The organism is Acinetobacter sp. YH12076, from assembly GCF_013419525.1.
Taxonomy (GTDB): domain Bacteria; phylum Pseudomonadota; class Gammaproteobacteria; order Pseudomonadales; family Moraxellaceae; genus Acinetobacter; species Acinetobacter amyesii.
In genome coordinates this window covers 1-57,671 of record NZ_VOZY01000006.1, presented here as the reverse complement: position 1 = coordinate 57,671, position 57,671 = coordinate 1, and the positions used below count along the sequence as shown (strand labels likewise).

Below are 57,671 nucleotides of genomic sequence, written 5' to 3'. Positions count from 1 at the left end.
GCATTGCATCGCACTCACCCAAAATAATGTAGCACTCCATGACTTGAGGAAGTTCTTTCATCGCTTCGATAAAAGTATCGATGGTTTCAGCATCTTGCCCAGTCAACCAAATACGAGAGAATAAAATCAATTGAAAGCCAATCTTTTGTGGATCGACCACGGTGGTGTAATTCTGAATCACACCTGCTTCTTCGAGTAATTTGACCCGACGTAAACAAGAAGAAGGCGAGAGTCCAATTTCCTTGGCTAAGTCATTATTTTGCATGCGGCCATTATTTTGAAGTGCGCGAATGATATTTTTATCAATACGATCTAGTTTAACTAGAATTGACTTAGAAGATGTCTTCATAAAATAGAATATAATTCTAAAAATAATATCTATTATAGAATATTTGATATCCTATTTTAAAGCGATTCAAACATACTAATTTCACTTTCAGGACATAGAAAGGGAAAATTGAAATGTCTGTATTTGCTTTGTTTGCCTTAACGGTAATTCCCCTTATTTTCACACCAGGACCCGATATGCTTTTTATCCTGTCACAAGTGATGGGTAAGGATGCAAAAGCAGGCATGATGGCAACAGTGGGGGTATGCTCAGGTTACTTGGTTCACTCGATTTTGGTGGCATTGGGTATTGCTGCGATTATCGTGTCATTTCCACTACTGTTTGAAACAATCCGCTGGTTGGGGATTGCTTATCTTTTATATTTGGCAACGCATTTACTGCGTTCAGTATTTAGCAGTAAAAAATTAAGTATTGAGAAAAAGTCAGCGTCCAACCCGATTAAAAAAGGCTTTTTTACGGCTTTACTGAACCCGAAAGGAATGTTGATATATTTTGCAATTTTGCCGCAATTTATCGATAAATCAGCGAATACTGTGAGCCAAGGTTTGATTTTGTCCTTCATTTTTATTGGGCTGATTTTTGTGGTGTATTGTAGTTTAAGTGTGGTCTTTGCACGTATTACACAAAAAACTCAAATTGATGAACGCAAACAAAAGTGGATCGATGGTACATCAGGCGGTTTATTGGCTCTTGCTGCGACATGGTTAATTGCCAATTAAAAACAGTAAATGTAAATAGAAATAAATGCCTTAACTAAAACCTTCGTGGAAGCGGAGGTTTTTTTATATGTGCTGAATATCGGCAGATATTAAGAATAAGAACAGGAGAAAAACACGCCAATTAGCTTCAGAAAAGTGAAATGAACGCTAAATTCATTATGCTTCTATCTTAAATGACAAGTTTAGATATGTTGCCGAATGTGTAGAGGGAAAGCTCTATTTCAGAAAGATTGATCGAAAATTGATATTAAATCAGATCTTTTGATGAGCTAAATCAAGTAAAAAAATAATAAAAATCAATGCTTAAAAAATAACTGAATAATGCGTTTTTTTGGATAACTGAACCATTCTCTAAAAAATGTGAACGATAAGTTCAAGGAAATTACGCTTTTTTACAGGTCTTTCGATAATTGTGACTTGACCGAAATGCCGTACACATTGCAAGATAGGGCACCTAAAAAATTTAAAGTGAAGAGTTAATATAACTTTTCTCAACATTTACATTTGCTAAAACAGCCGAGGATTACATGAAGGCTCTTGTTGCTGTAAAACGTGTGGTTGATGCCAACGTTAAAGTTCGCGTTAAGCCGGACAACAGTGGTGTTGACTTAACGAACGTTAAAATGTCAATTAACCCATTCTGTGAAATCGCAGTGGAAGAAGCGGTTCGTTTAAAAGAAAAAGGAACTGTTTCAGAAATCGTTGTTGTTTCTATTGGTCCTAAAGAAGCTCAAGAACAAATCCGTTCTTCTATGGCGCTTGGTGCAGACCGCGGTATCCTTGTTGAAGCTGACGACAGCCAGTTAGGTGCACTTGAAGTTGCAAAAATCCTAAAAGGTGTTGTAGACGCTGAACAACCTCAATTGATCCTTCTTGGTAAACAAGCAATTGATGACGACTCTAACCAAGTTGGTCAGATGCTTGGCGCGCTTTTAGGTGCTGGCCAAGGTACTTTCGCTTCAGAAGTTAAAGTTGAAGGCGACAAAGTACAAGTGACTCGTGAAATTGACGGTGGTTTACAAACTGTTGAACTTGCACTTCCTGCAATTATCACTACTGACTTGCGTTTGAATGAGCCACGTTATGCTGCTCTTCCAAACATTATGAAAGCGCGTAAAAAACCGCTTGATACTAAGTCACCTGCTGATTATGGCGTTTCACCTGCGACTAAGCTTAAAACTGTTAAAGTTGAAGCTCCTGCAGAACGTAAAGCGGGCGTACAAGTGAAGTCTGTAGACGAGCTTGTAGATAAATTGAAAAACGAAGCGAAAGTGATCTAATACAGAAGGATAAAAATCATGAGTATTTTAGTTATCGCTGAGCACGACAACAAAGCACTAAATGGTGCAACTCTTAACGTTGTTGCTGCAGCGCAAAAAATCGGTGGTGATATCACTGTATTAGTAGCTGGTTCAGGCGCTCAAGCAGTTGCAGACCAAGCAGCTAAAGTTGCGGGTGTAAGCAAAGTATTACTTGCTGACGACGCTGCTTATGCTAATCAATTGGCTGAAAACGTTGCTAAATTAGTTGCTTCTATCGGTGCGGGTTACACTCACATCCTTGCTGCTTCTACGACAACGGGCAAAAACGTACTTCCACGTGCTGCTGCGCTACTTGACGTAAGCATGATCACTGACATCATTACTGTTGAAGGTCCTAAAACTTTCAAACGTCCAATCTATGCAGGCAACGCGATTGCAACTGTAGAGTCTGGCGAGTCTGTTGTAGTTGCGACTGTTCGTGGTACTGCATTTGATGCTGTTGCAAGCGAAGGCGGCTCTGCTGCAGTTGAAGCTGTTGCATCTACTGGTGATGCTGGTATTTCTAAGTTCGTTTCTGAAGAAATCGTGAAATCTGAACGTCCAGAATTAACAGCTGCGCGTATCGTGGTGTCTGGTGGTCGTGGTGTTGGTTCAGGTGAAAACTATCACACTGTTCTTGATCCATTGGCTGACAAACTTGGTGCAGCACAAGGTGCATCTCGTGCAGCAGTTGATGCTGGTTTCGTACCAAACGATATGCAAGTGGGTCAAACAGGTAAAATCGTTGCTCCTGACTTGTACATCGCTGTAGGTATCTCTGGTGCGATTCAGCACTTGGCAGGTATGAAAGAATCTAAAGTGATCGTTGCGATCAACAAAGATGAAGAAGCGCCAATTAACTCAGTAGCTGACTACTGGTTAGTGGGTGATTTGAATACTGTTGTTCCAGAATTAGTATCTAAAATCTAATTTCTGAACACAGTTCAAGACGCTCCTAAGCTTATGGCTTAGGAGCGTTTTTTATTGCGGAGTGAATAGTCTGGTAGATCTTCTTGATCATGCGTAATCGATTAACCATACGTGAATGTACATAAATATGCATTGCACTTTTATTTTTCATATTTATGAGAGTGGTGGATTCTTAATTTCGTACTTCAAAATTCTTACGATATTATTTCTTGTTGTCAGTATTAGGCACTACTGTGGCGTAAGCTAAACGTATGTTGAAACTTAAATGGTAAGTAAGCAGGAGCAATCGCTTGGTAATAGGATGGAAATTAATAAATTATAAAAAATACAAAGATTTAAAATAAAATAATAAAAATTTATCTTTCAAGTTTGAATCTTAAACTTAAAGCAAGCTTAAAGGATTGTATATTTTGTGTTAACATTGCTTTTTTATTGAACTTGCCTTTTAGGCGGAGTCTCCCTTTGAAATTTGATTTTCAGTTACCAGTCAGTGTATTGGTGCTGATGATCTGCTGTTTACTTTTTTCCTGTTTTACAAAGTATCTCTTTTCCTTTATTTGATGGAATGACTGTTACAGCAGTTGAATCGGTCCAAGCATTGTTATTGCTGTTTTTTGCGATTTATACTTTTTTCTATATTCGACCACTTGAAATGCAAGATGGAAAGAAACAATTTTGGTTGTGGGCTGTCGCATGGTGGTTGTTGCTATTTGGTCGCAGTATTAGTTGGGGGCGTGACTATTTTCCTGATGTGCCTAAACCGTATTTTCGTTTAATTTCGGTATTCATGATTGCACCAGTCGTCTTTATGCTATTTTCGCCTTATGCGTCAAGAAATTGTACATAAACTAAAAACCTTGGCTTTGCCAATTTGGCCATTCGGCTTGGTGATAATGGGCTTATTTATTTCTGATGCAGTTGAGCATAGTCGAAGTCTTAGTTTTTTATTTTTGTACGATTTGGCTTATAAAGATTTCATCAAAGAAGTTTATGAATTTCCGCTTATTTTTGGTTTGTTTCTAACAGCATACCCATGGTTGCAGCATGATCATGTGCCTCAAGAATTAGAGGTCATGCAATATCATAAAGAGTGATTTTTATCACATTTATGCCCCTAAATTTGAAGCTTCGAAAAGAAATCTTTTGAACATCAAACAACCTCTATTCGTAGAGGTTTTTTTCACAGCAAATAAAATCAAAATGCTTAAAATAAATACAAAAAATCATGGTTCTAGTGCAAGATGATTGGCACAAAAATCAGGGTTTTTATGCTATACTGTCCGACTTGATTTTTGATATTGGTTCAGTATTTTTTGAACTAATTTTTACAGATTTACGATATATAAATGCGGGCAGAATTCTGCTTGTATAACAAGGAGTATGCATGAGCGTATCGGAAATTAGACCGATTGCCATTGAGGATGAACTGAAGAGCTCATATCTCGATTATGCAATGAGCGTGATTGTGTCACGTGCGTTGCCAGATGTCCGAGATGGTCTCAAACCTGTTCACCGTCGTGTGCTTTTTGCAATGCACGAATTGGGCAATGACTACAACAAAGCTTACAAAAAGTCTGCCCGTGTAGTCGGTGACGTCATCGGTAAATATCACCCACATGGTGACTCAGCTGTATACGAAACCATTGTTCGTATGGCTCAAGATTTCAGTTTACGCTATCAATTGGTTGATGGTCAGGGTAACTTCGGTTCTGTCGATGGTGACAGTGCAGCAGCAATGCGTTATACCGAAGTTCGTATGCGTAAATTAACCCACGAACTTTTAGCGGATCTTGAGAAAGATACCGTAGAGTGGGAAGACAACTACGACGGTTCTGAACGTATTCCACAAGTAATGCCAACACGTGTGCCTAACTTGTTGATTAACGGTGTAGCTGGTATTGCAGTAGGTATGGCAACGAACATGGCTCCGCATAATATGACAGAAGTCATTAATGCATGTCTTGCTTATGCCAACGATCCGCATATCAGCATTGAAGGGTTAATGGAACACATTTCTGGTCCAGACTTCCCTACAGGCGGCATCATTTACGGTAAATCAGGCATTGTCGATGCGTACCGTACTGGTAAAGGCCGTTTGCATATCCGTGGTAAATATCACATTGAAGAAGACCAAAAATCGGGCCGTAGCACGATTGTCTTCACTGAAATTCCTTATCAAGTTAACAAAGCAAAAACCATTGAACGTATTGCTGAGTTGGTTAAAGAGAAAAAACTTGAAGGTATTTCTGAACTTCGTGATGAATCAGATAAAGAAGGGATGCGTATTGCAATTGACTTGAAGCGTGGTGAAAACGCCGAAGTGATTGTAAATAACCTATTCCAAAATACCCAATTAGAAAATTCATTCAGCATTAACATGGTCTGCCTCGATAATGGTCAGCCTAAGTTAATGAACTTGAAAGATATTATTGCAGCGTTTATCCGTCACCGTCAGGAAGTGGTCACACGCCGTACCATGTTCGAATTGCGTAAAGCACGTGAACGTGGACATATCTTAGAAGGTTTGACGGTTGCTCTGGCAAATATCGATGCGATCATTGAAACCATCAAAACATCTGCAAATCCAAGCGAAGCGCGCGAACGTTTACAAGCGGGCGAGTGGGCAGGCGGAGGTGTTGTTGCCTTGCTTGAAAAAGCAGGCGCGGTATCTGTCCGTCCAGATGAAATTGAAGGCGAAGATCCAGCACGTCCATTTGGTTTAACAGGTGATATTTATCGTCTGTCTCCAACCCAAGTGGGTGCGATCTTAGAACTTCGTTTACATCGTTTAACTGGTCTAGAACAAGACAAGTTACAAGCTGAATATACAGAAATTCTTGGTCAAATTGCTGAATACACGGCAATTTTGAACGATTTCAACTTATTGATGAACGTGATTAAAGAAGAATTGGCTTTAATCCTTCAACAATATGGCGATGCACGTCGTACCGATATCGTGGAATCACGTATCGACTTCTCTCGTGAAGATTTAATCCCTGAAGAGCAAATGGTACTAACTGTTTCTAAATCAGGCTATGCAAAAACTCAACCATTGTCAGACTACGCTGCACAGCGTCGTGGTGGACGTGGTAAGTCTGCAACTTCAATGAAAGAAGACGATTACATCCAACATTTGATCGTGACTTCTAACCACGCAACAGTGCTTTGCTTTACCAATGTGGGTAAAGTTTATCGTTTGAAAGTGTATGAAGTACCTCAAGCATCTCGTGGTGCGAAAGGTCGTCCGATGGTGAACTTATTGCCATTAGATGAAAACGAAACCATCACCGCTATTTTACCTGTGGTTGATGCGCCGAAGAAATTTAAAGAACGCTTGGCTGACTTTAAAGCATTTGTAAAAGCCAATAGTGCACAGCTACAAACCAATGAAGTGATTAATAGTCATTTTGCTGGTTTAGAAGCTGCACTTGCTGAGACTGAAGACGGTGCAGATGACTTGTCTGATGCATTACGTGTTCAATTGAAACAGTTGGGCTTAGAGCTTTCTACCACTGATCTTGATGATGAAATCATCAATGACTTTGCACAGCAAGCAGAAGCCGTTCGTAAAAACTTCTACGTATTTATGGCAACAGAATACGGTACGATTAAACGTGTTGAGTTAGAACAATTCTCGAATGTTCGTTCTAACGGTCTACGTGCGATTGAACTCAATGGTGATGACACCTTAATTGGTGTTGCTATTACTGATGGCGAACAACAAATCATGTTGTTCTCAAACGAAGGTAAAGCCATTCGTTTTGCAGAAACTGACGTGCGTTCAATGGGCCGTTCTGCCAAAGGTGTCCGTGGTATGCGCGTGACCATTGGTGCGGCAGCTCAAGCTGAAGACGCTGAGGATGCGGATGTAGAATCTGATGATGACGATACCTCTGATTCAGCTCTCATTAGCCGTATAGTGTCATTGGTGGTTGTTCCGGAAACTGGTGAAGTACTTTGTGCTTCAGCTAATGGTTATGGTAAACGTACACCAGTAGATGACTTCCCAACCAAGAAACGTGGCGGTAAAGGTGTTATTGCAATTAAAACATCTGAACGTAACGGTGAACTTGTTGGTGCGGTAGCGATTGATGCGTCTAAAGAGCTAATGTTAATTTCAGATGGCGGTACGTTGGTTCGTACACGTGCGTCTGAAGTGGCACAAACAGGTCGTAATGCTCAAGGTGTTCGTTTGATCCGTTTAGGTGAAAGCGAAATCTTAGTCGGTGTTGTGGCGATCGAAGCAGTTGAAGAAGACGAAACTTTTGAAGAAGTGGAAGCAATCGAAACTGAGCAACTTGTAGATGACTCAACGATTATTGATCAAAATGACAATGAATCAGATCTCAATGAGCCTGAAGAAGACTAATTGAAGATTGAGAAAAGAGGGCGCTACGGCGTCCTTTTTGATAGATGAATAGTATTAACAAAAATTTATATAAACAAGAATAGTGACTTAAATGTATTTCAAAAAATTAATTAGAACCAAAGGAATAGTCATTTGTTTTGCATTAATGGGATGTAGTGAGCCGACGTCCGTAGAGTTTAATGAAGGTATAAAAAAAGAATCATCTATTCCTTATAAGCTGACACCTTTGCAACTTAAACACATTGAGCAATTGTATGTTGCTATACGTGATAAAGATTTAGATCAAATCCAGAAAATAACAGATGAGAAGTTTTATCAAGCTTTGTTAGAAGATCCAACATTATTACCAGAAATATCTTCATATATTCCATATTTTGAAAAAGTTTTAGATTATAAAATGTTGGAATATAAAAGTATTAAAAATAGTGTGCATGGTGAACTAATTGAAGCAAACCTTAAGTATGAATACGAGCAGCAAACTGTATTTTACACCGTATTATTTAAACAAGATGATCCTTTGGCTAAAATTATCGGTAGTCATCTAAAGTTGGTACTTAAATAAACCCTTAGAATTTTCAGTGGTACTTTATTTAAATACATTAAAAGTGAAGCTCATTTACCTTGCGTAAGTGAACAGAGTTTAATTTAATGTACTGTCAACAAGTTGGAAAGAGAAAAGTTAAAGAGATATCTTAATTTTAATATCAACTTTGAAGTTTTATATATACTCAAAAGCTTAAATTAGGAATAAGTGTGGTTATGAAGGCAAATTTTTTGTTACTAGGTTGTGTCATAGCGTTGTCAGGTTGTGACCAAATTGGCCAAAAAGCATTAAATGCAATACCAGACCCAAGTGTTGAACAGACTGAAGTAGCCCAAGCTGCCTATGATCAATTACGTGAAGGCAATTTTGATAAGCTGTACACTTACTTTGAACCAGAACTCAAAGCGAAGTTTGAACAGAATGAAAAAGAGCTGCGTAAATTTGCACGAGGTATTCCGAAACAAGATTACTCACGTAAAAATATAGTGGCTAAGCACATTGAAAAATCGACTGAAAAGCCGTCTTTATATACAGTTACTTATGAGTACGGTTATACCAATAAAAACCTTGTACAGTATGATGTAAGTTTTGATAAACCCGCAGGAAGTAACAAAATTCGAGATTTTAATATTTCAGTTTTTGGCGAAAAAAATAAATAAAATTAGGTAAAAAAAAACAAAGCTGTAAAAAAGGACGCCTAAGCGTCCTTTTTTATGTCATCAAATTAAGCGGCATCTTTTAGATGAGAGGCATAATTTTTTTGTTTTTCAGTATCAAATTGGCCTTCCCATTTACTGATCACCAGTACCGCAAGCGCGTTACCAATCACATTCAGTACAGTACGTGCCATATCTAAAATACGGTCAATACCTGCAATGAATGCCAGACCTTCGAGAGGAATACCGACACTGCCGAGAGTCGCCAGTAAGACCACGAAAGAAACTCCAGGTACACCTGCAATCCCTTTAGAGGTAATCATCAAGGTCAGTACTAGAATCACTTGTTGGGTGATTGTCAGATCAATCCCGTAAAGCTGAGCAATAAAGATAGCCGCAATACTTTGATATAGGGTCGAACCATCGAGGTTAAATGAATAGCCAATTGGAATCACGAAACTGGTAATCGGTTTCGGAGCACCGTAAGCTTCCATTTTTTCCATAATACGGGGGAGGACGGTTTCAGAACTTGCAGTTGAATATGCGAGAATCAATTCATCTTTTAAGATCTTGATAATGGCCCAAACACTGAAGCCACAGAATTTAGCAACTGCACCTAATACAATGAAAATAAAGAAGAATATTGCGCCATAAACTAAAACTGCGAGTTTAAGCAGTGGCACAAGTGAGCTGAAGCCGAAATTCGCAACAGTTGCAGCAATCAAGCCGAATACACCAATAGGTGCAAACATCATGATCATGTGAGTAACTTTAAACATCGTTTCAGAAACAGCGGTCAACACTTTAATTAAAGGTTGTTTTACTTCCTGATCAAGCGCACCTAAACCTACACCAAACATCACAGAGAAAAAGATGATTGGGAGCATTTGACCACTCGTCAAAGCTGCAAAAAAGTTAGATGGAATAAGTGAAAGTATTGTTTGAATCAAACCATGAGAATGTTCACTGACTTCATGTGTTGTTTCTTGATACTTTGAAATATCGACTTGCGTCAATGCAGACATATCAATGCCGGCACCAGGTTGGAATACGTTGGCTGCAACTAAACCGACTAAAATAGCAACAGTGGTAATGATTTCAAAATAAATAATCGTTTTGAAACCTAGTTTACCTAAGTTACTACCGTGACTTGTATTGGCAATACCTAAAATAAGCATCGACACAACAAGCGGAATAACGATCATCTTAATGAGGTTAATAAAAATTGAGCCCAAAGGCGTCAAAAAGTTATTAACTAAAGCATCACGATATTCAGGAGAATAGTGTAGGAAAGCACCAACAAGTATACCTAGAATGAGAGCAATCACGATTTGCCAGGCAAGGCTCACCTTAATCTTTTTCATACATCAGCTCTTATGTCAGATTTGGGAGAAAAAAGCCCACAGTCATCCACGAACAAATGTTGCAGACAGACTGAATCCGCCATGACAAAAAGTTCTGAATAATTTGGGAGATAAATACGACAATATTTTGCAGTTTATATGAGAATACAGCCAACGATTTTGATCAAAACCAAACTGTTTGATCGATAAATTATCATTTTTAGTTGTATAAGCGATTTGATTGTTAAGTTTAATTTATAGAACGAATAAAATTGAGTTATTAATGAACACTTCACAAAATCTCTGATTTGCCTAGAAAGATCGAAAAACTAATTGTAAGCCTGTATTTTTCATTTTTATATAGAAGTTTGCTTTATACTTGTGAGGCAGATAAATCAGTGAAAATTCTATAAATCACACAGATTATCCGAACTAAATTTTAACTTTATATATTTTAATAATAACCAGAGGGCTTGTACGGTGTTGAAAAAATTAGTCGTCATCATTGCTTTAATCTTACCTATAACGGCTTGTGAAAAAATCGGCGATTTCTTGATTGCAAAATTCGAATCAAGCCTACCAAGTGAGACAAGCTCACAGCGTACAAAGTCAGAAAAATTATTCGCAGCACTACACCAACCCCATCAAGACAGCTTTTTGGTATTGGTTGAAGAAAATGTTCGTGATGCGATGCTAGCAGATCCAGAGCTGTTTTCACGTATGAAAAAGCTGATTCCTGCAGGTCAACCTAGTGCTGAAGCGGAAGTGATTCAGCGAATGGCAAATACTCGGCTGGGAGAAGGTAAGACCACAACAATTGTGTATAAATATGATTATCCGAAAAAAGAACTGTATATGAGTGTGGTATTTGCAGGTCATGATGGGGACGATAAAGTGAAAGGATTCTGGCTTGAAAACGCTGCAGAAAAAGAATCAGATGATTTGGTTACTGAGATCACCTCAGATGCAGATGATTTTAATACTCAAGTGGATGAAGCATCGACTGTGACGCCAACAGCATACAGTTAATAGGTGGCAGAAAGAATTAATATTTGAGACATGCTAAGAAGCAAAGCGTTCGAGTCTATGATGAATAGGTTTGAACGCATTTCGCTTGAGACCAGACATGTCTTACAGCACAAACAGTTTTATCTTTTGGCAAAATTTAAACGCCAGACAGCAAGACATAAAAAAATCAGTCCAATACTTGTGAGGTAAAGCAGTTTTGGGATGACGATTACTGTAGGCACACCCATCTGATTGAGTTGAAGGAACATTTGAATGCCTTGGGTCGAAGGTAATGCTTGAGCGAGTATTTGCATCCATTCAGGCATAGCTGCATGTGGCCATGCCGTTCCCGAAAGTAGAAATAGCGGAATAGAACTAAAAACGATGACATGTCCTGCACGTTCTGGCAGGTCAAGAAAGGTGGCTAGATAGAGCGTCATCGCAATAATACAACTGAGGAAGATGGGTACAGCAATGAACATGCCCCACAAATTTCCACCCCGTGGATAGTCATTCAGCCAAAAGGTAAAACCAAATAAATAGAAGCACCCCAAAGTTCCAATGGTCAAAATACACAAGAAAATGCCAGCTAATTGTGTATAGCTTGGACGCCATGTGGTGTTTTGTCGATAGGTCGCAATAAGCATGCACAGACCCAATAAAATCGTCTGATGAATAATTAAGGGAGCAACCGCTGGGAAAATATAGCTGCCATAGCCTGAAAGTGGATTAAATAATGGAATCTTATGGATAGATAAAGCTGGGCTAAAATCGGATATGTTCTGGAATTTTTCTGCATATTCGACGAGGGCATTTTCCATCGAACTGGCTAAACCTAAGCCAATTTTTTGTGTCTTTAGAAAGTTTGCAGCACTGAGATATAAACCAATTCCACCGGTTTCACCACGGCGAATGCTATTTGAAAGATTACTCGGCAACAGTAAAATCCCGTCAGCTTGCTGACTTCTGAGCATATTTTCAGCCTCAGCAAAATTACCAGTCACAGCTCGAATTTCTACATTGGGACTATTGGCTACAGCACCAATAATCGTATTGGTGAGTATGCTTTGTTCCTCATCCACCACAATGATAGGGAGCGATTCTGCATGTTCCGCTTGATAAGCAATGGGATAAAAAAAACTGTAAAGAAAAACAGAAAGCACTAAAGTGGTAAAAATCGAACTGTGCTTCACAATATCTTTAAAGGTTTGAATATAGTGTCTGAGCAAATTTGATAGAAATGATGCAATTACATTCATATGAGTTGCTCCTTTAGTACTTTACGTAAAAAGAAGCTGGCAAGAAGAAAATAGAACAGACAGTAAATGATCAGGGTGATAAGCGGTGTGATTGAAATGGAGATTGGGCTACCAATGACCCATTGTTCTGTTTGTAATTTGGCATAAGGCGTATAGGGAATAATATTGGCCCAGAATTTTGTAAACATCGGCGCGTTATTTAGCGGCAATGTCACCCCTGCAAAACTTAGAGATGAGCCACCATATACCGCAATAAAACCAAAGGACTTGGTGAGATCACGTGTCGCCAAAACTACAGTAGAGCTGATAAAGGCATAGGCAGTATAAAAAAACAATTGCCCGAGCAAAATGAGCAATAATGAACCCTGAACAAACCACCCTCGAAACACGATTAGCCACAACATCCACGCCCATGTCCAAGCGGTAAAAATGAAAACATAACTGAGATTTTTAGCGATTAAAGCTTTAAAGATAGAAGTCGGTTTCACCCATTGATTTACAGTGCCATATTTGATTTCTTGACCGACTGAAAATGCGACACAGCAACAAAGTAATAAATGCAGAATCGCAGGAATCATATAAGGCTCTAAATAGAACTCATAATTTAAACCCGGATTGTATAAGGGTGAAATTTTAACATTGGGCGTCGGTGCATCGAGGTAGGGAATGGTATTTTCTAAATACTGATGACCACTAAAATCGGCCATGGCTTGCAATGTACTTAGCAGCATGGCTGATGAAATACTATTGCCGACACTAAAATAGCTTTGGTTATAGGCAATGCTGATTTCTGCATCTTTTGCTTGAACCAGTCGTTGCTCTGCGCCAGCAGGAATATGAATATAGCCCCAAATGTGGGTTTGATTTATCAGCTTTTCAGCATCGTCCATACTAGGTGTAATGGTGGCTACTTTTAAAGTATGGTTGAGCTGCGCAAAATGAGTAATGTTACGGCTTAAACTGCTTTGATCTTGGTCTATGATCGCGATGGGTAAATGATCTGGTTTGCCTTGAGCAAACATATTAGTAAAGAGCAAAATCACTAGGGCAGGGGCAAGTGTGACCATACACAAGTCCCATTTATGCTGCATCAAATAGCGAAACTCACGCAGAATGCCCCTAAACATTATTTACGCTCTTCAATTTTAAACAAAACGCTCATACCCACTTTTAAGTCAGCAATCGGCTGAGCGGGTTTCAGTTGGACTTTAAAACTACGAATGTCATAGCCGCCTGTTTGTCGCGTGGTTTTAATCGTTGCAAATTCACCTTCGGCTTCGATGTGATCAATTTTAAAATCGGCAGATTTGTTCAGTGCCGGTATAAATCCTTGCATGGTCTTGAGTTGATACACTTGAGCATACTGGTCTTCACGGACATTTAAGCTAATCCATAAGCTATCATCTTGAATCAGGCTTACAACGGGCACACCCATCGCAATTAATTCTGAAACTTTGCCATAGGTTTTTGAAATGGTGCCATTAGAGGGTGCAAACAATTTGGTTTCCGCCTCAAGTGCATTGGCTTCAGCTAACGCGGCTTGCGCAATCTTGACTTGGGCATCTGCCGAGCTTTGTTGTTGCGGTGTACTGCCACGTTTTGCACGCGCATATTGTTGATAAGACGCTTCTGTCATTTGCGCAGCAGACACTGCGGCAGCTTGCATTTCATCACGGCGTTGTCGTGAAATGACACCTTCTTTATAGAGGTTTTGACCACGTTGGTAGGTGGTTTGCGCCAATTGTTGCTGTGCTTTTAGACTTTGCCAATTGGCATATAAACTATCAATATTTTCTTGTTGAGAGCCACGTTCAGCTGTGGATTGCAGTGCTTGCGCAGATTGAAGTGCAGCTAAAGCCTGTTGTTTCTTTGCATCGACTTCGGGGCTGGTTAAACGAACCAGTGCTTGACCTGCTTGTACTTTTTCACCGTCATGCACATATATTTCTTCAATACGACTAGGTACTTTGGTACTAATGTGGATGGTTTCAGCCTCAACTCGACCTTGTAATTCAACCTGTTTAGGCTGATAACTTTTCCATAAGCCAAATGCAATCAATGCCAAAAGCAGAACTAAGACAATGCCAATCACGAGCTTGATCAAAGCAGATTTATTGCGACTTTGCACTGAGCTTTTTTTCGTCTCTGCATCAGTATTGGTATTCACTTTCTTTGGAGTATCCTCAGCAGTATTTGCTGTAGACGAAACGTTTGAACTCGAGACATTGGATTGGGATGTTTCAGCATTCGCAGAGGCATCTTCTTGGTGATCAGTTGGTTCCTGATTCATATTGTTTCCCCTCGGCTAAACTTAGCGAATATAGTCGGTGTGTGATTGATTGATATAGCTTTGGAACTGGTCAATGCTCCCGTGACTTTGTAGCAGTGTTGCGAGTGACATCACGTATTTATAAGCATTAAGCGCCATTTCACTTTGTAGCCCGCTCAGTGCATTTTGTGCATCAATGACTTGTGTGGCCGTACCCATATCTTCTTTAAATGAAAGCTGTTGAATTCTTAAATTTTCTTGAGCAGCTTTTAGGTTTTGCTGCAACAACAGGTGACTTTGTTGAGCGCTGGTGACTTCATTAAATGAGCTATAAATCAGGCTTTCAATTTCTTGTTTGGTACGCTCAGTCATTAACTCAGATGCATAGCGTTGAAGTTCAGCAGCTTGTACGGATTTGTTTTTATCAATACCTGAAAATAAGTTGTAGCGAGCGGCAACACCAACGATCCAGTTTTGTTTATCGTCGAGACTATATTCGCCAAATGCAAAGACGTTGGGTTTTTTTGCTGCGCTTTGGGCTTTCACATTGGCACCAGCCAATTGACTGTCCAATTGCATTTTACGCACCAAACTAGACTGATCCTGATAACTTTTTAGTAAGGCGGTTATATTTTGATTGTGTTGCTGATTGATAAATAATGGCGTTGAAAGATCAGTAATTTGGCTGCTTTGCATTAAGTTGTTTAACTTAAATAAGCTAGAGCGGAGATTCGCTTCAGTATTTTGAAAAGTTCTGAGCGCATTATTCTTCGCCACTTCAAATTGCATACGCTGGCCTTTACTAATGAAACCCTGTTGTTCCATTTTGAGTGCATTGGCATAGTGTTGTTGCATCGCATTTAAATTGAAGCGGCTGCTTTCAACTAATTTTTTTTGCAATTGAGCATTGAAGTAGGCTTGGATTAATTCAAAACGTTGCACATCTTGTTGTTGTTCACTGCTTATCGCGCTGCGTTTGGCTTGGATATTGGCAATTTCCTTGGCGCTAGACGTTAACCCACCGGTATACAGCGGCATCATTACGGAAACGGTAGGGCGGATCACTTGATCATCTAAGACCACTTGGGAAGAATCTGGAATTAATCCGACACCATCACGGATTGGCTGTTGCAGACTGTCTTTTAATGGGTCTGCCAAATCACTCGGTAAGCTTTCATCAATTTTATTATTAATGCCATTACTCAGCGTTTGTTCTAAGTTATTTTTTAGGGCACCGAGAGGAATATCGAGTTCATTATGAAAGGCATAGGCACGGACGTTTAAATCCACACGAGGTAAACCAAGCCCTTTAATGGCCTGAGCTTGAAGTTCGGCAGATTGTTGTAGCGCTTGGTTGGCCTGAGTACTATACGAACTAGTGAGTAGACTTTGTTCTGCTTGGCTATAACTGATACTTTGCGCAAGTACGGTGGGGCTAAAAAAGCCACTGAAACAACCAAGGCCAAGCAGTAAACCTGAACGAAATGTATGTTTAATTTTTATAGAATAATCTGTTCGAGGTAAAGGCATAAAAACACACTCACAGCTAGGATGGGTTCATTATAGTCATTGTGATGAAGTTGGGTAAATTCACTAAGTTGTTGTATTGTTTCATATACATATGTAAATAAATTTTATCTTTGCAGCGCACATCATTTTTCGCACATCAAGACCTTAAATTAGCATCAATTCAAGGGATAAAAAATATCAGTAAATCTAATAATTTGAATTAAGAAGAATTAATTTTGATCTTTATTGAAATTTTGACTTTAAATGTCAGACAGCATTGGAATATTTTCAGCTTTAACTACTGCAAGCACGCGTCAGATATGGTTAAATGCCATCATTTTATTGTGTTTCACTTTGAAAGGAAAACTCATGCGCGCGTACAACTTCTGTGCTGGTCCTGCTGCATTACCCACTGCCGTTTTAGAAAAAGCTCAAGCTGAAATGCTTGACTGGCAAGGCAAAGGCCTTTCGATCATGGAAATGAGCCACCGTAGTAAAGACTATGTTGCTGTGGCAGAGAAAGCAGAAGCTGATCTTCGTAAGCTGATGAATATTCCAGACAACTATAAAGTGTTATTCCTTCAAGGTGGCGCATCACTTCAATTCTCTGCGATCCCATTAAACCTATTGGGTAAAAACAGCAAAGCAGACTATATTCACACTGGTATTTGGTCTGAAAAAGCGTTGAAAGAAGCACAGCGTTATGGCGACATTAATGTCGTTGAAGCGGGTACCACCATTGACGGTAAACTTGCGATTACTGATCAAAGCACTTGGAACTTATCTGATGATGCGGCTTATGTGCATTATGCAGATAATGAAACCATTGGCGGTCTTCAGTTTGCCAATATTCCTGAAACAGACAAACCATTGGTTGCCGATTTTTCATCGAGCATTTTATCTGCACCGTTAGATGTATCTAAGTTCGGTTTAATCTATGCAGGCGCTCAGAAAAATATAGGTCCTGCTGGTTTAACTTTGGTGATTATTCGTGATGATTTATTGGATCAAGCGAAAGCAGATATTCCAAGTATCTTGAAATATTCAGCTCAAGCGAAAAATGGTTCAATGGTGAATACACCATCAACTTATGCATGGTACTTATCTGGCCTCGTTTTTGAATGGTTACTTGAGCAGGGCGGTGTAGACGCAATTTATAAAGCGAATATGGCAAAAGCTGAATTGCTTTATGGTTATATCGATTCAAGCGATTTTTATGCAAATCCAATTGCAAAAGAATTCCGTTCAATCATGAATGTACCATTTACTTTGGCAAATCCAGAATTGGAAAAACAATTCTTAAAAGAAGCTGAAGAAAACCACTTGCTTAATTTAGCCGGTCACCGTTCAGTGGGTGGTATGCGTGCAAGTATTTATAATGCTGTTCCGCTAGAAGGCGTTCAAGCACTGGTTAACTTTATGGATGACTTTGCAAAACGCAACGCATAATCCTAAAGACATAAAAAAACCGGCAAATGCCGGTTTTTTTATTGAATAGATTAAAAAATAAAAGTATGTAAAACGTATGCACAAATCAGCATACCTAACATAAAAAATAAGCAGGACATTGGCTCGATTTGATATCGAGATTCCATGTGATGGTCAACTTGCGATAAGTTTTCTTCTTGCACGACTTTCATAGATATTCTTTCCGATCTATTTATCGTTAATTACTATTTCTTAAACGCATTTTTAACATAATTATTTGATTAAATAAAGTACTATCTGCCGTAAACTTACTAAACTATTTAGTTTATTTAAAAATAAGCAACTGAATTGATAAATTTAGTTTCATAAATTTCCTATCTTATTTATTTATATTAGATTTTTATATTTTATCCTTTGTATATGGATTTATTTAGCAGCATTATTTTGAATTTAATATTGTGGATAAGTTATTTTAATTTGAATTTAAAAATAGAATATATTGACTGGTTTATGGATAAGAAATATTCAATCATTTAAATATTCAGCGAATACTCATGATTAGCGAGAAATAAAAAAAACCGCACTGAGGCGGCTTTTTTTATGTGAAATTGGTTTTTTCAATTTAAATTAGGCTGATTTTGCGTAAATATTGGCTTGTATCCATAGGTTGCCACGAATATATTGCCCAACATTGAAATCTTTATGCGCCGGATTTCGTGTTGCAACACGAACAATCACCGCTTCTTGATTTTCTTCGTGGATTAAGGTCACATCATACAGCGTATAGTCTTGCTCTTTAAATTGCATGGCGGTTTTGCCAACTATATGCCCTTGGAACCATGCTTCATCTTCTTGTCCAAGATTTTCACCATATAGGTATGCAACCATTTTAGAAAAATCGACTGTGACTGGTGCTTTGTCATCTTCAGACTTCGGTTGCCACGCTTTAATCTGTTCGTGTAAGTCTGCAGGGGCAATACCATTATTTGCTGCCAAGATATCGTTTAAAGCACGATGATGTTTAATCGACGCAGGATCATCGACGACCAATTGTTCATGTTCTGCGACAGCTTCGAGTTCATAGGCCCAAGCATTGAGTTGCACACTGTAGCTTGCATCTTTTTCATATTGGTCGTGATTGACGCTATATAAACTATCAAAAGCATACACACTGGTATTTGCGCCTAAGTCGAGGCAAAGCACAGCTTGTGTATTGGATTTACAGGTAATAATACGTTCAATGGTGGCTTTGGTTTTATATGGGCTATCAAAACTTGGAAATGCAGTTTTAACGGCTTTAGGTTTATTATTTTCTACCGCAATCACTTGGCACAGTTGAATCGACGCTTTTGATGGACCTTGAATCAGCCAGGTACTTTGATCCATATCAGATTCTTGTGCACATAAGCCCATCGGCATAATGGGTGCATCCAATGCCTGACCCAGCCAAACTGGTACATCCGTTGTCGGGTTGCCGGTGAGCAAATTCCAATGTTCAACATGACTACCAAAAGTTTGATCTTCAATAGTGATAATTTCAGGGCTATTTTGTTTTTTCATATGCACAATTGATATTGGGTTGGTTTCATAATTAATAAATCGAGGGTTATTTGAAATTTTCAAGTCACCGACGTCATATTTATCATGAAATCATGCATAAAAAATGTTTTCAGTAGGATTTAAATGTAAAAGCATTGGAAAATAAGCCCAAGTTGGAGTCATTTTGCAGCTTTTCGATTCTCATGATTAGAGAAATGTAGATCCATTCAGCGGATGCAGATCCCCAAAATGTCATGTAGATTTGTTACTATGAGTCATGTTTAAAAGTGAATGGAAAATCAGTGCTGCCATTTAAATTATGGGTGGATGCAGATGCGTTACCACGCATTTTACGTGATGTGATTATTCGGGCTTCTGATCGTTACCAGTTAGAAGTCACTTTTGTCGCCAATCAAAATGTTGGGATAACGCCGTCGGTGCGAATTAACTCGATTCAAGTCATGAGTGGGGCAGATGCAGCGGATAAAGAAATTATTCAGCGCATGAAAGAGCACGACATCGTGATGACACAGGATATTCCACTTGCTGCTGAAGTGATTGAGCGGGGCGGTATAGCGATACATCCTCGGGGTGAGATTTATACCACAGCAAATGTCAAAGCACGTCTACACTTACGCGACTTTATGGATACTTTACGGGGCGCAGGTGTGCAAACCGGTGGTCCAGCACCGATTTCCGAACGAGATAAGCGTGAATTTTCCAGCAGCTTAGATCAAACTATTCAAAAGCAAAAACGTAAAACGGCGCAGAAGTAAAAACCATGCCATCTAAAACAAATCTAGCGACGACCTATGCGTTGTTGGTGTTCATTTGGTCGACCACGCCACTTGCCATCGTTTGGAGTGTCAGTGATATCAATGCGTTTTGGGCACTGACATTACGCTTTTTTATCGCATTACCCTTGGCTGTCGCATTATTGTTTATTTTTAAACATAAACTTCCGATGGATAAAACCTCGCTGCACAGTTATTTGGCGGGGGCATTTAGTTTTATTGGTTCTCAGATTTTTACCTATATGGCAACGGCCTATCTCAGCTCAGGCATTATTGCCCTGATGTTTGGTTTGGCACCAATTATGACGGGTCTGATCGGTCGTTTCTTCTTTCATACCTATCTGCATCGCTTGCAATGGATGGGGATGTTGATTGCCGTCTGTGGTTTAGCCATTATTTGCTTAGGCGGCAGTGATCAGCACGTACAGCCTGTTGGCATCGTCTTAATGTTAATGAGCGTATTCGTCTACTGTATGTCGATTTTTTGGGTGAAAAAAGTCAATGCGCCATTGCAGCCCATGTCTCAAGCCACGGGTTCGATTCTTATCTCAGCACTATTTTCTGCTGCAATGCTACCGTTTATTTGGCAATATGCACCGACACAGATGCCTTCGACCAAAGCACTCATTGGCTTATTTTATGCAGTGATTATGGCTTCATTGATTGCAATGTTTTGTTATTTCAAACTGGTACAAAACATCAAGGCGACAACTTTGTCTTTAACAACGGTACTCACACCCATGCTTGCTATGCTCTTTGGTGCTTTACTGAATGATGAAAAATTATCATTGATGGTTTTACTTGGTGCTGTGATTCTATTATCAGGCTTGTTTGTTTATTTTTATAAAGATTTTCGGGCGAACAGAGAGCTCGCCCACAAATTAAAACATTGATTAAAAATCACTCTTTGTTTTGGGTCAGTGCGATACACTCTGCAAGTTTGACGCGGTCTTGAGGGAGCAGTGTGATAAAATAGGCACCCGTACGGTATAAGTTGCTTTCTTCTTCACGGCTATAAACCACTTGCGCAGTTGCCGCAATATGGAAGAAATTTTCAGGGTGGCTTAAGGTCACATGGATATAAGTACCTTCTTTAATCGCGCGTTCGCTAAAAAAGCTCAGACCGGTCTCGGAAAAATTCACATGCTCAGGCACTGGTAACATGCTTTGTACAATTGCGTCGTATAAAGAACCCGTAATAAGGTTTAACTTTTGGTTAAATAAGGATAAGATTCGAGCAATTTGTTGATCTTTCTCAGCTAATTGTTCTAATTCGTAGTTGAGTGCATGATCAAATTGATCTAATTCAGCAAGTAGTAGAAAATAGCGCGGCAATACAAAATTAGGATCGTAAGGATCATTCAGTGCAACATCATCAGAGATAATCTGATAGTTGATGCGCAAAGCAGCATCGATACGCGACATTACACGGCGTTCAGTTTGAACGCTTTGATGCTGTAAGTTTTCCATAATATATATTACCTCGGACTAGATGGTTATGTTTAAACCAATCTCGCTGTATATAGGGTTGAGATACACTCGCGCTCGGCGCAGTAACCACTTTATTTCTTTTATTGCTCTGGTATCCATGATCGGCCTCACGCTTGGTGTGGCAGTCCTTATTACAGTTTTATCTGTGATGAATGGTTTCGATCGTGAGCTGAAAACTCGTGTCTTAGGAATGATACCTCAAGCCACTGTTTCTTCAACACAAATTTTAACAAATTGGCCTGAACTTGCAAAAAAAATTGAGCAGCATGAGCATGTTCAAGGGGTCGCACCATTCACCCAATTACAGGGAATGTTGACGGCACAAGGTCAAGTGTCTGGCATTATGGTCAGTGGGATTGAACCGCAGTATGAAAAAAAGGTATCAATTATCCAAGACCATATGGTGGAAGGCAGTATCGATAACCTGAAAAAAGGTGAGTTTGGTATTGTCCTTGGCAAGCAAATGACAGATGCCTTGGGCTTAGGTTTAAATGACAGTGTGACCTTGGTGCTTCCCGAAGCAACTCCTTCGCCGGCTGGGGTCGTTCCGCGTTTTAAACGATTTAAAATTGTGGGTATTTTCAGTATTGGTGCAGAGGTTGATTCGATGATGGGCTATGTAGCCCTGAACGATGCGTCGACTTTATTAAGACTGCCAGACGGTGCACAAGGCATCCGTATGAAGTTGGATGATATTTTTGCAGCGCCACAAGTGTCTCAAGAAATTGTGCGTGATCTACCTGCAAACTTCTATGCTTCAGATTGGACTTATACACACGGCAACCTGTTCAGTGCGATTCAAATGGAAAAGGCAATGGTAAGTTTATTGCTGTTCCTGATCGTATTGGTTGCAGCATTTAATATCGTGTCTTCATTGGTGATGGTGGTTACTGATAAAAAATCCGATATTGCCATTTTGCGTACTCTAGGCGCTTCACCGGCTACAATCACGCGGATCTTCATGGTGCAAGGTACAGTTATTGGGGTGATTGGTACGGTGTCTGGGGCGATTTTAGGGATTATCGCTGCATCGAGTATTAGTAATTTAGTCGGTTGGTTGAATACAACATTGGGCTTAAATATGTTTGATGCTTACTTCATCAACTATTTACCGTCTTATTTAAGATGGCAAGATGTTGTGGTGATTGTATCTTTATCATTGGGTCTTAGCTTTATCGCGACTATTTATCCGGCATTACGTGCAGCTAAAGTTCAACCTGCAGAGGCTCTACGCTATGAGTAATTTAGTTTTAGATGCCCAAAACATTACCAAATCTTTTACCGATGGGAAGTCTACAGTCGATGTGATTCGTGGACTTTCATTACAAGTCAAAGCAGGTGAGTTTGTTTCGATTGTGGGGTCAAGTGGTTCTGGTAAAAGTACGTTGTTGCATGTATTGGGTGGCTTAGATCGTCCAACATCGGGTCAAGTGATGATTAATGGTCAACGCTTTGACACTTTAGGTGAAGCAGAGCGTGGTTATATCCGTAATGAGCATTTAGGTTTTGTATACCAATTCCATCACTTGCTGCCTGAATTTACCGCCTTTGAAAATGTGGCAATGCCATTGATGTTACGTAAGTCGAGTAACTTCAAAGAAGTGAAGCAGCAAGCTGAATATCTTTTGGAACGCGTTGGACTTTCCCACCGCATGACGCATAAACCGGGTGAGCTTTCAGGCGGTGAACGTCAACGTGTGGCTTTGGCTCGTGCATTGGTAGCAAAACCTAAGTTGATGATGGCTGATGAGCCAACAGGGAACTTAGACCGCAAAACCGCGGTGAAGATTTTTGAGTTGCTGTCTGAGTTACGTAAAGAATTTAACATGGCAATGCTAATTGTGACCCATGATGAATATTTAGCTCAATCTGCTGATGCGATTTTGCATATGCAAGATGGTTTATGGGTAGATGACTAAGCGCTAAATTGATTTTGTAAAAAATTAGTGGATTAAGATTGTTTGATTGAAGCTCACCTCGGTGGGCTTTATTATTGCCAGCACATAATAAAAATAATGACGACTCATGTTACAAAGTTTTTGTATTGGCTGGATTTTAGGTATTTCTTTTATGGGTTTCATGTTTTGGAATCCACAACTCTCGACAGCTCAGTTGCTTTTTATTGTCCTGATTTGGCTAGTGCTACAGCTCTACATTTCACCAAAACTAAAAAGTATCTTTTCGAAAATCTTACAGCTCAGTACAAATCTTTGCATAGGTGCAATTCTCGGCTTTAGTTTCGCCAATACTCAACTCGATCAGCGTTTGGCATTGGTTGAACATCAGAGCAGACAAGGCGAGTTTATTGCGTATATTCCACAGATCAGCCAACTCAAAGACCAAGCAATTCAGCAAAAAATTGAAGTGCTAAATATGAATCAGCAGATTCAATATTTTATGGCGTATTTACCCAATTCAATTTTGCAAAATAATGAACAGACGATTCAGTTGGTCCCTGGACAATACTATCGTATGTATGGTGAGTTAAGACCTACCCAAAGCTATGTGACCGAAGGTGCATTTGACCAAGAAAGGTGGAGTATACAGCAAAATATACATGCCAGTTTAAAGGTGAAGTCGGTGGAATTAATACCACCTCAACATATGACTGCGATGGGTTATGGCCAGCAATATCAACGACATCAAGGTGTGTTACATCAGTTCAAAATAAAAGTCGAAAAGCAGCGTTTATATTTAAGAGCGTTTATATATCAACAACCGCTGCGGAATCATGGCTTGTTGTTAGCACTGCTTACAGGCGATAAAAGTTTACTCACTGAAGGCACCAGTGAATTATTTCAACGCTTTGGAATGAGTCATTTATTGGCGATATCTGGTCCACATGTACTTGTTTTTGCCAGTATGCTTTGTTGGGCGATGCAGTTAGGTATTCGCAAATATTGTCCCAAAATCTATCTCAAATGGCCCAAACAATATGTATTGGTCCTGCCCTTTATCTTTTGTGTCCTTCTATATTGTGCATTTACTGGTTTTGAAATACCGGCACTGAGAACGCTGACGATCTGCCTAGTCGCCAGTAGCATACTTTTGTTACGGCAAACCATTCAGCCTTTTCAACTGCTGGTTTTTAGTGCCGCAATTTTATTGCTTGTGGATCCCTTTAGTATTTTATCCGCGGCATTTTGGTTGTCTTATGGCGCATGCTTTATTTTACTGCGGATTTATCAAACCTTAAGGAAGCATTTACTGGCTCAAGCGGAAGCCAGTTTTTGGCAAAAGTTAAAACATTCAATGTGGTTGATGGTGGAATCACAATGGAAAATCTTTGTTGCCTTATTTCCATTGATGGTGATTTTTTTCAAGCAAGTGACTTGGATTAGCCCACTAAGTAATTTATTCGCCATCCCGTGGTTAGGGGCTGTGGTGGTTCCTTTAGATATCATCGGAGGGGCACTTTCTTATATTTCTACACCTTTGGCGCATTTGGTTTTTTTATTCAATGATCTGTGTTTGGAAATATTGCATGTGTTTCTCTATGGCTTAGATCGACTCTTTACACCAAAAATGCAAGATGTCGCATTGACGTCAACTCAAATCATACTGTTGATACTCGTTATAGTAATCTTATTTTTACCTGAAGGTATCTTGCCAAAATATTGGGCGGTCATTGCCTTTTTTGCTCTGTTTATCCCATGGAGAAATTCAGCAAATTTTCAGCTTTCAATTTTAGATGTGGGGCAAGGGCAGGCGATTTATATCCGATCTGTAGATCATCATATGATGGTGGACTTCGGTGGAAACTATGATGAAAATAAATTTAGTGTTGGGCAAAATATCATCCGGCCATTTTTGAGTGTGCAAGGTGTCCATCGACTAGATCGGGTGTTATTGACTCATTTAGATCAAGACCATAGTGGTGGCTTTTTCTCATTGGAGCAACAGCTTGATATTGGACAGCTTTCAAGTAATGAGCGGGTACAAACCATAAACCAAGCTCCACAGCACTTATGTCAGCGTGGTCAGCAGTGGAATTGGGATCAGCAAGTCTATTTTGAAATACTCTCGCCAAAGCCTGAAGATCTGACAGATGCTCATTGGAATGCCAATGAACGCTCTTGTGTACTGTATGTGACGGTCAAAGGCGTCAATGGGCCACGACGTTTTCTATTGATGGGGGATGCGGGTTGGGAGACTGAATATCAAATATTACGTGATTATTCAGACTTAAAAGTCGATGTCTTGGTACTTGGACATCATGGTAGTCAGCACAGTTCATCCTATGCATTTTTAAACCATTTTAAGCCCAAGTTGGCGATTGCTTCTGCGGGACGCTTTAATCGTTATGGGCATCCAGCAAAGATGACCCAAACACGACTCAAACATTTAGACATTCCACTCTTGCAAACTGCACAGAGTGGAAGTATTCATTTCAAGCAGAATAAACAGCAAATCGAGTTGATCGAAGAGCGAACAAAGTATAAATGGCTCGATCTATATCGCAGGCTATCAAAAGAAGCCGAATAAAGAAACTCGCTCAAGGGCAAGGCGTGAAGATGTTATTCAGCCACTGTCATTGTTTGCTGCTGTTGATATTCCTCACGAATATCGTGGATTCGTTGAGCCGCCTCTTCGTCACTAATATTGTATAGATTTCTCAATTTTGGATTGGCTTTAAAGCGTTTATAGCTCCAGTGATAATGCTCTGGATAACGATGAATTAAATCTTCCACTGCTTTAAAGATAACTATTGAGCCATCATCTGCATTGCCTTGATAGATATTCTCATCCATAGGTTCGATATGCATATCAAAACCATGATTATCGTTACGAATGGCATACAGTAAGAGCGCACGTGCTTTGGTTTTTTGAATTAATTTTGCACTTAAGTTGCTGGTTTTTAGTGGAATACCAAAGTATGGAATCATTTCGCCGCCGGCATTTGGCGTATGGTCTGGCAAAATCACAGTCGTCCCACCTTGTTTTAAGGCTTTGAAAATCTGACGTACACCTGATTCATCCGTAGGAACCAATATTGCTTGCTCACGGCTTCGAGCAGCACGGACAAAATTGTTGGCAGATTCGCTTTTTACCGGCTTGTACATGATGGTCATTTGAGTGTACTGCGCAACCCATGCATTCATTATTTCCCAAGTACCAAAATGTGGTACTACGAGTACAACGCCTTTTTTTAGGGCGAGCGCTTCATGTAAATATTCAGCGCCATGTACGTGATGAATCCGTTGAATATTTTTTTCTGTACTTGCACCCCAAATATTAAAAAATTCAAAATAAGAACAAAGTTCGTTTCGAATCGCTTGTTTAGTGAGTTGAATGCGAGCTGACTCTGATAATTCAGGCAATGCAATTTTAAGATTGCGTTGAATCGTAGAGTAGGTTTTAGAGATTTTTAAAACATTGACTAACCCAGCCAAACCTTTTGCAATTAATCTTGAAATTTGAATAGGTTGACGGCTGATAAATTTTAACAGGTGATATGTGGTGTCCTGTGAATTTTGGTCGGTCATCTTATTTAAGTCTGAAAGAAATGAAAGAAAATTTAAAATAATTATAGGGGAAAATGAATTGATTAGACAGTTATAGCGATTAGCGTGTATATAATGACTACAAATTAACGATCAAATGGGTTTTTTTATGTCCGAATGGCCACCAAAACCTGAAGAAAAACAGCAAAGTTCTTCAAACAATATTCAGCAGCCAACTGGAAATGAATGGAAAATATTAGAAAAAGCCGTGCTTTCTTCCGTTGAAGAACAACGTAGAGCACGTAGATGGGGTATATTTTTTAAATTTTTAACCTTTGCTTATTTGTTATTTATTATCATTGCGATGGCAAAAAGTTGCAGCATGTCGTCATCTGATCCAGCAGCAACAGCGGGTTCACATATTGCTGTGGTTGATATCATTGGGACCATTGCAGCGGACAAGCAAAGTGTAAACAGCGCAAATACCATCAAAGCTTTGAAAAAAGCTTATGAAAATAAACAAAGCAAAGCGGTTGTTCTAAATATTAATTCACCGGGTGGTTCACCTGTTCAGTCTGATGAAATTTGGCAAGAAATTCAGTACTTGAAAAAAGCCCATACCGATAAAAAACTGTATGCCATAATTGGTGATACAGGCGCTTCAGGTGCGTATTATATTGCGTCTGCGGCAGATGAAATTATTGTCAATCCTTCAAGTTTAGTGGGTTCGATTGGCGTGATCATGCCGAATTATGGTGTTAGTGGTTTAATGCAAAAACTAGGTGTTGAAGACCGAACCATGACATCAGGTGAAAATAAAGCCATTCTTTCAATGACACAACCTGTTGATCCTGCACAAAAAGCACATGTACAAGCTGTGCTTGATAATGTCCACACGCATTTTATTAATGCAGTAAAAGAAGGTCGTGGTAAGAAATTAAAATCAAATGATCCTGCGATTTTCTCAGGTTTATTTTGGACAGGTGAGCAGGCAGTTAAATTGGGTATTGCAGACCGTACAGGTAGTTTGAACACATTAAAACGTGAACTCAAAACAGAAAAAGCTGTGAACTATACAATTGAATACAGTCCATTTGACTCTGTTTTAGGTCGTATGGGAAGTTCAATTGGTCAAGGTTTTGCAACGTCAATTTCTCAGCAAGTCCAATCTGAAAATACCACGAAGTTACAATGAAGCCATTAATTCACTTTGCGCACGCCAATGGCGTGCCATCACGGGTTTATCAAAAATTGTTTGATTTACTGAGTGATGAATATGATGTGATCTATGTGCCGTTACTTGGGCCAGATAAGCGTTACCCAATCGATAACCATTGGAAAAGCTTAACACAGCAAGTCATTGACAGTATTGTACGTCAGGCCAATGGTCGTAAGGTGATTGGATTAGGTCATTCATTAGGTTCGGTTTTAACATTTCAGGCTGCTTTACAACGCCCAGAATTGTTTGAACAAGTGTTAATGATTGATCCGCCTATCATCATGGGTAAAGAGTCTTTTGCTTTGCACATCGCAAAACTCCTCAAACTCAAGGTCGTCGATAAAATGTCCCCAGCAGGTTTGTCGAAGCGTCGTCGTGATCATTGGAACAGCCGTGAACAAGCAGCAGAGCTTTTAAGGCCGAAAGGTTTTTATAAAGATTTCGATCCAGACTGTTATCAAGCTTATATTGATCATGCCTTGATGGACGATAAACTGCGTGGTGGGGTGGAATTGACGATTTCACGTGATGATGAGGTTCATATTTTTCGAACTAATCCTTCACTGTGGTGGTTACCTCATGCTCAACCGCAAGTCCCTGTACAGCAGTTAATTGCAGAGCAGGGACCATTTTTAGCTCGGCACTTTCCACAAATGGTAGAGAAAAAATTTGGGATTCCATTTAAAGTTGCTGCGGGGAGTCATATGTTCCCATTGGAACATCCTGTGGAAACTGTTGAATTGATCAAAGATTTACTTAAATTGCCTAAGCGTCATCATTAAACCTTAAAAACCACAACACATAAAAAAAGCACTCTATAGAGTGCTTTTTTTATGAATGAAACATTCTACTTTTGAGATTTATTTCGCATTTTCAAATTGTAAAACAACTTTGTTATTGGCATCTAAAAATTTCAAATGATCTTTAGAGGCATCATAATGAGTAACTTGGCTCAATGCCTGCGAAAAATGTTGAGGAATATTTGTCGCAGTCAAACACGCTCTTTGTGTTGTAGCAAGGTTTGAAAATTGGATTTTTGTGTTTTGCACAGCGTAACCGCCCATGAATCGATTACAACCATCAGAACCACTTACACGAGTATCGTCGAAAGTGATGGTGGGTACGTTCGAATTGTTAGGGTCAGCTTCGAGCTTAACGCCTTGAATTTCACTCGCAACCCAATTTTTGTTTTGTAATTTATCTAAATTACGATCAGTAGCCGGATTTGATGTCGTAGCACAACCAATCATACCCAGTGTTATACATGCACAAGTCGCCAGTGTGATGGATTTTAACATGTGATTTTCTCCACTTTTTTTTGAAGGATGTAATATTTCTAGATTTATAAGGTTTACTAATTGCAATATAAGCTTATTATTTTAATGATGCTAAAAGCTTTAATTTAACTAAAAACTACATATTGATCATAAAGTTGAACATTCTGCAAAAATGGATTTTAGATTTTAGATTTTAGATTTTAGATTTTAGATTTTAGATTTTAGATTTTAGTAATAAATAGAGTTTTATTTGGCACTGAAAAACAAAACGCACCCTAAGATGCGTTGATTGTTAAATTATACAGTTGCTTAGAACTTACAGAATTGAACAGGTTGTTGCAAAGGCTCGCCACGATATAAAACACCGTTTTCAGTGTGTTGAATGGTGCCATTACAAATCCATTCTGCCACTTGAGGGTAAATCACATGCTCAAGCACGTGAACCCGATCTGCCAGACTTTCAGCATGATCATGCACATTGACTTTAAGTACGCCTTGAGCAAGCGCTTGACCAGCATCCAGCTCTGCAGTCACATAGTGAACTGTACAGCCATGGAAGACATCACCGGTATTTAAAACACGTTGATGAGTATGCATTCCTTTATAATTTGGCAGCAGAGAAGGGTGGATGTTAATCATTTTTCCTTCCCATGCTTTGACAAATTTTGCGCTTAAAATGCGCATAAAGCCTGCTAAAATGACCAAATCAACATCCCAGTCGAGCAGTTGTTGATGCATCACATCATCAAAAGCTTCACGACTTGGATATTGCTTATGTTCAATGACTGCAGTTGCAATATTTGCTTTTCTTGCACGTTGCAGTGCAAAAGCGTCAGGTCTATTGGAAATCACCCCAATGATTTGACCTGATAGATTGGCATCGATCAGGGCTTGCAGGTTAGATCCGCTGCCTGAAACAAGTACAGCAATTTTAATCATGAACGTTGCTTATGCGAAAACTACACGGATTTTTTCGTCAGCGCCTTCAACAGATTCAGCATTATCTGCAATGTGACCCATTGTGAATGCTTTTTCGCCAAGGCTATTGAGTAATTCAACAGTTTTGTCAGCATCGGCTGCATCAACCACGAGAACCATACCTACGCCACAGTTAAATGTGCGGTACATTTCAAATTGTTCAACACCACCTTCTTTTTGAAGTAGTTTGAATAATTCTGGCCATTCCCAAGATGCTTCATTGACTACCGCTTGAGCACCATTTGGCAGTACGCGAGGTAAGTTACCCGGTAAACCGCCGCCTGTGATGTGCGCCATAGCGTGTACATCCACTTCTTTCAATAACTGAAGAATTGGTTTTACATAAATACGTGTTGGTTCCATTGCTGTATCTGCAAGTGGACGACCATCAACGATTTGAGTAAGGTCAACGTTTTTCACATCTAAAATTTTACGAAGAAGTGAGTAACCGTTTGAGTGTGCGCCAGAAGATGCAACACCAACTAAAACGTCACCCGCTTTAACTTTAGAGCCATCAATAATTTTACTTTGCTCAACTACACCTACGCAGAAACCTGCAAGGTCATAGTCTTCGCCTTCATACATACCTGGCATTTCAGCAGTTTCACCGCCAACCAATGCACAGCCTGCAAGTTCACAACCCGCACCGATACCAGTCACAACATTTGCTGCAACGTCAACGTTAAGGTGGCCAGTTGCATAGTAGTCAAGGAAGAACAGTGGTTCAGCACCACATACAAGAAGATCGTTTACGCACATTGCAACCAAGTCTTGACCAATTGTGTCATGACGGTTCAAATTCAATGCTAAACGCAATTTTGTACCAACACCATCTGTGCCAGATACGAGAACAGGTTCTTCATAACCTTTAGGAATTTTACAAAGAGCGCCGAAGCCGCCTAGGCCGCCCATTACTTCAGGACGTGCAGTACGTTTCGCGACAGATTTGATACGATCGACTAACGCGTCGCCCGCTTCAATGTCGACACCTGCATCTTTGTAGCTTAAACCAGTGTTTGGGGTAGAAGTTGAGTTGCTCATAATGAAGTCTCCGCATTCGCGCGGGGATTATAACCTGAATATGCAAAACTCTTATGCTATTTCGCACTAAAATGTTATCTTTATTAAAATATTTTCCTTTCTATAACGATTACATTGAAAAAAGGTGACTTTATATGGGTGATCGCACCTTGCGCCGAATATTTATTCTTGCTGGGATAGCATTGATCATATGGGTTTTATACTTATTAAAGCCTGTAGTTGTTCCTTTTATCGGCGCATTTCTAATTGCATATTTATTTAGCCCTTTAGTCGATAAATTACATAATATTGGCTTGCCGCGCTGGTTATCTATCAGTTTGGTCTTTATTGGAATTGGTGTCGCTATATTCTTTGCAATGTGGTTCCTCGTACCACTGGTATGGGAACAGTTGATGTATGCGAAAAACAATATTCCAAGCAATATTCATTGGGTCAACTATACATTCCTGCCGTGGTTATCAGAGACATTTAATCTTGTACCGATGGAAATTGATACAGAGCAAATGTCAGCAGCGATCATGGAGTATATTCAAACCAACTATAGTGCAGACAGTATCCAAGCCATGTTGTTAAAAGTGGCACAATCGGGTCTGAATTTCATACAGATTGGTGGCACGATTGTCTTAATTCCAATCATAGCTTTCTATTTCTTATTAGATTGGGAGCGTATGTTAGAAAACATGCGTCGACTTATTCCACGTAAATATGAAAAAAGCACGCTCACAATCGTGGGCGAATGTCATGAAGTTTTAGGTGCATTTGTAAAAGGCCAATTCTTGGTAATGTTCTTATTGGGCGTTGTTTATGCGGTTGGACTCCAATTAGTCGGTATTGAAGTTGGCATCATCATTGGGATGATTGCGGGTCTAGCCAGTATTATTCCGTATTTGGGTTTTGCGGTAGGTATTATTTCGGCAATTGTGGCTTGCCTGTTCCAATTCGGTTTGGATTGGGTGCATTTGGCCTTAGTACTGGTGGTATTCATGGTAGGGCAGGCAATAGAAGGTTATATTTTACAGCCTTTCTTATTAGGCGACAAAATTGGTTTGTCTCCTGTGGCAGTGGTATTTGCAGTCCTTGCAGGCGCGCAATTGGCAGGACTCCTCGGAATGCTCATTGCACTACCCGTTGCAGCGATTATTGTGGTCTTATTACGTCATGCACGCGAAAATTACGAGAAAAGTAATTTATACCGAAATGATGTACTTGTCGTAAATGATGCTGCAAGTGGCACTTTAAACGTAGAAACCAATCAAGTTGCTGTCGATATTGAGCTCAAAAATCAGTCTGCAAATTCGCTGCAAGATCCTGAAATTTCGAGTAACATTGAAAGATCAGAACATAAAGATTGATAAGGCCAAAATATAGATATGCGTCAATTGCAGCTAGATATAGAACCACAACTCGATGCCCGAATTAGTGATTTTTCTGGGCCGAGTTGGGGGCATGTAATCGATGGTGTTCGTCAGTTACATGCTGGTTTAATGAATCGTTTCTATATCTATGGTGGAGCTGGCACAGGAAAAAGCCATTTACTGTCTGCAATATGTGACTCCTATTTAGAAATTGGTAAATCAGCAATTCAAGTTTCATTGCTTGAATTGCTCGATGCTCCCACTGAAGCGATTACTTCGCTCGATCGCTATGACTTGGTGGCTTTAGACGATATTGAAGCGATTAGCGGAGTTCCACATTGGCAAAAAGCTGTTTTTCACCTGATTAATTATAATAACGAAGAAGGTGGTCAATTGGTCTTTTCATCTCGGCTGGCGCCCATTGAACTCAAACTTGAACTGCCAGATTTACAGTCTCGATTAACTCAGGCTGTCAGTGTAAAAGTACCAAATGGTAGTTTATACGCAGACCGACAAGCACTCGTAAACTCTGTTTTGGCGCGACGTGGCATCCATATGGATCAACAAATTGTAGATTATTTGTTGGCACATGGCCCGCATCAGGCATCCATTTTACTTAGATCTTTAGAACAACTGATTCAGATGTTAAAAGGTGAAAAAGTCAAATTGAGTCATGCCAATTTAAGACAAATTTTTGCCCTAATTGATGAATATCGGTAAGCAATAAAAATTCTTGAGTAATTACTCAAGCTGTGACAAAGTACATAAAAATATTTTAATGTTGCAAGGATTGTGCAACTTAAGAATAAAAAGATAAAAAATATTTAAGGAGATGGATATGCTCAAACAGAGCATAGGTATTGGCATGCTTCTCATGGCAGGTCATGCATTTAGCGCAGAAATTACCGTTACAACTACTGAAGATGTTGTAAAGGATGACAAGGAATGTTCACTTCGTGAAGCCATAGAATATATCAATAATGGTATGCCAGAAGCCGGATATAATGGTTGCGGGGGTAAAGACGCCTATGCCTCAATTTCTCTGAAGAAAAATGAAGTTTATAAACTCACTAAAAAAATTGATATTAAAGCGGAATTGAACCTGAAAACGGTGTATGACAGTAACGTCAATGAAGATGTCGTACTCGGTCTCAATAATGCCGTCATTGAAATGACCGGTAAGGATCAAATTTTTAATATTAATGACGGCGAAAAAGAACTAATTGCGATCAATTTTAAAGAAATTTCATTTAAAGGATGTAAGCAAGATCAGTGCGCTGATAAAGGCGGCATCATTTTTAATAATGAAAAACTCACACTTGAAAATGTAAAGTTTGAAGATGGCTATGCACGACTTGGTGGTGCAATCTACAATGTTGGATTTTCAGAAGATGGCGCAGCTGTAGCAAGCCGTCTATATATACGAACCACGATTTTTCAAAGCAACAAAGCGGTAGATGGTGGTGCAATTTACTCAGAAGCACCGGCTTATGAAATCTATACATCTTTATTTAAAAATAATGAAAGCACTTCTGGTCGAGCGATTGTTTACAATCAAAATGGGCTCGCAGACATCAGCAAGTTGGTGTTCAGTAACCCTCAAAATATCATTGCCAATAGTACCTTTTTCAAAAACAAAGGTTTTGCTGTCAACTTACGTGATGGTTTAGCACTCAATAATATTACAGTACTGAAGAACAGTGGTGGCATTGAACTAAATAGTACCTCTGAGCATGCTTATTTAGCCAATAGTGTGGTGATTGGTAATGCGCTCAGTGGCACCGCTCAAGATTGTAAAGTTGTGAACTCAGGAACAGACAAATCTGTTTTTTATAACAACTTAGTGGCTGCAAGTTGTCCTGTTGGGCCTGTTGCAAATTTAAATGATGTGTGGTATGGGACAAGTTTAATCGCTGGTGAAGATGAAGGTAGCTGTAAAACCTTAACAGAAGATCGTAATGCACTTTTCTGTCCATTTACCACAGCAAATAACGCATTTATTGGTTATTTACGTCCTCGTATTTTATTAGATTACGAAACGATTTTCTCAAGCCCGATATTAAATAAGGGGAAGACCACAGCAGATGGCAATGAGCATCATGTGTATTGTGAGTCTTCTGATCAGCGTGGAAAAAATCGTAATTTGGATGATGTTTGGTGTGATCGTGGGGCTATCGAAATTGTGGTTCCTGTGAGCATGCCTCGCTTAGGTAAAGACATACGTACAGGTGAAGTGGCGAAGTTTAATATCTTAGATGCTTTAGGTGACAGTGATTTAATTCCAAAAGAAGAATGTACAAAAGTGATGGGTATGGCAAATCCAACAGGTGAGCCATGGCAAGATGGTTGTCCAATAGTTGTACAAAGCACCAAATCAAAAGGTAAATTTACACTGAATTTGAATGGTGATTTTGAATACACGCCAAATGGAAATTGGCATGGCGCAGATATTTTTGAATTGCGTGTGGTGACGTCTTCAACCCGTTTTAATACTTCGGCAAAAAATTATTTAGCTGCAGAAGTGCGTATTTTCCAAGAACCAACCAATGAAATGGAAAGTAAAACCGTTAAAACATCAGGTGGTGCTCTAGGCTGGGCGAGTATTTTTGCGCTGCTTGGCTTAGTTGGATTTCGTCGCTTTAAAAAATAGTCTGGATAGAATTAAGGACAGCACATGAAAAATTATAAAAAAGGATTGCTGGCGGTCATGGTCCTGGCGGCTATGTCATCTATGGCAGCGACAAGTAATATCATCAAAGTTACGACCTTTGAGGATGAAAATGGTGAAAATCTCAATCAATGTTCTTTACGTGAAGCGATTGAAACTGCACGTAAAAACAAATCTTTTGGTGGATGTAATGTCGGTAATCCAAATAATGGGCAGACCGATTATATTCAACTTGAAGCAGGTGAATATCTTCTGACTAAAGGTGAGTTAGTTCCGCTCAATCAGATCGTGATTGAGGGGAAAAGTCGCTTTAACTATGATTCAAAAAATTTACTGACGCAGAAATTTCCTGCCTATGAGGATATTAGAACGACGATTAATGCCCAAGGCAAATCGCGTATTTTTAATACTTCACGCTCAGAAGCCAACTTTATCGTCAATAATGTACGCCTTACTGGCGGGATGGCAGAAGACCGTGGTGGTGCCTTGTATTTAGGGGGAGCATTTACATTAAATAATGGTGCAATTGAAAACTCTCAAGCCAAAGTTGCTGGCGGTGCAATCTACTCCGTTGCGCATAATATGTCGAAAAAAACATTATTGGTGAGCAGTTTAGTTCAGGGCAACATCGCACCTAAAGGTAGTGTTGTCGCTATGGATTGTATCGGGAACTTGGGGGATACCCAGCCTGAAATTGTGTTCCAGCAAAGCAGTATTATTCAAAATGGTTCATCGACGAGCAATAGTGTGATGGACTTCTGTGGAAATGCCAAGGTTGAACTGACAGCAAATACGATTGCAAAAAACCAAGCAAATCCAAGTACGGGTAGTATTATCCGTGCCATTTCTCAGGGAACAGAACGTTTAAGTGCTTTTTCTAGCTTCGTTTTAACCAGTAATACAATAGTCGAGAACAATGCGGCTAGTACCTATTATTATGATAACAATGGTACAAAGGCTTGGTATTTCAATGTATTGGCCTACAATACTGGTGGAAAATCTTGTCGTTATCTGAATAATGCAGTACCTGATAATGGTCAAAAATTTGTGGCAAGTAATAATGCATTTGAACTGGCAGCCGCACAGTGTGATTTACCAGAAAGTGTGCTGAATAGTACGGAAAGCTTTCTGCAAAACCATGATGTAAGTAGTTATGCTATGGGGACTTTATTAAGCGCCCTACAAACAAAATCTGCTTATAATTTGTATTTACCTTTGTATTACCCGAAAGCAATCAGCAGTGGTTTTGACTTGATCAATCTGGGCTTAGACGGCTGTAGTGATGCGGATCAACGGGGCATTTTGCGGATCACAGATGGTACTTTACAGTTATCACCTACGCAAAGAAACACATGTGATATTGGTTCGGTTGAGTTAATGAATTTAACCGCAGCAGATATGGCAGATATTACTAATGAGTCTTTAACAGCTCTGCAAGATAAGTATCAAAATACAATTGATGCCTTGAAAAAGGATATCGACGATCCAGATTATGCAGAATACAAAGTTGCCAATCAGGATGATTTAACAAAGTACGAAGCGGTATTAAGTGCATTAAAAAATAACCTTAAATATCGTGCGGTTTATTTTGATCCATTCCCAGCATCATTACCTCAAGAAGAGTCTGTGAATGGAAGTGCTGAAACACGACAAATCGCCTTAAATGCTGACAACTACACTGTAACGACTTCACCAATCGGCATTGGCAGTGAAATTACGGTGTCTAGTATAGGCGAAGCAAGTATTGTGGGTAATCCACCACATGACCTACACTGTGATTGGGATGCTGGAATAAAACAAATCGTTATATATCGCACCAGTGGGGCAACAACAGCGCCTACCGAATACGGTTTTTGTAAATATACGCTAAAACAAAAGACAGGGAGTCAGGCGGAATCTTCTGGTGTAGTACGTGTGGCATTTAAAAATATGACCCCAGTGGCCAAAGCTGCGCAATATACGATTAGTCCGTCAAATAATTTGTCTGTTACCGTCAATAATTTATTAGAAAATGCCAATGATGATGGTGATGGTCCAGTTGCATCTATGCCAGCAGGTAAATCGGTATGGCATAAAAATGAAGAAGGCCAAATTATTCCCATTCGCTTTACGAAAATCCCAGCAGGTTTAAACTTTGAAGCTGAGTATAGTGGCAGTTGCCCAGCAAGTTATTTAAAGGAAACCTGCTACGGTGGCAAGATTACCTTCTCAGTAAAAAATGGCTTTAGTCAGTTTGACTATCCTGTTGAATATAGCGTTGTCGATAGTGATGGCATTGCATCAAGCAATGCAATTCTGACTCTTAAGAATACCGCGAAAAACACCAACTCCTCTTCTAGCGGCGGTGGCTCAATGGGAGTATTTGGACTGTTGGCATTGATTGGTTTAGGTGTGTATCGTCAGCGTCGGTTGAGCAAGTAATACAATAAAAAAGCCTCGATAAGAGGCTTTTTTATGGCTTAACTAATGGATTTGATTTTTCGCAACATGCTGCTGTTTTAGATTAGTGAGCGACAGCGATAGGCTGTAAATATTTGTTGATATATTCATCGCGAATAGCAGGTCTTTCATCAGGACTAGCTTTTTGCATACGTGTCGCGAGTTCTTTACGTTCTAAAGTACTCATTTTTTGCCATGTTTCGCGCATACGCTGCTTTTCACTATCTGGAAGTTGGGTGAACCAATCCATGCGCTGTTGCAAGCTGACACGTTGATCTGCAGGAATCTCTTTGAGAGCCTGATACTTTTTAATTAAAGCCTGTTGTTCTGCTTCAGATAGCGAATCCCAAGTTTCATTGACTTGAGTATCTGCATCTTTTGAAAATATCCAAAAGCGATCAAAGCCAGCAAAACTGGTTTGCAAAAAACTAAAAGCACAGAATGCAATTGCTAATTTTTTAGCTGCCATGTGGAACTTTGTCCTCACCCAGAACCATCAACATTTCAAGATCTTCCACCATTTGAGGGGAGAGCTTAGGGGTTGAAATCACCTGATTTTGTGGTTTGTCATCCAGTACAGTCGCATTCGGTAAAATGACAAAACCTGCAATTGCTGCTGCAAGTGCAAAGCCAGACATTTTCCAGAAACCATAACGTGAAGTTTCGCGCTGATGAATATCTTCAAGCACGTTATTCATGACAGTTGCTTTGTCTTTATGGTGCTGTGCGAGTCCATCAAGTTTGGAAGTTACTTGCTTTAAGAAATCATCTTGTTTCATTCGGATGATCCTCCCATATGTGGATTCAAATGTGCCAAAGCGGTACGTAAACCCTGAATGGCACGGTGGTAATGTGTTTTCACACTGCCTTCGGAACAATTCATAATTTCTGCAGTTGTATGCGTATCAAAGCCTTCCCAAGCTCGCAACATAAATGCTTGTTGCTGGCGGACTGGAAGTTCTGCGATAGCATCTTGTATTTCCTCTGCAGTGACAGCCTGATCCAGAAAGTCGAAAGGGTTTGGTGTAGATTCATCTACCACATCCTGTATCTCGACATCGTCGTCATCTAGGCTGACTTTTCTAAATAAGGAAAACGGCTGCGAACGACGTGCTTCTTTTCGACGCCAGTCTTGCAGCTTGTTATTTAAAATGGTGTAAAACAGGGGATACCATTCCTCTGTGGACTTTTCAGCATAAGCTTTATGTAAGGAAATAAAGGCTTCTTGCACCAAGTCCATGGCAATGCCATGTTGACCGTGCGTTGCACTTTCCATCATTACTAAAGCACGCCCCGTCACTTCATTCATGAAGTTTTTCAGGCGAGACTCAGCCGTGCTTTTTAAAACACTGCTGTCTTGCGTCTCGGACTTTTTGGGTGCTAAATCCATAGAGATGGAAAATCCTGTCATCGGATACCCACCATTATTTCCATATTCATATACAAATAACGATGGAAATAACGGTTAGGTTGACAAAAAGAATTATTATTTTTTCTAGTGTAGTCTATTTTTTTCAGGCTTAAGCGCTAAATACAATAAAATAACGATTTTACTGACGCTGACGTACCATTTCAAAAAAACAGATCGAGCCAGCAATGGCTACGTTTAGTGATTCTTGACCACCCGGTTGAGGAATCGCAACGGCTTCGGCATGTTGTAATGCATACTCAGAAACACCTTGACCTTCATTGCCTAAAATCCACACACATTGTTTGCGTAAATTTTTGCTATATAGGTTTTCAGACTGATGTGAGCTTGTTGCATACACTGGAATTTTGAATTTCGTCAAAATATCTTCAAGGGCAATATTTTCAAAGGTATTTAATGAAAAATGTGCGCCCATACCTGCGCGTAATACACGCGGTGACCAGAGCGATGCAGAGCCTTTGGTACAAACAACTTGCTCAATACCCGCCGCGGCAGCAGAACGGAGTAGGGTGCCTACATTACCGGGGTCTTGAATATTGTCTAAAATTAAGGTGTCTTCACTGAAGTGAAGCGCTTCACTTGAACTTGGTAAATCCACAATCGCTAAGCAAGCAATCGATGTTCCAAGTGTACTGATATCTTTGTATAAAGATTCACTTAGAATGAACACCGCACCTTGATATTGTTCCGCAATGCGGTCGAAATCGGCATGGTTAATCGCTTGTTCAGTGGTGAAAATTGATTTGATTGGACGTTTTGAGTCTAACCATGACAACACCAAGTGTGTGCCTTCCAAAACAGTTTGACCTTGTTTTTTACGGTAGGCATTTTGTTCGATTAAGCCACGGAGGTGCTTAATTTTCGGGTTGTCTTTTGATTCGAGATAAATCAGAGCCATGAGGGAGATATCCACGAAAGCCAGCAAAAATTCTGACTCTCGTTATAAGAAATTAATTATGGTATGAAGTAACTAGGTCAACTTCGTTTTTAGAACCAATAATCACAGGTACACGTTGATGAAGTTCTGTTGGTTGGATGTCTAGAATGCGGACACGGCCTGTTGTGGAAGCACCGCCAGCTTGTTCCATCAACATACTCATTGGGTTTGCTTCGTACATTAAACGTAGACGGCCTGCTTTTTTCGGATCTTTGAAGTCGTATGGATACATGAAGATACCGCTACGGCAAAGAATACGATGAATATCACCCACCATACATGCGACCCAACGCATATTGAAGTCTTTTTCACGCGGGCCAGTTTTACCTGCAAGAAGTTCGTCGATATAACGTTTTACAGGTTCTTCCCAGTGACGTTGGTTCGATGCATTAATTGCATATTCTTTAGTGTCTGCTGCAACCGCAATCGCATCTTTAGTTAATAAGAATTCTTTGCTTTCTGGATCAAAAGTAAAGAAGACTACGCCAGCACCGACAGTTAGAGCCATCATTGTTGATGGGCCATACAGTACATAACCTGCAGCCGCTTGGTTAACACCCGCTTGCATGAAATCTTCAGCTTGCGTTACCGCATTTTTTGCAGGAAGAATTGAGAAAATTGTGCCTACACACATATTGATATCGATGTTGCTTGAACCATCTAATGGGTCAAACAAGACAAGATAATCGCCATTTTCTTGAGCTGGAGTGAATTCATCTAATTCTTCAGAAGCCAAACCACCGACATGTGGATGAACTTTCAATGCATCGATGAGGTAATCATTTGAAATGACATCAAGTTTCTTTTGTTCTTCACCTTGAACGTTTTCGTGTTGCGCGCTACCCAATACACCAGCCAAAGCACCTTTTTGTAATAGAAGGTCAATGTCTTTGCATGTATTACCAATTGTTTCAATAACTTGTGCTAATGCAGGAGTAAGATTACCACTTTGTTGTTGTAGAAATTGGGAAAGGGTGAGATTTGACATAACCGGAAAACTCCAAATATTAATTTATCAAAAATGATAAAAATGTGATTGTGCAACATTTTAGATGAGAACGAAGGAAAAGAAAAATTAAACTAGACTATTTGTCGTGATTTTACCCTTGCAAGTCCTGAATAACATGCTATGTTGAACCTAATGTATAAATCGAAAGACAGGGAGCACAACAATGACCACACAAAAATTTGATGCGACTCCGACTGCAACTGAGGGATTGAATTTAGACGATATTTCTGCGGATACTGTTAAAGCTGCATGGAGCAGTTACGAAGCAAAAGCAGAGTATAAAAAGTTCAATAAACATGACCTCATTGAGTCGATGCAAACAGAAAAAGAAAATGCTGAACATCCAGAAGCAGAAGCGTAATGATTTGGATTGTTAAGCTAATTTTCTAGTTGGTAAAGCTAAGGATCTCGTTTTTAAAGTCGTTCACTTGCATTTTCATTGGATATTTTCTTAAAGTTCTAAAGTTGCTAACTGAATTTATCCTGAGTTAAAGGGCTAAAATTAGTAAAAGCACAGAACGATGCAAATGAAACGATATAAATAAAAAAAGCACTCATCAATGAGTGCTTTTTTTAGCTCAGACTTATTCAAGTCTTATTTAAGTAGTGGAGGAACAGCTTCGTAGTTAATTTCTACACGGCGGTTTTCTTTCCATGCATTTTCATCATGACCCGCATTGATTGGCATTTCTTTACCATAGCTGACTGCTTCAAGCTGGTTAGGGCTTACACCTGTTGTAATCAGGAAGCTTTCAACAGCTTTGGCACGACGCTCACCAAGCGCCATGTTGTATTCACGAGTACCACGTTCATCGGTGTGACCTGTTAAAGCCACGCGTGAGTTTGCATTAGCAACAAGGAACTGTGCATGAGCTTGAAGGGTTTGTAAATCTTCATTGCTAAGCTCGGTACTATCGTAGTCAAAGTGTACTACGCGCTTCGCTAAAAATGCTTTATTCGCTTCAGTTACACCTTTCGATGATGCACCGGCTAGGTTTTGTGCATTGAGTGCTGCATCTTCACTTAAACCAGAAGTGTTTACAGTGGTTGAGCTATTTGGGTTTTGTCCTGCTTGTACGTCTGCTGCAGGTTTACGGCTGGCACAACCAGTCATTACTAATGCTGTAGCTAAAACAGGTAATGCAATCAGTTTCATCGCTTTCATATTGATCTCCATGACGGTTATTTATGATGTTTCATTAAAAAGTTATTGTTGAATAAATCATGCAGTGTTTATTTCGGTGCCCAAGCTGGTTCACGAACTTCACCTTGTTCACTTGGTAAGTTCATGCGGAAACGACCATCTAAAGACATGATCGAGAGCAAACCACGGTTTGCTTCACGTGTTGCATACACCACCATTTGACCATTTGGAGAGAAGCTTGGGGATTCATCTAAACTTGTTGGTGTTAAAATATTGGTTACACCAGAACCAATGTCTTGAACCGCAACTTTATAGTTACTACCGCTAGGACGATGCACCAAAGCTAATTTTTTACCATCAGCACTTAACGTACCACGTGCATTGAAAGCGCCACGGAAAGTCAAACGTTTTACGCTTTCAGTACTTAAGTTGTAGGTATAAATTTGTGGAGAGCCACCACGGTCAGAGGTAAAAATAAATGATTTACCGTCAGGGGCATAACGCGCTTCTGTGTCGATGGCAGTATCATTGGTCATCCGTTTTAGCTGACGACTTTGTAAATCCATTTGGTAAATTTCAGGGTTGCCATGCATAGATGCAGTGAACAACATGCTTTTACCATCGGGCGAGAAGCTTGGAGCACCATTTAAACCACGGAAACTTGCAACTTTTTCACGGCTACCAGTTGCTAAGTCTTGAATGTAAATTGCAGGGCGTTTGGTTTCAAAAGAAACATAAGCTAGCTTTTTAGCATCAGGTGTCCAAGCAGGGGAAAGGATTGGATCACGTGAAGTCAAAATGGTGCGTGGCTGCTCCCCATCTGTGTCGGCAATTTGTAAGGTATAGCGTTGATCTGGAGTTGCTGCATTACGCAGAACATAAGCGATACGGCCGCTGAAGTCACCAGGAATGCCAGTTAAAGCTTGATAGATCGCATCACTGATCATATGCGCTGCTTGACGGTAACGTGAAGCAGGTACAGTGAGTAGTTCATTTAACAGGTATTGTTTTTTTTCAACATCATACAGTTGGTAGTGAATTTCATAAGAGCCATCTGCAGTTGTTTTTGATGTACCTGTCACAACATAGGGTACGCCCGCAGCTTTCCATGCTTCTGCATTAGGTGAATTTATTGTTGCAGTTGCAGGTAAGTTTTTAGAGGCACTGGTAAATTTACCTGAGCGGTTCAAGTCATTTTCAACCACAGGATAAATATTTGAGTCATTACTAAAAGGCACGATCGCAATTTTAGGTGCCTCTTCAGGCGCCTTGGTGATTTCAAGATGAAGCTGTGCATGTGTTTGAGTGATTAAAACTGGACTCAAAGCGGTCATAATTGCTAAGCAAAGAAGATGTTTACGCGTCATTTCCATCATTCGCTAACTACTCTAAAAATGTGAGTTATTGTCTGTATTAGGTTGTGTCACATAATGGCATGATTTTGGATTATTAAAAGCATGAAAATATGACTGAACTGTTATAACACTGTGAAAAATGCAGAGATTTTATTCGAGTTCACTGAAGTTTATCTTAAAATTGGTGCAGACAACATCACATTTTGAATTGGAAATGATAATTCTATATAGTTGAAATTTAATTTTTGAATCAAATGTTTAGAAGAAATAAGTAGCTCTTAATTAGGCTGAGCTAGTAAAACTTATATATATGTCATTTTATGAAAAGTGTCGACCAAATAGAATTTGTTTCATTCAAAAAATCAGTGAATGAACCCATCTAATCAATAAATTTTCCAAAGTTTGCCATATTCAGAAGAAATATAAAAAAATCCCCGCAATCAATGCAGGGATTTATCAAACTTAATTTGAAGATCTAAATGTAGAGGTAAAGCTTTGTGCTTCACGTCTAGCATCAGGGTCGCTTGGCATTGGGTACGGTGCTGCAGCACGAACCGCGGCTTCAATACTGGCTTTCATATCAGGGTCACTAGAGTTCACAATAACTGATCGGACTGAACCACTTTCTGATAATGTCACCCGAGCAGTTGCCGATTTACCCGCAGAGTCAGAAGGTGTGTCCCATGCACGACGGATTTTATTTTCAAAATCTTTCTTTGCAGTAGATGCAATCTTCTTCGCTTCAGCCTTTTTCTGTGCGGCTTCTTCAGCTGCTTTTTTAGCTGATGAAGCTTTGGCTTCTTCGGCTGCACGTTCGCGTGCTTCGGCATCGGCTTTAGCCTTTGCATCTGCCTTGGCTTTTGCATCGGCATCTGCTTTACGTTTTGCAGCTTCTGCATTGGCCTTGGCTTTCGCATCAGCATCTGCTTTACGTTTTGCAGCTTCCGCATTGGCCTTAGCTTTGGCATCAGCATTTGCTTTACGTTTTGCAGCTTCCGCATTGACTTTAGCTTTTGCATCGGCGTCTGCTTTACGTTTTGCAGCTTCTGCATTGGCCTTAGCTTTTGCATCAGCATCTGCTTTACGTTTTGCAGCTTCTGCATTGGCCTTGGCTTTCGCATCAGCATCTGCTTTACGTTTTGAAGCTTCCGCTTTGGCTTTAGCTTTCGCGTCTGCATCTGCTTTACGTTTTGCAGCATCCGCATTGGCCTTGGCTTTTGCATCTGCATTGGCTTTTGCCGTTGCTGCAGCTTTGGCTTTGTCAGCTTCTGCTTTTCTTAAAGCATCGGCACGGATTTTTTCAGCCTTGGCTTTGGCATCAGCATCTGCTTTACGTTTTGCTGCTTCAGCATTGGCTTTCGTCGTAGCATCTGCTTTACGTTTTGCTGCTTCAGCCGCTTTAGCTTGTTCTTGAGCACGCTTTGCATTGTCCGCAGCTTTTTGTTCAGCAAGCTGCTGTGCTTTTGCCGCAGCGAGTGCCTGTTGAGCAGCAACCTGTGGATCTGCCTTAGGTGGTTCTGCTGGTTTAGGTGGTGCAGCCGTTGGAATCTCGGGTGCTGGTTCAACGCTAGGTTCTGCTGTTTGCGTGATTTGTTCAGCTACATTTTCATGCGCGGTTTCATCAAACTCTGTGACTTCACGAGTTACAGGTTTCAAATCTTCCGGTTTTACCAAAACAGTGGTTATTTTTTTAGGGGGCTCAGGTGGTTTACTCATGCCAAGATAAAGTAAGCCAACCACAGCGACGATATGAACACCTAGTGTGAAACCAATCGCAACGGCTTTTTGTTTAAAAGGCGGCTTGTTGAAATCTTTCATAAATTATTTTAATGGCTCAGTCAGTAAACCTACTTGTGTTAAACCTGCATCTTGAAGGGCAGACATGAGTTTCATGACTTCACCATAAGGACGAGATTCACTGCCGTTAATCAGGACACTCATTTGCTTTTTCTGTTCGTTCGCTTCATTTTGTGAAGCAGTTAAAACAGATTTTAGTTCATCAAGTGTGAGTACATCATTCTGATGATTTTTATCTTCGAGTTTGATCGTTCCATCCGCCTCAAGTGTAACAATCGCAGGGCGATCTTCCGCTTGCATAGGCGTGCCATTTGCCTGTGGTAAATCGACTTTGACACCTGTGGTGATCATAGGTGCCGTGACCATGAAAATCACCAAAAGAACTAACATGACATCAATATAAGGTACGACGTTCATGTCACTTTTTAATGGTTTTTTGATGCGCTCAAAGCGTCCAGAACGTTGAATAGCCATTAGTCATTGTCCTGAGTTGAACCTACAGACTGGCGTTGTAATAACGCAACCATTTCTTCGGCAAAAAGCGCACGATCGTTATAAATGGCTTCACCTCTGGCTGTGAAATGGTTAAATGCAAGTACAGCAGGAATTGCCGCAAAAAGACCAATGGCCGTTGCAATCAATGCTTCTGCAATACCCGGAGCAACCGTAGCAAGGGTGACTTGGTCAACATCTGCCAAACCAATAAAAGCGTTCATAATGCCCCAAACGGTACCGAATAAACCAACATAGGGTGCAACCGATCCAATACTCGCAAGCGCGCCTAAACCATTTTCTAAATGTCCTTGGTCACGGCTTAAACCTACGCGAAGAATACGTTCTGTACCTTCAATGGATTGTTCTGCGCTGGCATTACGTTTTTTAAGTTTGAAAAACTCGCCTAAACCTTGATAGAAGACATCTTCAAGGCCAACACGTTTCGAGTTGAGCTGAGCATTGTTGTATAAAGTGTTGAGTTCGGCGCCAGACCAAAAGATTTTTTGGAAATGTTCATCATCGGCCTGCGCTTTTTTATAAGTCATGTGTAACTTGGCAATCAGATACCAACTGAATAACGAAGCTAAGAGCAGCAGGAGCATTACCAGTTGTACGACAGGACTTGCTTGTAAGATGAGGTCTGAAACTTTGAGTGTTGATTCTAGTTGAGTTGCCATAGTTACTACATGTGCCAAATAATTTTTTTAATCTTGTTCCAATTCTTTCAGAATCAGTTCACGTATTTCATCAGGAAGGCGACGGGGTTTCATCTCTGCACTGATACATGCCAATTCTACCTCACCTGATGCCAGCATAATATCACCACGATAAATATTTTGTTGCAACACAAATGACGTAGCCTTACACGAAACTACACTTGCTGTAACAGTAATCAGGTCATCCATTAATATAGGACGTGAATATTTCACATTAATTTTATGAACGACAAAGTTGTAATCTTTTTGATGCCAATAATGGTCTACACCTGAAGCGCGCAGCCATTCTGTGCGGGTACGTTCCATAAAGCGAATATGATTTGCGTGGTAAACAATGCCACCTGCATCTGTATCTTCAATATATACACGAATGTTGAATTCGAATTTATTCGCCATGAGAGTGTTCCGTCTTTATAAAATCTGAAAAATATTGTTCTGCACTTCAGCATAGAATTAGAGCATTTAAAAATGGCGATAATTCAATGATTCGTCAAGTGCTTCAATGACGGGCAGTTTAGCACCGTGAGTCATCAGTCCAATGGCACAAGGTTTCAACTCACGTAAATCTTTAACTTTCGTAGTTGTCATTATTGGTTAAAAAAGAGACTACTTTTAATTTGTTTGTTCATCTAATTTAAATTTTGCATCGACAAAATCCTGTAGATGAGCTGCTAAATATCCCGCAATATGAAAGTGAGTTTCTTCCATTTTCTTTTTCTGTTGCTTTGGGAGTAATGCCTTTAAAGATTCATACATATACGTTAAGCAGCAAAAGCCAAGGCCAATAACTAACATAAGTAAAAGTTTATTAGCTAGATCTATCCAGAAAAACACATAAACGAGTATGACTAAAGCAAAGAATGAGAGGCTGAAATAAAATGTATTAATTTTTGCTGGCTTAAAGTTTTCCTTGACCAAAGCTTGTACGTCGTCGTGATAGTACGTCCCAATAAAAATGAGGGCAGAAGTATAGTTGAAGCTCAGGTTTTTTATACGATATGCAGAAGGCGATTGTTTAATAGTTAAGATATTATCTTCACTTACTTCTATGGTTTCTTTGCTAAGAATGTTTTCACATTCGACAGTGATAAAATAATTGTATTCGGTGTGGAATAAGCTTTCAAAATCACTCATTTGTTTAGGGCTAAATGAACTGATGGGTTGTTCTCTGGGAATGTTTTCAATGGCACTGTCTAATGGAAGGTTTTGAATGTATTCGCTATTAATTTTGTTAATTATTCTATTCTCAAGATTTATCATTTTAGTTTGCTGTTTGTAGTGGATTGAATTTATTTAAAAATTTAAATAAACATTCAGGGAGAATTTAACTCCCTGAAGTCGTTCAGTGAATAATCGTCTATTTATCTTTCGGCTCTGGTGGTGTCATCCCAAACTGTAAATAAGCCATATTGGTGGCAATACGTCCACGTGCAGTACGCATGACATAACCTTGCTGAATGAGGTAAGGCTCGATCACATCTTCTAGCGTCCCTGAGTCTTCTGCCATAGCTGCAGCCAAAGCTTCAACACCTGCAGGGCCGCCGTCAAAACGTTCTAATAACATTGAAAGATAACGACGGTCTAAAGTGTCTAAACCATCTTTATCCACATTCAACATATCTAAAGCACGTTGCGCCATTTCTTGGGTCACTTCGCCTGTACCTTTGACTTGGGCATAATCTCGAACACGGCGTAATAAACGGTTGGCAATACGTGGCGTACCACGTGCACGACGTGCAACTTCCAGTGCGCCATCTTCAGTAATCGGTACATCCATTAAGTTGGCTGAACGAGTCACAATATGCGTTAAGTCTTTGACAGAATAAAACTCTAAACGTTGTACGATACCGAAACGGTCACGTAAAGGAGAGGTCAGTAGGCCTGCACGAGTCGTCGCTGCCACAAGGGTAAAAGGTGGTAAATCCAGTTTGATCGAACGGGCAGCAGGGCCTTCACCAATCATGATATCCAGTTGGTAATCCTCCATCGCTGGATAGAGAATTTCCTCGATGACAGGTGAAAGACGATGGATCTCATCAATAAATAAAACATCACCTTCTTCAAGGTTGGTCAGCATTGCAGCCAAATCGCCTGCACGCTCAAGGACGGGGCCTGATGTCGATTTTAAGTTGCCACCCATTTCACGGGCAATAATATTGGCTAGTGTGGTTTTACCTAAACCCGGAGGGCCAAAAATTAAGGTGTGATCCAGCGCTTCTTCACGGCCACGTGCAGCACCAATAAAGATTTCCATTTGTTCACGGACGACAGGCTGCCCGATGTAGTCATCAAGGGAAGTTGGGCGAATGGCACGGTCGAAGTGGTCTTCGGGTTTTTCTGAACCACTGATAAGACGGTCTTGCATATAATTAAATCAATCTCTGGCTGAACTTTCGAGGCACAGCCTCAAGTTGTGATTTGTGTTTAGGTGCCATTGTGTAGGCATTGCTTTACTTTTGAAAGATCAAAAGTAACAAAAATCTTGTGTTGGATTGAGGATATATCCTTATATCCCAATCCAACATGGCGACATCCATGTCGCCTTCGTGTATCCAATTTAGGTGTATTGGTATGTCTATTTGAATTATTTATTCATCGACTTAAGTGCTGCACGGATAATATCGCTGGCTTCAGTAAAGTCACCTTTGGCAGCATTCACTAATTTTTGTGCTTCAATTGGTTTGTAACCTAATGATTGCAATGCCGCTTCAGCTTCAGCCACAGCAGAGTTGCCTGTAAATTGAATTTGTTCAACAGTTGAATTGCTTGGTGCAGTCCCTGAAGCCATGGCTTTAAAGCGATCACGTAACTCAATCATGAGGCGTTCAGCGGTCTTTTTGCCTACACCCGGAACTTTGACTAAAGTGTTTACATCTTCATGTTCAACCGTGTGAATCAGCATTTCAACACTTAATGTTGATAAAATGCCCAGTGCCATTTTAGGGCCTACGCCGTTGACTTTTAATAGTGTGCGAAAAAGCAGTTTTTCTTGAGCATTGCTAAATCCATACAGCAGTTGTGCATCTTCACGAACAGCCAGATGTGTCCATAGGGTAATTTTTTGACCTTTTTGTAGTTGGCAAAATGTAGAAAGTGGGGTGTCAATCTCGTAGCCCACACCATTTACATTGAGTAATACTGTTGGTGCTTCCAATGCCAGCACTTCACCAATTAAACATCCGATCATGTCATTTATTCACTATATTTAAGTTCAGACTATATTTAAGTTCACTGTGGGCATTCCCCACATGTTCAAGTTTGTTGTGAGATTAGCGTGAAGGATAGTGAATTGCTAGCCTTCGATATTTTTAATGGTTTAAAAGAAACCAACTTTATTCCCTTGTAACTCTTGCGCTAAATTATAGGCTTGATGGTCTGAAAACTTAGAGATGATATCGAGTACTTGCATAATATTGTCATAATGCGACATACCAAAATGTGCTCCTGAACGATGTAAGATAGACATCAATCGTTGCTCTTTAAAGCTCAAAGTTTTATTGGGCGTGGTCAGTGGAATAAAGGCATCCAAAATATTTTGCAAACTTTGGTGTGCAATAATTTCCAAACCTGCCTTATGCGGATGTTCAAAGATTTTATCACGAGCCAGTTCTTTGGCACGGTTAATCCCGATTTCAATATCTTCACTGCAATATTGCAATAAACTGCCTTTAAGTTGGCCAGACAAAATTTCATTATGATGACGTGCAAAAGCTGTAGTTACTTCTTCAACCAAACGCTTCATCACACGGCCACGCAAAGCGGCAATTTTCTGCTGCCATGTGGTATCCGTCATTGCAAGTTCGGCAGGAATACCATAATCACCAATCAGGTCAAGGAAAATTGGCTCAACTTCATTATAACTCAACATATTGAGAATAATGCCATCTTCCAAATCAATCAGGGCATAACAAATATCATCTGCGGCTTCAAGCAAATAGGTCAACGGATGACGACAGTAGTGATATTCGCCCAGTTGAATTAAACCCAATTGTTCTGCAATTTGCTGCAAGATTTCTTTTTCTGCTTGATAACAACCAAACTTTGCTCGTTGGCTTGCAGGTTTATTGCCTTGCGATGCAATGGTTTTTGAAAGCCACGGGTATTTTAAATATGCACCTAAAGTTGCATAGGTTAAACGCATACCACCATCATTCGGGTGATAGTCAATTTTAGTCAGTAAACGTAAGCCTTGTGCATTACCTTCAAACTGACGCACATCGGCTTCTTCTTCAGGGCTTAAGTCCTGTAAAAAGTTGGTATGCGATGCGTCATCAAACCATTCTCGAATGGCATATTCGCCTGCATGGCCAAAAGGTGGATTACCAATATCGTGTGCCAAGCACGCAGCTTGAATAATTGCACCGACATCGGCAGGTGAAATCCACATCGGGAGTTCATCTTTAATTTTTTCAGCCGCCAGCATCCCCAATGAACGTCCAATACAAGACACTTCTAAAGAGTGAGTCAGGCGAGTATGAATACCATCGTGTTGGGTGAGGGGATGGACTTGGGTCTTGCGGTTTAATTGTCGAAAGCTTTGCGAAAAAATAATGCGGTCGTAGTCTTTGTGGAAGGGGCTACGTGCCTGTTCAGAACTGTGTTTATTGCTACCAATACGAACTGTAGAAAGAAGTTCAAGCCAACGCATTTGAGTCATTTATCATTATTCAATTATTACTTGAATTGAATAATGCCAAACTTAGCAGAAAAGCACTAGTGTGGGACGACACAACTTGTCTTAAAAGATGTATGAGTGATTTGCCTTAATGAAATGCAAAACAAAACAGAAATTTAAAAATGGGCTGTTAGTATAGATGGGCAAATTTTACCTTTTATCCCATTTTTTAATTTTTAATGAGAATAATTTAAATGTATAGAAAACAATTTCTTCCTACGTTGACTGCACTAAGTTTGGGCGTGACATTTTTTTTGTCAGGTTGTACAAGTTTCAACACAGAAAAAAATATAACGAAAGTGCAGCCAAACCAAAATGTTGCTGCATCAGAAAATAGCATGATGCATCATTTACAAACATTTGAAGAAATTGCGGAACAAAATGGTGGCAATCGTGCAGTAGGTACAGCAGGTGGATTGGCTTCTGCACAATATATTCTTGAACAAGCCAAGAAAGCAGGCTTGCACGCGCAAATGTTGCCATTTGAAAATCGAGAAAAGACCGTTGGGCAAAATATTGTGATTGAGATTGAAGGACAATACAAAGATACCGCTGTGATAGTCGGCGCACACTATGATTCGGTGAAAATGGGGCCTGGGATTAATGATAATGCTTCAGGCGTTGCAGTATTGTTAGCATTATTACAAGACTATGCGAAGCAAAAGGTAAAACCTAAACACACACTATATCTTGCCTTTTGGGATTCGGAAGAGGTTGGTATTGCAGGTTCACAAGCTTTTGTGAAATCACTCAGTGAGAAACAGCTTCAAGGCATTCAAGCCTATATCAATGTTGATATGGTGGGAACAAAGAATCCGAATATCATGATTGCCGATGGTGACCATTCATCAATTGGAGAAATGGCGGCACAGTTTAAAGCCAATGGACTTGCACAAAGTGATTATCAGCCAATTTTAGACAGCATGAGTCAATTACCTAAGCACCCGCAGGATGCTGCATTAGAACAAAGTATGCGTCAATATTTTAAAACCAATAATATGCAGATTAAAGATGATGTAACGACTTTAACAGCAAGCGATACTTTGCCATTTTTAGGGAAAGTTCCCGTTACTTCACTAATTTTATTTAATGAGCAAATGAAAGGTGATGAACTCGAATTTGCACCGTGCTACCACAAGGCTTGCGATACGATTGATGGTGTAGATGTAAACTCACTGAACTTAGCCCTTAATGTTATTCAACATCTATTGTCAGATTTGAATAAATAAAATGTTTCAATTTCAAATGTGAATTGATTTTAGTCTTTATGAATTTCAGGTTTAAATCTCACAAATTTAGACCTGAAATTCATTTTCAAATATGGTTTGAACGCTTGATTAAAAAGTGAGTTGTTGTTGAAAAATAAAACATTTTTATAGTTTGAATATTATTCTTAGGATGAAATGAAAAAATCAGATAATTTTGTGTTAATCTGTGCGACTAAATTCAATTTTATTATTTAAAAATAAAAGCATTATTGCCTAAAGTTGCCGATATAAGCACTACAATTTCACTTTCACATCTAGCTGATTTAACTAATACACAGTAGAATATGCGCTCTCTCAAGTCACATTGTGGCATGGTCTTTTCGATCATCCCGTGGAGCCAAAATCAGCATGTTTATCGTTGCCGGTGCACCTGCACATTCTTCATTTAAGAAAACTCAACTATTATCACGTTTAACGTCAATTAGTTCTGTTCAATCAATTGAAAGTCAATGGGTTTACCTTTTTGACCAAGCGCTCAACGAGCAACAACAGCAATCCGCTTTACAGCTTCTCAACGATGGTCAATCTTTTGAATTGCACCAAGCAGCAAGTGACGAAGTCCAAATTTTAGTGACGCCACGTGTTGGAACCATCTCTCCGTGGTCGTCTAAGGCAACAGACATTTTTGCCAATTGTAATACACCGGTTCATCGCCTTGAACGCGGTGTTTTGTTTACTTTGAAGGGTGTAAATGCTGTTTCTGATGAAGTAAAACTAGCATTACATGATCGCATGACTGAAAGCGTTTTCAATGCTATTGAAGATGCTGCGGCACTTTTCTCTGAAACTGAACCAAAGCCTTTAAATTCAATTGATATTTTGGGTCAAGGTAAAGAAGCGTTGGTGAAAGCTAACTCTGAATTTGGTTTTGCGCTTTCTGATGAAGAAATCGATTATTTAACCGATGCATTCACAAAAATGGGTCGCAACCCGCATGACATCGAATTGATGATGTTTGCTCAAGCGAACTCAGAGCATTGCCGTCACAAAATCTTCGGTTCTGAATGGACAATTGATGGTGAAGTTCAACCATTGTCATTGTTCCAAATGATTAAAAACACCTATAAAGAGTCACCTACAGATGTATTGTCGGCATATAAAGACAACGCTTCTGTAATTGTTGGTTTTGACACACAACGCTTCTATCCAAAGCAAGATGCTGAAACAGGTCACCATGTTTATAAGTATAAGAGCCAAGCTGCTCACATTCTTATGAAAGTGGAAACCCATAACCATCCGACAGCGATTGCACCATTTGCTGGTGCAGCAACAGGTTCGGGCGGTGAAATCCGTGACGAAGGCGCAACAGGTCGTGGTGGTAAGCCAAAAGCAGGTTTAACAGGTTTTACCGTATCTAACTTGAATATTCCAGGCTTTGAACAGCCTTGGGAAGAAAACTACGGCAAACCATCTCGTATGGCATCTCCACTTCAAATTATGATTGAAGGCCCATTGGGCGGTGCAGCCTTTAACAACGAATTTGGTCGTCCTGCTTTAAATGGTTACTTCCGTACATTTGAACAAAATGTCAATGGCGATGTAAAAGGCTTCCATAAGCCAATTATGATTGCCGGTGGTTACGGTAACATCCGTCCTGATCATGTAGAAAAAGATGCGATTCAACCAGGCGATTTACTCATCGTACTGGGTGGTCCTGCAATGCTCATCGGCTTAGGTGGCGGTGCAGCGTCTTCTGTAGACAGCGGTAAGTTGGGTGAAAACCTAGACTTCGCATCTGTACAGCGTGAAAACCCAGAAATGGAACGCCGTTGCCAAGAAGTGATTGATGCGTGCTGGCGCATGGAAGATCATAACCCAATCGTGTCTGTACATGACGTAGGCGCGGGCGGTATCTCAAATGCAATGCCTGAACTTGTGAACGATCACGAGTTAGGGGCGGTACTTGATCTGCGTAAAATTCCATCGCTTGAAAAAGGCATGTCTCCGATGGAGATCTGGTCGAATGAAGCGCAAGAACGTTATGTTTTGGCGATCCGTCCATCATCTTTAGAACTCTTTGAATCACTGTGTGCACGTGAGCGTTGTCCGTTTGCGGTATTGGGTGAAGCGACTGAAGCGCGCCATTTAACCGTTGAAGATCCATTGTTTGAAAACAAAGCTGTGGATATGCCAATGCAAGTGATGCTTGGTGGTACACCACGCATGAGCCGTTCATACGAAACTATTGAACGTAAAGGCGATGACTTCACTGCTGAAACAGTAACAGATTTGAAAGATGCGATTTACCGCGTTCTTAAGAATCCAACTGTTGCATCTAAATCGTTCCTCATCACCATTGGTGACCGTTCGATTACAGGTATGGTTGCACGTGATCAGTTCGTCGGTAAGTGGCAAGTGCCTGTAGCGGATGCTGCAGTAACAACGACTAGCCTTGTTGGTTATACAGGTGAAGCGATGGCAATGGGTGAGCGTCCACCAGTTGCGTTGTTGAATCCTGCTGCTTCTGCACGTTTATCTGTAGCAGAATCAATTTCAAACATCATGTCTGCAAAAATCGACCAGATCAGTGACATTAAATTGTCTGCAAACTGGATGGCTGCTGCAGGTCAACAAGGTGAAGACCAAGCGCTATTCGAAGGCGTTAAAGCCATCGGTATGGAAATGTGTCCTGCACTAGGTATCGCAATTCCTGTTGGTAAAGACTCATTGTCTATGCGTACCACTTGGAATGACGAAGGCATCGATAAATCTGTCACTTCACCAATGTCAGGCGTGATCACAGCATTTGCACCTGTGACGGATGTTCGCAAAACATTGACACCTGAACTTAAAAATATCGAGTCTGTACTTGTACGTATCGATCTTTCTAAAGGTCAGTTCCGTCTAGGCGGTTCGATCCTTGCTCAGGTTTATAAAGCAATTGGTTCTGTAACACCTGACGTAGACAGCTTCGATGACTTCAAAGCATTCTTTGCGTTGGTTCAAGATTGGAACAACCGTGGTCTAATCAAGGCTTACCATGACATCGGTGATGGCGGTCTATTGGCAACTGTTGCAGAAATGATGTTCGCTTCACGCCTAGGTGTAGCACTTGAAGATCAATCTGTTGAATCATTATTTGCAGAAGAAATTGGTGCAGTATTGCAAATTTCGAAAGCAGATTGGGCAACACTTGAAGCTGAAGTTGCAGCATCTAGCTTAAAAGATGCGATTGCAGTGGTTGGTACAGTGAACAGTACAGATCAATTGTCTGTAAATGGTCTTGTATTTGAGCGTGCAGACTTGCAACAAGCATGGACTGAAGTGTCTTATCAAATCCAACGTTTACGTGACAACGTAGAAACTGCGGATCAAGAATATGCGTTAATCGCTGACAAATCACATGCAGGTTTAATTGCAAAACCAACATTTGATTTGAACGAGCCTATCGAAGCACCGTACATCAATGAACGCCGTCCAAACATGGTGATTCTGCGTGAACAAGGTGTAAACGGTCATGTAGAAATGGCTGCTGCATTCGATAAAGTCGGCTTCAACACTGTAGACGTACACATGAGCGACTTGCTTGCTGGCCGTATCAGTCTTGATGACTTTGAAGGCTTAGTGGCATGTGGCGGTTTCTCTTACGGTGACGTATTGGGCGCAGGCGGCGGTTGGGCTAAATCTGTATTGTTCAATCCTAAACTTCGGGACCAATTTGAGAAATTCTTTAACCGTGACGAAACATTCTCCCTAGGTATTTGTAACGGCTGTCAAATGCTGTCTCAGCTTGCACCATTAATTCCAGGTGCAGAAGCTTGGCCTCGTTTCCACCGCAATACTTCAGAGATGTTTGAAGCTCGTGCTGTAAACGTACGCGTTGAAAAATCTAACTCTGTATTGTTAGAAGGTATGGAAGGTTCGATTCTTCCAATCGCAGTTGCGCATGGTGAAGGCCGTGTTGTGACTTCGGCAGAAAACTTGGCTTCTTTAAATGCAAATGACCAAGTGATTTTGCGTTATGTTGATAGCCAAGGCAACCCAACGCAGCATTATCCAATGAACCCGAACGGTTCACCAGAAGCGATTTCAGGTGTAACGTCTAAAGACGGTCGTGCAACAATTATGATGCCGCACCCTGAACGTAACTTCCGCGCGATTCAGCATTCTTGGAAACCAGAAGATTGGGATCAAGACGGTGCTTGGTTACGTATGTTCCGTAATGCACGTAAATTTATTGGTTAATCTTAGATAGATGAATCATAGAAAAGAGCCGCCTTCGGGTGGCTTTTTTTATGGTTAAATTTACCAAAAGATATATTAATTATTGTGAATGCTTGTTTTTACACATATAATCGCTTTCGATTTTTAACCACCTGCGGGTGGTTTTTTGTTGGTTTTAAATTTTTATTTCTCCCAGTGAACTTGGTTTAGATTTTGCTTTTATATTTGTGGAAACATGCTAGTGTGTAATTTATGCACAATAACTAAGCAAGATAAAAGACAGCAAGATAAAAGAAAGATGGATAACTAAACGAGTTCAGTATCAACACTCATGATGAGGTGATGACATGATTAAAACAGCAGAATATTCGGCAGTGGATAAATCTGCGCTGCGTAAAAAGGGCTGGAAGCTTTTTGGTGCAGTGGTGTGTTTGCAGTTGGTGTTTTTAGTTTTGGGTTATGCGTTGCAGATGTAATATTTGAAATATAGAAACCGCCGTGAGGCGGTTTTTTATAAACCATCATCTCTGGGAGATAGCCAGTCTTTATATTTTACTTTTAAGTCCTGTTTAAGAATTTCATCTTGAATAATAGACTTCTTTCATAATTCATTTTTTGCTCAGCTTTAAATTATAGATTCCCGCAATTAAATTGAATCTTAAGCCCAGTCTTTTTCCTCGATTACGATATCGCTCGGCAAGGATTTTGAAAGTTTTTAAACTACCAAATACATGCTCAACCCCAATTCTTCTT

The 57,671-nt window shown here is 40.0% G+C and carries 53 protein-coding genes and 1 pseudogene (1 of these 54 running past the window's edge); 25 read left to right on the top strand and 29 right to left on the bottom strand.

Annotated features, from left to right (window positions below):
• Nucleotides 1-349 carry the 5' portion of an Lrp/AsnC family transcriptional regulator gene (locus FTU22_RS07230; protein ID WP_078190405.1) on the bottom strand. Its footprint begins 146 nt before the window's first position, so the window shows 349 of its 495 coding nt (coding positions 1-349); the start codon lies at nt 347-349; its stop codon lies beyond the left edge, outside the window.
• Nucleotides 350-462: 113 nt separating this feature from the next.
• Here FTU22_RS07230 and FTU22_RS07225 point away from each other — a divergent pair, with 113 nt between their 5' ends.
• The 8 genes from FTU22_RS07225 to FTU22_RS07195 all read left to right on the top strand — a co-directional run bounded on the left by FTU22_RS07225 (nt 463) and on the right by FTU22_RS07195 (nt 8,871).
• Nucleotides 463-1,068 carry a LysE family translocator gene (locus FTU22_RS07225; protein WP_180023307.1) on the top strand — a complete coding sequence of 202 codons (606 nt, stop codon included), beginning with the start codon at nt 463-465 and terminating at the stop codon, nt 1,066-1,068.
• A 527-nt stretch (nt 1,069-1,595) separates the two neighbouring features.
• The gene (locus FTU22_RS07220) at nt 1,596-2,348 is read left to right on the top strand and encodes an electron transfer flavoprotein subunit beta/FixA family protein (protein ID WP_078192067.1); all 753 of its coding nucleotides are present in this window, start codon (nt 1,596-1,598) and stop codon (nt 2,346-2,348) included.
• 18 nt (nt 2,349-2,366) lie between these two features.
• Entirely contained in the window at nt 2,367-3,299 is a 933-nt protein-coding gene (locus tag FTU22_RS07215) for an FAD-binding protein (protein WP_180093702.1), read from the top strand.
• Between the two features lie 565 nt (nt 3,300-3,864).
• Nucleotides 3,865-4,146: a hypothetical protein gene (locus FTU22_RS16310; RefSeq protein WP_257223216.1), complete on the top strand. Its 282-nt coding sequence runs from the start codon at nt 3,865-3,867 to the stop codon at nt 4,144-4,146.
• Nucleotides 4,124-4,393: a hypothetical protein gene (locus FTU22_RS16305; RefSeq protein ID WP_257223217.1), complete on the top strand. Its 270-nt coding sequence runs from the start codon at nt 4,124-4,126 to the stop codon at nt 4,391-4,393. The genes FTU22_RS16310 and FTU22_RS16305 overlap by 23 nt, the downstream gene beginning before the upstream one ends.
• 290 nt (nt 4,394-4,683) lie before the next feature.
• Nucleotides 4,684-7,668, top strand: a complete 2,985-nt coding sequence (gene gyrA, locus FTU22_RS07205; protein WP_078192065.1) for a DNA gyrase subunit A — start codon at nt 4,684-4,686, stop codon at nt 7,666-7,668.
• A 91-nt stretch (nt 7,669-7,759) separates the two neighbouring features.
• Nucleotides 7,760-8,230, top strand: coding sequence for a hypothetical protein (locus FTU22_RS07200; RefSeq protein WP_162689711.1), 471 nt, complete (start codon nt 7,760-7,762; stop codon nt 8,228-8,230).
• 197 nt (nt 8,231-8,427) lie between these two features.
• Nucleotides 8,428-8,871, top strand: coding sequence for a DUF3887 domain-containing protein (locus FTU22_RS07195; protein WP_111883927.1), 444 nt, complete (start codon nt 8,428-8,430; stop codon nt 8,869-8,871).
• 65 nt (nt 8,872-8,936) lie between these two features.
• Here the strand turns inward: FTU22_RS07195 and gltP are convergent, their stop codons facing one another.
• Entirely contained in the window at nt 8,937-10,232 is a 1,296-nt protein-coding gene (gene gltP / locus FTU22_RS07190) for a glutamate/aspartate:proton symporter GltP (protein ID WP_111883928.1), read from the bottom strand.
• A 459-nt stretch (nt 10,233-10,691) separates the two neighbouring features.
• Between gltP and FTU22_RS07185 the strand changes: the two genes are divergently transcribed.
• A complete protein-coding gene (locus FTU22_RS07185) occupies nt 10,692-11,240 on the top strand; it encodes a hypothetical protein (RefSeq protein ID WP_180093700.1) in 549 nt (182 codons plus the stop codon).
• A gap of 119 nt (nt 11,241-11,359) precedes the next feature.
• On the opposite strand, the gene FTU22_RS07180 is transcribed toward FTU22_RS07185, so the two are convergent.
• From FTU22_RS07180 to FTU22_RS07165, 4 genes are read right to left on the bottom strand one after another with little or no spacing between them, the layout of a single operon-like run.
• The gene (locus tag FTU22_RS07180) at nt 11,360-12,478 is read right to left on the bottom strand and encodes an ABC transporter permease (protein WP_180093698.1); all 1,119 of its coding nucleotides are present in this window, start codon (nt 12,476-12,478) and stop codon (nt 11,360-11,362) included.
• Nucleotides 12,475-13,605 carry an ABC transporter permease gene (locus FTU22_RS07175; RefSeq protein WP_180093696.1) on the bottom strand — a complete coding sequence of 377 codons (1,131 nt, stop codon included), beginning with the start codon at nt 13,603-13,605 and terminating at the stop codon, nt 12,475-12,477. The genes FTU22_RS07180 and FTU22_RS07175 overlap by 4 nt, the downstream gene beginning before the upstream one ends.
• Nucleotides 13,605-14,768, bottom strand: a complete 1,164-nt coding sequence (locus tag FTU22_RS07170) for an HlyD family secretion protein (RefSeq protein ID WP_180093694.1) — start codon at nt 14,766-14,768, stop codon at nt 13,605-13,607. Before FTU22_RS07170 ends, FTU22_RS07175 begins: the two co-directional genes overlap by 1 nt.
• A 21-nt stretch (nt 14,769-14,789) precedes the next feature.
• A complete protein-coding gene (locus FTU22_RS07165; RefSeq protein ID WP_180008317.1) occupies nt 14,790-16,277 on the bottom strand; it encodes a TolC family protein in 1,488 nt (495 codons plus the stop codon).
• A 348-nt stretch (nt 16,278-16,625) separates the two neighbouring features.
• On the opposite strand from FTU22_RS07165, the gene serC reads away from it, so the two are divergent.
• Nucleotides 16,626-17,705: a 3-phosphoserine/phosphohydroxythreonine transaminase gene (serC, locus tag FTU22_RS07160; RefSeq protein ID WP_078192058.1), complete on the top strand. Its 1,080-nt coding sequence runs from the start codon at nt 16,626-16,628 to the stop codon at nt 17,703-17,705.
• Between the two features lie 606 nt (nt 17,706-18,311).
• Here the strand turns inward: serC and FTU22_RS07155 are convergent.
• Nucleotides 18,312-19,244, bottom strand: coding sequence for a hypothetical protein (locus tag FTU22_RS07155; RefSeq protein WP_180093692.1), 933 nt, complete (start codon nt 19,242-19,244; stop codon nt 18,312-18,314).
• Nucleotides 19,245-19,510: 266 nt separating this feature from the next.
• On the opposite strand from FTU22_RS07155, the gene FTU22_RS07150 reads away from it, so the two are divergent.
• Together FTU22_RS07150 and FTU22_RS07145 are read left to right on the top strand one after the other, a co-directional pair.
• Complete coding sequence (locus FTU22_RS07150) at nt 19,511-19,999, top strand: YaiI/YqxD family protein (RefSeq protein WP_372491130.1); 489 nt, start codon at nt 19,511-19,513, stop codon at nt 19,997-19,999.
• A 5-nt stretch (nt 20,000-20,004) separates the two neighbouring features.
• A complete protein-coding gene (locus FTU22_RS07145; RefSeq protein ID WP_111883935.1) occupies nt 20,005-20,910 on the top strand; it encodes a DMT family transporter in 906 nt (301 codons plus the stop codon).
• A gap of 7 nt (nt 20,911-20,917) precedes the next feature.
• On the opposite strand, the gene FTU22_RS07140 is transcribed toward FTU22_RS07145, so the two are convergent.
• Nucleotides 20,918-21,487, bottom strand: coding sequence for a PilZ domain-containing protein (locus tag FTU22_RS07140; protein ID WP_078192054.1), 570 nt, complete (start codon nt 21,485-21,487; stop codon nt 20,918-20,920).
• Between the two features lie 28 nt (nt 21,488-21,515).
• Here FTU22_RS07140 and FTU22_RS07135 point away from each other — a divergent pair, with 28 nt between their 5' ends.
• The 3 genes from FTU22_RS07135 to FTU22_RS07125 all read left to right on the top strand — a co-directional run bounded on the left by FTU22_RS07135 (nt 21,516) and on the right by FTU22_RS07125 (nt 25,993).
• Nucleotides 21,516-22,751 carry a lipoprotein-releasing ABC transporter permease subunit gene (locus tag FTU22_RS07135; protein WP_078190389.1) on the top strand — a complete coding sequence of 412 codons (1,236 nt, stop codon included), beginning with the start codon at nt 21,516-21,518 and terminating at the stop codon, nt 22,749-22,751.
• Entirely contained in the window at nt 22,744-23,427 is a 684-nt protein-coding gene (gene lolD, locus FTU22_RS07130) for a lipoprotein-releasing ABC transporter ATP-binding protein LolD (RefSeq protein ID WP_180093690.1), read from the top strand. The genes FTU22_RS07135 and lolD overlap by 8 nt, the downstream gene beginning before the upstream one ends.
• A 106-nt stretch (nt 23,428-23,533) precedes the next feature.
• Nucleotides 23,534-25,993: a DNA internalization-related competence protein ComEC/Rec2 gene (locus tag FTU22_RS07125; RefSeq protein ID WP_180093688.1), complete on the top strand. Its 2,460-nt coding sequence runs from the start codon at nt 23,534-23,536 to the stop codon at nt 25,991-25,993.
• A 32-nt stretch (nt 25,994-26,025) separates the two neighbouring features.
• On the opposite strand, the gene FTU22_RS07120 is transcribed toward FTU22_RS07125, so the two are convergent.
• Complete coding sequence (locus tag FTU22_RS07120) at nt 26,026-26,994, bottom strand: lysophospholipid acyltransferase family protein (protein ID WP_180093687.1); 969 nt, start codon at nt 26,992-26,994, stop codon at nt 26,026-26,028.
• Nucleotides 26,995-27,121: 127 nt separating this feature from the next.
• Between FTU22_RS07120 and sppA the strand changes: the two genes are divergently transcribed.
• Together sppA and FTU22_RS07110 are read left to right on the top strand one after the other, a co-directional pair.
• Nucleotides 27,122-28,147, top strand: a complete 1,026-nt coding sequence (gene sppA, locus FTU22_RS07115; RefSeq protein ID WP_180093685.1) for a signal peptide peptidase SppA — start codon at nt 27,122-27,124, stop codon at nt 28,145-28,147.
• On the top strand, nt 28,144-28,953 hold the full coding sequence (locus FTU22_RS07110; RefSeq protein WP_180093683.1) for an alpha/beta fold hydrolase: 810 nt from the start codon (nt 28,144-28,146) through the stop codon (nt 28,951-28,953). Before sppA ends, FTU22_RS07110 begins: the two co-directional genes overlap by 4 nt.
• A 78-nt stretch (nt 28,954-29,031) precedes the next feature.
• Here FTU22_RS07110 and FTU22_RS07105 read toward each other — a convergent pair whose 3' ends face one another.
• From FTU22_RS07105 to purM, 3 genes are all read right to left on the bottom strand, one after another.
• The gene (locus tag FTU22_RS07105; RefSeq protein ID WP_078192049.1) at nt 29,032-29,469 is read right to left on the bottom strand and encodes an META domain-containing protein; all 438 of its coding nucleotides are present in this window, start codon (nt 29,467-29,469) and stop codon (nt 29,032-29,034) included.
• 288 nt (nt 29,470-29,757) lie between these two features.
• Nucleotides 29,758-30,387 (bottom strand): phosphoribosylglycinamide formyltransferase, encoded by a 630-nt coding sequence (gene purN / locus FTU22_RS07100; RefSeq protein ID WP_180059245.1) that lies wholly within the window; start codon nt 30,385-30,387, stop codon nt 29,758-29,760.
• Between the two features lie 9 nt (nt 30,388-30,396).
• Nucleotides 30,397-31,467: a phosphoribosylformylglycinamidine cyclo-ligase gene (purM, locus tag FTU22_RS07095; RefSeq protein ID WP_078190382.1), complete on the bottom strand. Its 1,071-nt coding sequence runs from the start codon at nt 31,465-31,467 to the stop codon at nt 30,397-30,399.
• Between the two features lie 134 nt (nt 31,468-31,601).
• On the opposite strand from purM, the gene cxpE reads away from it, so the two are divergent.
• From cxpE to FTU22_RS07075, 4 genes are all read left to right on the top strand, one after another.
• The gene (gene cxpE / locus FTU22_RS07090; protein WP_078192047.1) at nt 31,602-32,819 is read left to right on the top strand and encodes a chloramphenicol efflux transporter CxpE; all 1,218 of its coding nucleotides are present in this window, start codon (nt 31,602-31,604) and stop codon (nt 32,817-32,819) included.
• An 18-nt stretch (nt 32,820-32,837) separates the two neighbouring features.
• Entirely contained in the window at nt 32,838-33,542 is a 705-nt protein-coding gene (hda, locus tag FTU22_RS07085; protein WP_078190380.1) for a DnaA regulatory inactivator Hda, read from the top strand.
• A 118-nt stretch (nt 33,543-33,660) separates the two neighbouring features.
• Nucleotides 33,661-35,472: a rhombotarget A gene (rbtA, locus tag FTU22_RS07080; protein ID WP_180093681.1), complete on the top strand. Its 1,812-nt coding sequence runs from the start codon at nt 33,661-33,663 to the stop codon at nt 35,470-35,472.
• A 24-nt stretch (nt 35,473-35,496) separates the two neighbouring features.
• A complete protein-coding gene (locus FTU22_RS07075; protein ID WP_180093679.1) occupies nt 35,497-37,911 on the top strand; it encodes a CSLREA domain-containing protein in 2,415 nt (804 codons plus the stop codon).
• A gap of 82 nt (nt 37,912-37,993) precedes the next feature.
• Here FTU22_RS07075 and FTU22_RS07070 read toward each other — a convergent pair whose 3' ends face one another.
• From FTU22_RS07070 to FTU22_RS07050, 5 genes are all read right to left on the bottom strand, one after another.
• Nucleotides 37,994-38,398 (bottom strand): DUF3106 domain-containing protein, encoded by a 405-nt coding sequence (locus FTU22_RS07070; RefSeq protein WP_078192044.1) that lies wholly within the window; start codon nt 38,396-38,398, stop codon nt 37,994-37,996.
• On the bottom strand, nt 38,388-38,708 hold the full coding sequence (locus tag FTU22_RS07065; protein ID WP_078190377.1) for a hypothetical protein: 321 nt from the start codon (nt 38,706-38,708) through the stop codon (nt 38,388-38,390). The genes FTU22_RS07070 and FTU22_RS07065 overlap by 11 nt, the downstream gene beginning before the upstream one ends.
• Nucleotides 38,705-39,319 carry an RNA polymerase sigma factor gene (locus FTU22_RS07060; protein ID WP_111883945.1) on the bottom strand — a complete coding sequence of 205 codons (615 nt, stop codon included), beginning with the start codon at nt 39,317-39,319 and terminating at the stop codon, nt 38,705-38,707. Before FTU22_RS07060 ends, FTU22_RS07065 begins: the two co-directional genes overlap by 4 nt.
• Before the next feature lie 160 nt (nt 39,320-39,479).
• The gene (locus FTU22_RS07055) at nt 39,480-40,256 is read right to left on the bottom strand and encodes an RNA methyltransferase (protein WP_180093677.1); all 777 of its coding nucleotides are present in this window, start codon (nt 40,254-40,256) and stop codon (nt 39,480-39,482) included.
• Nucleotides 40,257-40,308: 52 nt separating this feature from the next.
• A complete protein-coding gene (locus tag FTU22_RS07050; RefSeq protein WP_078192041.1) occupies nt 40,309-41,283 on the bottom strand; it encodes a class 1 fructose-bisphosphatase in 975 nt (324 codons plus the stop codon).
• A gap of 184 nt (nt 41,284-41,467) precedes the next feature.
• Between FTU22_RS07050 and FTU22_RS07045 the strand changes: the two genes are divergently transcribed.
• A complete protein-coding gene (locus FTU22_RS07045) occupies nt 41,468-41,665 on the top strand; it encodes an NF038105 family protein (protein WP_078190373.1) in 198 nt (65 codons plus the stop codon).
• Between the two features lie 234 nt (nt 41,666-41,899).
• Here FTU22_RS07045 and pal read toward each other — a convergent pair whose 3' ends face one another.
• The 11 genes from pal to FTU22_RS06995 all read right to left on the bottom strand — a co-directional run bounded on the left by pal (nt 41,900) and on the right by FTU22_RS06995 (nt 51,468).
• Nucleotides 41,900-42,469 (bottom strand): peptidoglycan-associated lipoprotein Pal, encoded by a 570-nt coding sequence (gene pal, locus FTU22_RS07040; RefSeq protein ID WP_180034379.1) that lies wholly within the window; start codon nt 42,467-42,469, stop codon nt 41,900-41,902.
• A gap of 68 nt (nt 42,470-42,537) precedes the next feature.
• Nucleotides 42,538-43,821, bottom strand: a complete 1,284-nt coding sequence (gene tolB, locus FTU22_RS07035) for a Tol-Pal system beta propeller repeat protein TolB (protein ID WP_180093857.1) — start codon at nt 43,819-43,821, stop codon at nt 42,538-42,540.
• Between the two features lie 444 nt (nt 43,822-44,265).
• A complete protein-coding gene (tolA, locus tag FTU22_RS07030; protein ID WP_180093675.1) occupies nt 44,266-45,621 on the bottom strand; it encodes a cell envelope integrity protein TolA in 1,356 nt (451 codons plus the stop codon).
• Nucleotides 45,622-45,624: 3 nt separating this feature from the next.
• Nucleotides 45,625-46,074: a protein TolR gene (tolR, locus tag FTU22_RS07025; protein ID WP_078190369.1), complete on the bottom strand. Its 450-nt coding sequence runs from the start codon at nt 46,072-46,074 to the stop codon at nt 45,625-45,627.
• Entirely contained in the window at nt 46,074-46,772 is a 699-nt protein-coding gene (tolQ, locus tag FTU22_RS07020) for a protein TolQ (RefSeq protein ID WP_180093673.1), read from the bottom strand. The genes tolR and tolQ overlap by 1 nt, the downstream gene beginning before the upstream one ends.
• A gap of 27 nt (nt 46,773-46,799) precedes the next feature.
• Nucleotides 46,800-47,207 (bottom strand): tol-pal system-associated acyl-CoA thioesterase, encoded by a 408-nt coding sequence (gene ybgC, locus FTU22_RS07015; RefSeq protein ID WP_078190367.1) that lies wholly within the window; start codon nt 47,205-47,207, stop codon nt 46,800-46,802.
• A 66-nt stretch (nt 47,208-47,273) separates the two neighbouring features.
• Entirely contained in the window at nt 47,274-47,399 is a 126-nt protein-coding gene (locus FTU22_RS16300; protein WP_257223222.1) for a hypothetical protein, read from the bottom strand.
• A 24-nt stretch (nt 47,400-47,423) separates the two neighbouring features.
• Nucleotides 47,424-48,071, bottom strand: coding sequence for a hypothetical protein (locus tag FTU22_RS07010; protein ID WP_168378059.1), 648 nt, complete (start codon nt 48,069-48,071; stop codon nt 47,424-47,426).
• A gap of 97 nt (nt 48,072-48,168) precedes the next feature.
• Nucleotides 48,169-49,176 carry a Holliday junction branch migration DNA helicase RuvB gene (ruvB, locus tag FTU22_RS07005; RefSeq protein ID WP_180093671.1) on the bottom strand — a complete coding sequence of 336 codons (1,008 nt, stop codon included), beginning with the start codon at nt 49,174-49,176 and terminating at the stop codon, nt 48,169-48,171.
• A 219-nt stretch (nt 49,177-49,395) separates the two neighbouring features.
• Nucleotides 49,396-49,998: a Holliday junction branch migration protein RuvA gene (gene ruvA, locus FTU22_RS07000; protein ID WP_180093669.1), complete on the bottom strand. Its 603-nt coding sequence runs from the start codon at nt 49,996-49,998 to the stop codon at nt 49,396-49,398.
• A 129-nt stretch (nt 49,999-50,127) separates the two neighbouring features.
• Nucleotides 50,128-51,468, bottom strand: coding sequence for a deoxyguanosinetriphosphate triphosphohydrolase (locus FTU22_RS06995; RefSeq protein WP_180093667.1), 1,341 nt, complete (start codon nt 51,466-51,468; stop codon nt 50,128-50,130).
• Between the two features lie 212 nt (nt 51,469-51,680).
• Here FTU22_RS06995 and FTU22_RS06990 point away from each other — a divergent pair, with 212 nt between their 5' ends.
• The 3 genes from FTU22_RS06990 (at nt 51,681) to FTU22_RS16295 (ending at nt 57,394) form a co-directional block, all read left to right on the top strand.
• Nucleotides 51,681-52,715, top strand: a complete 1,035-nt coding sequence (locus tag FTU22_RS06990) for a M20/M25/M40 family metallo-hydrolase (protein WP_373886208.1) — start codon at nt 51,681-51,683, stop codon at nt 52,713-52,715.
• 387 nt (nt 52,716-53,102) lie between these two features.
• On the top strand, nt 53,103-56,939 hold the full coding sequence (gene purL, locus FTU22_RS06985) for a phosphoribosylformylglycinamidine synthase (RefSeq protein ID WP_180093664.1): 3,837 nt from the start codon (nt 53,103-53,105) through the stop codon (nt 56,937-56,939).
• A 326-nt stretch (nt 56,940-57,265) separates the two neighbouring features.
• A complete protein-coding gene (locus tag FTU22_RS16295) occupies nt 57,266-57,394 on the top strand; it encodes a KGW motif small protein (RefSeq protein ID WP_257223017.1) in 129 nt (42 codons plus the stop codon).
• A gap of 132 nt (nt 57,395-57,526) precedes the next feature.
• Here FTU22_RS16295 and FTU22_RS06980 read toward each other — a convergent pair.
• Nucleotides 57,527-57,671 (bottom strand): annotated as a pseudogene (locus tag FTU22_RS06980) (IS5/IS1182 family transposase); the annotation flags it as partial.

Coding starts and splice junctions, on each gene's coding strand:
- FTU22_RS07225 (WP_180023307.1), top strand. CDS start 463: ATGTCTGTATTTGCTTTGTTTGCCTTAACGGTAATTCCCCTTATTTTC.
- FTU22_RS07220 (WP_078192067.1), top strand. CDS start 1,596: ATGAAGGCTCTTGTTGCTGTAAAACGTGTGGTTGATGCCAACGTTAAA.
- FTU22_RS07215 (WP_180093702.1), top strand. CDS start 2,367: ATGAGTATTTTAGTTATCGCTGAGCACGACAACAAAGCACTAAATGGT.
- FTU22_RS16310 (WP_257223216.1), top strand. CDS start 3,865: ATGACTGTTACAGCAGTTGAATCGGTCCAAGCATTGTTATTGCTGTTT.
- FTU22_RS16305 (WP_257223217.1), top strand. CDS start 4,124: ATGCGTCAAGAAATTGTACATAAACTAAAAACCTTGGCTTTGCCAATT.
- gyrA (WP_078192065.1), top strand. CDS start 4,684: ATGAGCGTATCGGAAATTAGACCGATTGCCATTGAGGATGAACTGAAG.
- FTU22_RS07200 (WP_162689711.1), top strand. CDS start 7,760: ATGTATTTCAAAAAATTAATTAGAACCAAAGGAATAGTCATTTGTTTT.
- FTU22_RS07195 (WP_111883927.1), top strand. CDS start 8,428: ATGAAGGCAAATTTTTTGTTACTAGGTTGTGTCATAGCGTTGTCAGGT.
- gltP (WP_111883928.1), bottom strand. CDS start 10,232: ATGAAAAAGATTAAGGTGAGCCTTGCCTGGCAAATCGTGATTGCTCTC.
- FTU22_RS07180 (WP_180093698.1), bottom strand. CDS start 12,478: ATGAATGTAATTGCATCATTTCTATCAAATTTGCTCAGACACTATATT.
- FTU22_RS07175 (WP_180093696.1), bottom strand. CDS start 13,605: ATGTTTAGGGGCATTCTGCGTGAGTTTCGCTATTTGATGCAGCATAAA.
- FTU22_RS07170 (WP_180093694.1), bottom strand. CDS start 14,768: ATGAATCAGGAACCAACTGATCACCAAGAAGATGCCTCTGCGAATGCT.
- FTU22_RS07165 (WP_180008317.1), bottom strand. CDS start 16,277: ATGCCTTTACCTCGAACAGATTATTCTATAAAAATTAAACATACATTT.
- serC (WP_078192058.1), top strand. CDS start 16,626: ATGCGCGCGTACAACTTCTGTGCTGGTCCTGCTGCATTACCCACTGCC.
- FTU22_RS07155 (WP_180093692.1), bottom strand. CDS start 19,244: ATGAAAAAACAAAATAGCCCTGAAATTATCACTATTGAAGATCAAACT.
- FTU22_RS07145 (WP_111883935.1), top strand. CDS start 20,005: ATGCCATCTAAAACAAATCTAGCGACGACCTATGCGTTGTTGGTGTTC.
- FTU22_RS07140 (WP_078192054.1), bottom strand. CDS start 21,487: ATGGAAAACTTACAGCATCAAAGCGTTCAAACTGAACGCCGTGTAATG.
- FTU22_RS07135 (WP_078190389.1), top strand. CDS start 21,516: ATGTTTAAACCAATCTCGCTGTATATAGGGTTGAGATACACTCGCGCT.
- lolD (WP_180093690.1), top strand. CDS start 22,744: ATGAGTAATTTAGTTTTAGATGCCCAAAACATTACCAAATCTTTTACC.
- FTU22_RS07125 (WP_180093688.1), top strand. CDS start 23,534: ATGTTACAAAGTTTTTGTATTGGCTGGATTTTAGGTATTTCTTTTATG.
- FTU22_RS07120 (WP_180093687.1), bottom strand. CDS start 26,994: ATGACCGACCAAAATTCACAGGACACCACATATCACCTGTTAAAATTT.
- sppA (WP_180093685.1), top strand. CDS start 27,122: ATGTCCGAATGGCCACCAAAACCTGAAGAAAAACAGCAAAGTTCTTCA.
- FTU22_RS07110 (WP_180093683.1), top strand. CDS start 28,144: ATGAAGCCATTAATTCACTTTGCGCACGCCAATGGCGTGCCATCACGG.
- FTU22_RS07105 (WP_078192049.1), bottom strand. CDS start 29,469: ATGTTAAAATCCATCACACTGGCGACTTGTGCATGTATAACACTGGGT.
- purN (WP_180059245.1), bottom strand. CDS start 30,387: ATGATTAAAATTGCTGTACTTGTTTCAGGCAGCGGATCTAACCTGCAA.
- purM (WP_078190382.1), bottom strand. CDS start 31,467: ATGAGCAACTCAACTTCTACCCCAAACACTGGTTTAAGCTACAAAGAT.
- cxpE (WP_078192047.1), top strand. CDS start 31,602: ATGGGTGATCGCACCTTGCGCCGAATATTTATTCTTGCTGGGATAGCA.
- hda (WP_078190380.1), top strand. CDS start 32,838: ATGCGTCAATTGCAGCTAGATATAGAACCACAACTCGATGCCCGAATT.
- rbtA (WP_180093681.1), top strand. CDS start 33,661: ATGCTCAAACAGAGCATAGGTATTGGCATGCTTCTCATGGCAGGTCAT.
- FTU22_RS07075 (WP_180093679.1), top strand. CDS start 35,497: ATGAAAAATTATAAAAAAGGATTGCTGGCGGTCATGGTCCTGGCGGCT.
- FTU22_RS07070 (WP_078192044.1), bottom strand. CDS start 38,398: ATGGCAGCTAAAAAATTAGCAATTGCATTCTGTGCTTTTAGTTTTTTG.
- FTU22_RS07065 (WP_078190377.1), bottom strand. CDS start 38,708: ATGAAACAAGATGATTTCTTAAAGCAAGTAACTTCCAAACTTGATGGA.
- FTU22_RS07060 (WP_111883945.1), bottom strand. CDS start 39,319: ATGGATTTAGCACCCAAAAAGTCCGAGACGCAAGACAGCAGTGTTTTA.
- FTU22_RS07055 (WP_180093677.1), bottom strand. CDS start 40,256: ATGGCTCTGATTTATCTCGAATCAAAAGACAACCCGAAAATTAAGCAC.
- FTU22_RS07050 (WP_078192041.1), bottom strand. CDS start 41,283: ATGTCAAATCTCACCCTTTCCCAATTTCTACAACAACAAAGTGGTAAT.
- FTU22_RS07045 (WP_078190373.1), top strand. CDS start 41,468: ATGACCACACAAAAATTTGATGCGACTCCGACTGCAACTGAGGGATTG.
- pal (WP_180034379.1), bottom strand. CDS start 42,469: ATGAAAGCGATGAAACTGATTGCATTACCTGTTTTAGCTACAGCATTA.
- tolB (WP_180093857.1), bottom strand. CDS start 43,821: ATGGAAATGACGCGTAAACATCTTCTTTGCTTAGCAATTATGACCGCT.
- tolA (WP_180093675.1), bottom strand. CDS start 45,621: ATGAAAGATTTCAACAAGCCGCCTTTTAAACAAAAAGCCGTTGCGATT.
- tolR (WP_078190369.1), bottom strand. CDS start 46,074: ATGGCTATTCAACGTTCTGGACGCTTTGAGCGCATCAAAAAACCATTA.
- tolQ (WP_180093673.1), bottom strand. CDS start 46,772: ATGGCAACTCAACTAGAATCAACACTCAAAGTTTCAGACCTCATCTTA.
- ybgC (WP_078190367.1), bottom strand. CDS start 47,207: ATGGCGAATAAATTCGAATTCAACATTCGTGTATATATTGAAGATACA.
- FTU22_RS16300 (WP_257223222.1), bottom strand. CDS start 47,399: ATGACAACTACGAAAGTTAAAGATTTACGTGAGTTGAAACCTTGTGCC.
- FTU22_RS07010 (WP_168378059.1), bottom strand. CDS start 48,071: ATGATAAATCTTGAGAATAGAATAATTAACAAAATTAATAGCGAATAC.
- ruvB (WP_180093671.1), bottom strand. CDS start 49,176: ATGCAAGACCGTCTTATCAGTGGTTCAGAAAAACCCGAAGACCACTTC.
- ruvA (WP_180093669.1), bottom strand. CDS start 49,998: ATGATCGGATGTTTAATTGGTGAAGTGCTGGCATTGGAAGCACCAACA.
- FTU22_RS06995 (WP_180093667.1), bottom strand. CDS start 51,468: ATGACTCAAATGCGTTGGCTTGAACTTCTTTCTACAGTTCGTATTGGT.
- FTU22_RS06990 (WP_373886208.1), top strand. CDS start 51,681: ATGTATAGAAAACAATTTCTTCCTACGTTGACTGCACTAAGTTTGGGC.
- purL (WP_180093664.1), top strand. CDS start 53,103: ATGTTTATCGTTGCCGGTGCACCTGCACATTCTTCATTTAAGAAAACT.
- FTU22_RS16295 (WP_257223017.1), top strand. CDS start 57,266: ATGATTAAAACAGCAGAATATTCGGCAGTGGATAAATCTGCGCTGCGT.